The sequence below is a fragment of the Methylobacterium sp. E-046 genome, assembly GCF_022829625.1.
Lineage (GTDB): Bacteria > Pseudomonadota > Alphaproteobacteria > Rhizobiales > Beijerinckiaceae > Methylobacterium > Methylobacterium longum.
Map to the genome: position 1 here is coordinate 56,457 of NZ_JAKSYP010000187.1, position 55,816 is coordinate 112,272.

General features: G+C 73.2%; 51 protein-coding genes and 2 pseudogenes (1 of these 53 running past the window's edge). 25 read left to right on the forward strand and 28 right to left on the reverse strand.

The features are described from left to right. The 3 genes from mfd to MKK82_RS19970 all read right to left on the reverse strand — a co-directional run. Positions 1-1,876: the 5' portion of a transcription-repair coupling factor gene (gene mfd, locus MKK82_RS19960; protein ID WP_238288189.1), read on the reverse strand. The gene continues 1,733 nt to the left of window position 1, outside the view; 1,876 of the gene's 3,609 nt are visible here — the first part of the coding sequence; its start codon is at positions 1,874-1,876; the stop codon falls past the left edge of the window. Between the two features lie 352 nt (positions 1,877-2,228). Next, positions 2,229-2,459, reverse strand: a complete 231-nt coding sequence (locus MKK82_RS19965; RefSeq protein ID WP_238288179.1) for a hypothetical protein — start codon at positions 2,457-2,459, stop codon at positions 2,229-2,231. An 11-nt stretch (positions 2,460-2,470) separates the two neighbouring features. Further along, positions 2,471-2,767, reverse strand: coding sequence for a succinate dehydrogenase assembly factor 2 (locus MKK82_RS19970; protein WP_043351869.1), 297 nt, complete (start codon positions 2,765-2,767; stop codon positions 2,471-2,473). Positions 2,768-2,958: 191 nt separating this feature from the next. Between MKK82_RS19970 and MKK82_RS19975 the strand changes: the two genes are divergently transcribed. The 3 genes from MKK82_RS19975 to MKK82_RS19985 all read left to right on the forward strand — a co-directional run bounded on the left by MKK82_RS19975 (position 2,959) and on the right by MKK82_RS19985 (position 4,871). Beyond that, positions 2,959-3,936 carry a quinone oxidoreductase family protein gene (locus MKK82_RS19975; protein WP_243986561.1) on the forward strand — a complete coding sequence of 326 codons (978 nt, stop codon included), beginning with the start codon at positions 2,959-2,961 and terminating at the stop codon, positions 3,934-3,936. A gap of 9 nt (positions 3,937-3,945) precedes the next feature. Then, on the forward strand, positions 3,946-4,572 hold the full coding sequence (gene pncA / locus MKK82_RS19980; RefSeq protein ID WP_238288175.1) for a bifunctional nicotinamidase/pyrazinamidase: 627 nt from the start codon (positions 3,946-3,948) through the stop codon (positions 4,570-4,572). Positions 4,573-4,670: 98 nt separating this feature from the next. Beyond that, positions 4,671-4,871 (forward strand): hypothetical protein, encoded by a 201-nt coding sequence (locus MKK82_RS19985; protein WP_238288173.1) that lies wholly within the window; start codon positions 4,671-4,673, stop codon positions 4,869-4,871. A 34-nt stretch (positions 4,872-4,905) separates the two neighbouring features. On the opposite strand, the gene MKK82_RS19990 is transcribed toward MKK82_RS19985, so the two are convergent. The 3 genes from MKK82_RS19990 to rimO all read right to left on the reverse strand — a co-directional run bounded on the left by MKK82_RS19990 (position 4,906) and on the right by rimO (position 7,989). Further along, positions 4,906-5,124 carry a hypothetical protein gene (locus MKK82_RS19990; RefSeq protein ID WP_238288171.1) on the reverse strand — a complete coding sequence of 73 codons (219 nt, stop codon included), beginning with the start codon at positions 5,122-5,124 and terminating at the stop codon, positions 4,906-4,908. Positions 5,125-5,401: 277 nt separating this feature from the next. Continuing rightward, a complete protein-coding gene (dinB, locus tag MKK82_RS19995) occupies positions 5,402-6,484 on the reverse strand; it encodes a DNA polymerase IV (protein WP_243986568.1) in 1,083 nt (360 codons plus the stop codon). A 170-nt stretch (positions 6,485-6,654) separates the two neighbouring features. Continuing rightward, positions 6,655-7,989 (reverse strand): 30S ribosomal protein S12 methylthiotransferase RimO, encoded by a 1,335-nt coding sequence (gene rimO, locus MKK82_RS20000; RefSeq protein WP_243986570.1) that lies wholly within the window; start codon positions 7,987-7,989, stop codon positions 6,655-6,657. A gap of 362 nt (positions 7,990-8,351) precedes the next feature. Here rimO and pabB point away from each other — a divergent pair, with 362 nt between their 5' ends. The 5 genes from pabB (at position 8,352) to MKK82_RS20025 (ending at position 12,667) form a co-directional block, all read left to right on the forward strand. Next, positions 8,352-9,719 (forward strand): aminodeoxychorismate synthase component I, encoded by a 1,368-nt coding sequence (gene pabB / locus MKK82_RS20005; protein ID WP_238288158.1) that lies wholly within the window; start codon positions 8,352-8,354, stop codon positions 9,717-9,719. Continuing rightward, positions 9,716-10,321 carry an anthranilate synthase component II gene (locus MKK82_RS20010; protein ID WP_238288157.1) on the forward strand — a complete coding sequence of 202 codons (606 nt, stop codon included), beginning with the start codon at positions 9,716-9,718 and terminating at the stop codon, positions 10,319-10,321. Before pabB ends, MKK82_RS20010 begins: the two co-directional genes overlap by 4 nt. Continuing rightward, positions 10,308-11,171, forward strand: a complete 864-nt coding sequence (locus MKK82_RS20015; RefSeq protein ID WP_238288155.1) for an aminotransferase class IV — start codon at positions 10,308-10,310, stop codon at positions 11,169-11,171. The genes MKK82_RS20010 and MKK82_RS20015 overlap by 14 nt, the downstream gene beginning before the upstream one ends. Then, positions 11,168-11,698, forward strand: coding sequence for a DoxX family protein (locus tag MKK82_RS20020; protein ID WP_238288153.1), 531 nt, complete (start codon positions 11,168-11,170; stop codon positions 11,696-11,698). Before MKK82_RS20015 ends, MKK82_RS20020 begins: the two co-directional genes overlap by 4 nt. Before the next feature lie 429 nt (positions 11,699-12,127). Beyond that, complete coding sequence (locus MKK82_RS20025) at positions 12,128-12,667, forward strand: ferritin-like domain-containing protein (RefSeq protein ID WP_238288152.1); 540 nt, start codon at positions 12,128-12,130, stop codon at positions 12,665-12,667. Positions 12,668-13,147: 480 nt separating this feature from the next. On the opposite strand, the gene MKK82_RS20030 is transcribed toward MKK82_RS20025, so the two are convergent. The 5 genes from MKK82_RS20030 to MKK82_RS20050 form a co-directional block, all read right to left on the reverse strand. Next, positions 13,148-13,477, reverse strand: coding sequence for a hypothetical protein (locus tag MKK82_RS20030; protein ID WP_238288134.1), 330 nt, complete (start codon positions 13,475-13,477; stop codon positions 13,148-13,150). A 77-nt stretch (positions 13,478-13,554) separates the two neighbouring features. After that, positions 13,555-14,460 carry a nucleoside triphosphate pyrophosphohydrolase gene (gene mazG, locus MKK82_RS20035; protein ID WP_238288131.1) on the reverse strand — a complete coding sequence of 302 codons (906 nt, stop codon included), beginning with the start codon at positions 14,458-14,460 and terminating at the stop codon, positions 13,555-13,557. Between the two features lie 59 nt (positions 14,461-14,519). Continuing rightward, positions 14,520-14,753 (reverse strand): hypothetical protein, encoded by a 234-nt coding sequence (locus MKK82_RS20040; protein ID WP_238288129.1) that lies wholly within the window; start codon positions 14,751-14,753, stop codon positions 14,520-14,522. Positions 14,754-14,848: 95 nt separating this feature from the next. After that, complete coding sequence (locus tag MKK82_RS20045) at positions 14,849-15,067, reverse strand: hypothetical protein (RefSeq protein ID WP_238288121.1); 219 nt, start codon at positions 15,065-15,067, stop codon at positions 14,849-14,851. A gap of 165 nt (positions 15,068-15,232) precedes the next feature. Continuing rightward, complete coding sequence (locus MKK82_RS20050) at positions 15,233-17,110, reverse strand: glycosyltransferase family 2 protein (RefSeq protein WP_243986572.1); 1,878 nt, start codon at positions 17,108-17,110, stop codon at positions 15,233-15,235. Positions 17,111-17,155: 45 nt separating this feature from the next. Here MKK82_RS20050 and MKK82_RS20055 point away from each other — a divergent pair, with 45 nt between their 5' ends. The 4 genes from MKK82_RS20055 (at position 17,156) to MKK82_RS20070 (ending at position 21,135) form a co-directional block, all read left to right on the forward strand. Continuing rightward, positions 17,156-18,106 carry a transporter substrate-binding domain-containing protein gene (locus MKK82_RS20055; RefSeq protein WP_243986574.1) on the forward strand — a complete coding sequence of 317 codons (951 nt, stop codon included), beginning with the start codon at positions 17,156-17,158 and terminating at the stop codon, positions 18,104-18,106. An 88-nt stretch (positions 18,107-18,194) separates the two neighbouring features. After that, complete coding sequence (locus MKK82_RS20060; RefSeq protein WP_243986576.1) at positions 18,195-18,398, forward strand: hypothetical protein; 204 nt, start codon at positions 18,195-18,197, stop codon at positions 18,396-18,398. Between the two features lie 404 nt (positions 18,399-18,802). After that, on the forward strand, positions 18,803-20,518 hold the full coding sequence (locus MKK82_RS20065; RefSeq protein ID WP_243986579.1) for a lysine--tRNA ligase: 1,716 nt from the start codon (positions 18,803-18,805) through the stop codon (positions 20,516-20,518). A 5-nt stretch (positions 20,519-20,523) separates the two neighbouring features. Then, positions 20,524-21,135: a pyridoxamine 5'-phosphate oxidase family protein gene (locus MKK82_RS20070; RefSeq protein ID WP_238288110.1), complete on the forward strand. Its 612-nt coding sequence runs from the start codon at positions 20,524-20,526 to the stop codon at positions 21,133-21,135. A gap of 195 nt (positions 21,136-21,330) precedes the next feature. Here MKK82_RS20070 and MKK82_RS20075 read toward each other — a convergent pair whose 3' ends face one another. Genes MKK82_RS20075 through MKK82_RS20085 form a run of 3 tightly spaced genes read right to left on the reverse strand, consistent with a single transcriptional unit; the run spans position 21,331 to position 28,056 of the window. Beyond that, a complete protein-coding gene (locus MKK82_RS20075; protein WP_238288101.1) occupies positions 21,331-22,230 on the reverse strand; it encodes a transglutaminase family protein in 900 nt (299 codons plus the stop codon). After that, positions 22,227-24,764 (reverse strand): circularly permuted type 2 ATP-grasp protein, encoded by a 2,538-nt coding sequence (locus MKK82_RS20080; RefSeq protein ID WP_238288530.1) that lies wholly within the window; start codon positions 24,762-24,764, stop codon positions 22,227-22,229. The genes MKK82_RS20075 and MKK82_RS20080 overlap by 4 nt, the downstream gene beginning before the upstream one ends. Positions 24,765-24,777: 13 nt before the next feature. Beyond that, positions 24,778-28,056 (reverse strand): DUF2126 domain-containing protein, encoded by a 3,279-nt coding sequence (locus tag MKK82_RS20085; RefSeq protein WP_238288099.1) that lies wholly within the window; start codon positions 28,054-28,056, stop codon positions 24,778-24,780. Between the two features lie 200 nt (positions 28,057-28,256). On the opposite strand from MKK82_RS20085, the gene MKK82_RS20090 reads away from it, so the two are divergent. After that, positions 28,257-29,441 carry a putative zinc-binding metallopeptidase gene (locus MKK82_RS20090; protein ID WP_238288097.1) on the forward strand — a complete coding sequence of 395 codons (1,185 nt, stop codon included), beginning with the start codon at positions 28,257-28,259 and terminating at the stop codon, positions 29,439-29,441. Positions 29,442-29,567: 126 nt separating this feature from the next. Here the strand turns inward: MKK82_RS20090 and mntR are convergent, their stop codons facing one another. Next, positions 29,568-30,029 (reverse strand): manganese-binding transcriptional regulator MntR, encoded by a 462-nt coding sequence (gene mntR / locus MKK82_RS20095; RefSeq protein ID WP_238288095.1) that lies wholly within the window; start codon positions 30,027-30,029, stop codon positions 29,568-29,570. A 155-nt stretch (positions 30,030-30,184) separates the two neighbouring features. Here mntR and MKK82_RS20100 point away from each other — a divergent pair, with 155 nt between their 5' ends. Together MKK82_RS20100 and MKK82_RS20105 are read left to right on the forward strand one after the other, a co-directional pair. Continuing rightward, entirely contained in the window at positions 30,185-31,513 is a 1,329-nt protein-coding gene (locus MKK82_RS20100) for an Nramp family divalent metal transporter (RefSeq protein ID WP_243986580.1), read from the forward strand. Between the two features lie 142 nt (positions 31,514-31,655). Continuing rightward, positions 31,656-32,399 carry a dienelactone hydrolase family protein gene (locus MKK82_RS20105; RefSeq protein ID WP_238288087.1) on the forward strand — a complete coding sequence of 248 codons (744 nt, stop codon included), beginning with the start codon at positions 31,656-31,658 and terminating at the stop codon, positions 32,397-32,399. A gap of 96 nt (positions 32,400-32,495) precedes the next feature. Here MKK82_RS20105 and MKK82_RS20110 read toward each other — a convergent pair whose 3' ends face one another. Beyond that, complete coding sequence (locus MKK82_RS20110; RefSeq protein WP_238288084.1) at positions 32,496-34,184, reverse strand: thiamine pyrophosphate-binding protein; 1,689 nt, start codon at positions 34,182-34,184, stop codon at positions 32,496-32,498. A gap of 258 nt (positions 34,185-34,442) precedes the next feature. Between MKK82_RS20110 and MKK82_RS20115 the strand changes: the two genes are divergently transcribed. Together MKK82_RS20115 and MKK82_RS20120 are read left to right on the forward strand one after the other, a co-directional pair. Beyond that, positions 34,443-34,853: a DUF1236 domain-containing protein gene (locus MKK82_RS20115; RefSeq protein ID WP_238288074.1), complete on the forward strand. Its 411-nt coding sequence runs from the start codon at positions 34,443-34,445 to the stop codon at positions 34,851-34,853. A gap of 151 nt (positions 34,854-35,004) precedes the next feature. Continuing rightward, entirely contained in the window at positions 35,005-35,292 is a 288-nt protein-coding gene (locus MKK82_RS20120; protein WP_238288072.1) for a hypothetical protein, read from the forward strand. Between the two features lie 289 nt (positions 35,293-35,581). On the opposite strand, the gene MKK82_RS20125 is transcribed toward MKK82_RS20120, so the two are convergent. Next, positions 35,582-35,926 (reverse strand): MliC family protein, encoded by a 345-nt coding sequence (locus tag MKK82_RS20125; protein WP_238288070.1) that lies wholly within the window; start codon positions 35,924-35,926, stop codon positions 35,582-35,584. Positions 35,927-36,112: 186 nt separating this feature from the next. After that, on the reverse strand, positions 36,113-36,997 hold the full coding sequence (locus MKK82_RS20130; RefSeq protein ID WP_238288068.1) for a LysR substrate-binding domain-containing protein: 885 nt from the start codon (positions 36,995-36,997) through the stop codon (positions 36,113-36,115). A 532-nt stretch (positions 36,998-37,529) separates the two neighbouring features. Here MKK82_RS20130 and MKK82_RS20135 point away from each other — a divergent pair. The 4 genes and pseudogenes from MKK82_RS20135 to MKK82_RS20150 all read left to right on the forward strand — a co-directional run. After that, positions 37,530-38,624: pseudogene (locus tag MKK82_RS20135) on the forward strand (HD domain-containing phosphohydrolase); the annotation flags it as partial. A 249-nt stretch (positions 38,625-38,873) separates the two neighbouring features. Next, positions 38,874-39,899 carry a histone deacetylase family protein gene (locus MKK82_RS20140; RefSeq protein ID WP_243986582.1) on the forward strand — a complete coding sequence of 342 codons (1,026 nt, stop codon included), beginning with the start codon at positions 38,874-38,876 and terminating at the stop codon, positions 39,897-39,899. A 337-nt stretch (positions 39,900-40,236) separates the two neighbouring features. Beyond that, positions 40,237-40,422: pseudogene (locus MKK82_RS34000) on the forward strand (NAD-dependent epimerase/dehydratase family protein); the annotation flags it as partial. A 154-nt stretch (positions 40,423-40,576) separates the two neighbouring features. Beyond that, entirely contained in the window at positions 40,577-41,467 is an 891-nt protein-coding gene (locus MKK82_RS20150; protein WP_238288063.1) for a polysaccharide deacetylase family protein, read from the forward strand. 36 nt (positions 41,468-41,503) lie between these two features. Here MKK82_RS20150 and MKK82_RS20155 read toward each other — a convergent pair whose 3' ends face one another. Together MKK82_RS20155 and MKK82_RS20160 are read right to left on the reverse strand one after the other, a co-directional pair. Further along, positions 41,504-42,853, reverse strand: a complete 1,350-nt coding sequence (locus MKK82_RS20155; protein ID WP_243986584.1) for a sigma-54-dependent transcriptional regulator — start codon at positions 42,851-42,853, stop codon at positions 41,504-41,506. Then, positions 42,850-44,742, reverse strand: a complete 1,893-nt coding sequence (locus MKK82_RS20160) for an ATP-binding protein (protein WP_238288051.1) — start codon at positions 44,740-44,742, stop codon at positions 42,850-42,852. The genes MKK82_RS20155 and MKK82_RS20160 overlap by 4 nt, the downstream gene beginning before the upstream one ends. A 295-nt stretch (positions 44,743-45,037) precedes the next feature. Here MKK82_RS20160 and MKK82_RS20165 point away from each other — a divergent pair, with 295 nt between their 5' ends. Further along, positions 45,038-46,381: a dicarboxylate/amino acid:cation symporter gene (locus MKK82_RS20165; RefSeq protein WP_238288035.1), complete on the forward strand. Its 1,344-nt coding sequence runs from the start codon at positions 45,038-45,040 to the stop codon at positions 46,379-46,381. Between the two features lie 207 nt (positions 46,382-46,588). Here MKK82_RS20165 and MKK82_RS20170 read toward each other — a convergent pair whose 3' ends face one another. The 5 genes from MKK82_RS20170 to MKK82_RS20190 form a co-directional block, all read right to left on the reverse strand. After that, positions 46,589-47,089: a peptide deformylase gene (locus tag MKK82_RS20170; protein WP_238288033.1), complete on the reverse strand. Its 501-nt coding sequence runs from the start codon at positions 47,087-47,089 to the stop codon at positions 46,589-46,591. Between the two features lie 260 nt (positions 47,090-47,349). Next, positions 47,350-47,922, reverse strand: coding sequence for a hypothetical protein (locus MKK82_RS20175; protein ID WP_238288031.1), 573 nt, complete (start codon positions 47,920-47,922; stop codon positions 47,350-47,352). 59 nt (positions 47,923-47,981) lie between these two features. Next, positions 47,982-48,521, reverse strand: coding sequence for a hypothetical protein (locus MKK82_RS20180; protein ID WP_238288029.1), 540 nt, complete (start codon positions 48,519-48,521; stop codon positions 47,982-47,984). Between the two features lie 125 nt (positions 48,522-48,646). Continuing rightward, entirely contained in the window at positions 48,647-48,925 is a 279-nt protein-coding gene (locus MKK82_RS20185) for a hypothetical protein (RefSeq protein ID WP_238288027.1), read from the reverse strand. A 7-nt stretch (positions 48,926-48,932) separates the two neighbouring features. After that, positions 48,933-50,156 (reverse strand): monooxygenase, encoded by a 1,224-nt coding sequence (locus tag MKK82_RS20190; protein WP_243986585.1) that lies wholly within the window; start codon positions 50,154-50,156, stop codon positions 48,933-48,935. Positions 50,157-50,651: 495 nt separating this feature from the next. On the opposite strand from MKK82_RS20190, the gene MKK82_RS20195 reads away from it, so the two are divergent. Genes MKK82_RS20195 through MKK82_RS20205 form a run of 3 tightly spaced genes read left to right on the forward strand, consistent with a single transcriptional unit; the run spans position 50,652 to position 54,079 of the window. Further along, positions 50,652-51,641: an ABC transporter substrate-binding protein gene (locus MKK82_RS20195; protein WP_243986587.1), complete on the forward strand. Its 990-nt coding sequence runs from the start codon at positions 50,652-50,654 to the stop codon at positions 51,639-51,641. A 4-nt stretch (positions 51,642-51,645) separates the two neighbouring features. Beyond that, positions 51,646-52,698, forward strand: a complete 1,053-nt coding sequence (locus MKK82_RS20200; RefSeq protein WP_238287992.1) for an LLM class flavin-dependent oxidoreductase — start codon at positions 51,646-51,648, stop codon at positions 52,696-52,698. 16 nt (positions 52,699-52,714) lie between these two features. Further along, positions 52,715-54,079: an NtaA/DmoA family FMN-dependent monooxygenase gene (locus MKK82_RS20205; RefSeq protein ID WP_238287990.1), complete on the forward strand. Its 1,365-nt coding sequence runs from the start codon at positions 52,715-52,717 to the stop codon at positions 54,077-54,079. A gap of 152 nt (positions 54,080-54,231) precedes the next feature. Here MKK82_RS20205 and MKK82_RS20210 read toward each other — a convergent pair whose 3' ends face one another. From MKK82_RS20210 to MKK82_RS20220, 3 genes are all read right to left on the reverse strand, one after another. Continuing rightward, positions 54,232-55,056 carry a hypothetical protein gene (locus MKK82_RS20210; protein WP_243986589.1) on the reverse strand — a complete coding sequence of 275 codons (825 nt, stop codon included), beginning with the start codon at positions 55,054-55,056 and terminating at the stop codon, positions 54,232-54,234. A 286-nt stretch (positions 55,057-55,342) separates the two neighbouring features. Then, complete coding sequence (locus MKK82_RS20215) at positions 55,343-55,576, reverse strand: hypothetical protein (RefSeq protein ID WP_238287986.1); 234 nt, start codon at positions 55,574-55,576, stop codon at positions 55,343-55,345. A gap of 105 nt (positions 55,577-55,681) precedes the next feature. Further along, positions 55,682-55,816, reverse strand: a 135-nt coding sequence (locus MKK82_RS20220; RefSeq protein ID WP_243986516.1) for a sugar transferase, incomplete at its 5' end; no start/stop codon positions are given.

The window sequence follows — 55,816 nt, forward strand, 5'->3', positions numbered from 1 at the left end:
GCTGGGCCGCGACCTTGATCAATTCGCCCGCCATCTCGAGGATGCGGCGCTTCATCTTGGCCTTGCGGGCCTGCCACGCGCCGCCGCCGAGGCGGTCGAGGGCCACCTCGGCATCCTCCGAGCCGTAGCGGGTCAGGAGCTCGATGTTCTCCACCGGCAGGAGCAGCAGGCCGCCGGTATATTGCAGCTCCAGGCAATCGTGCGGGGCGCCCGCGGCGTGGATCGTCTTGAGCCCGACGAAGCGGCCGATGCCGTGATCGGCATGGACCACGATGTCGCCGGGCTGGAGCGCCTGCACCTCCAGGATCACGTCCTGGGGCCGCTTGGCCTTGCGCTTCTGGCGGACCAGCCGGTCGCCCAGGATGTCGCCCTCGGACACCACCGCGAGCTCGCCGGCGGTGAAGCCCGCCTCCAGGCCCCAGACCGCCACCGCCGCGTCGGTGCCGCGCTTGAGCGCGTAGACGTCGGTGAGCCGGGTGATCGCCACGGGCTTCTTCAGGCCGTGGTCGGTGAGCACGCCGCAGAGGCGGTCCCGGGATCCGTCGGACCAGGCTCCCAGGATCACGTGATGACCGGATCCCTGGAGGTCGCGGATATGCGCCACCGCGGCGTCGAACACGCTGGTATTCTCGTCGGCCCGCTCCGGCGCGAAGGACCGGCCGGCCTTGGCGCCGCAATCGATCACGGCGCGCTCGGGCGAGTCGGGCTGGGCGAAGGGCGTCAGCCGCGCCACCGTGGCGGCGGCGATCCGCTCCTTCAGCTCGTTCGGCATCAGGTAGAGGGCGCGCGGGGGCAGGGGCTTGTAGGGGGCGACGCCGGCCGGCGGCGTCTTCATCGCGCCCTCGCGGGCCTGGTAGTAGTCCTGGACGAGGCTGATCCGCTCGGCGGCGGCGTCCTCGACCTGCGGGTCGAAGACCAGCGGCACGCCGCCGAGATAGTCGAACAGGGTGTCGAGGTGGTCGTAGAACAGCGGCATCCAGTGCTCGAGGCCGGCGTAGCGCCGCCCCTCGCTCACCGTCTCGTAGAGCCGGTCGTCCCGGGTGGCCGCCCCGAAGCTCTGGATGTAGCCCTGGCGGAAGCGCCGGATCGTCTCGGTGGTGAGCTGGACCTCGCTCATCGGCATCAGGTCGAGCGAGCGCAGCTGCCCGGTGGTGCGCTGCGTCTCCGGGTCGAAGGCGCGGATCGATTCGAGGGTGTCGCCGAAGAAGTCGAGGCGGATCGGCGCGGCTAAGCCCGGCGGCGACAGGTCGAGGATGCCGCCGCGCACCGCATACTCGCCGGTGTCGCGCACGGTGCCGGTGCGCAGGAAGCCGTTGGCCTCCACCCAGGCCACCACGTCGTCCATCGCCACGACGTTGCCGATCGCCGCCGAGAACGCCTCTCGGGCAATGTGCGTGCGGGGCGGGACCCGCTGCACCAGGGCGTTGACCGTGGTGCAGAGGATGCGCGGCCGGTCCTCGGCCGAGCGGGTCCGGGCGAGGCGGGCGAGGGCCGTCATCCGGGCGGCCGCGACCGCGGTGGTGGGCGAGACCCGGTCGTAGGGCTGGCAGTCCCAGGCCGGCAGGCTCATCACGTCCATCTCGGGCGCGACGAAGCTCAGGGCCGCCTGGAACGACGCCGAGCGCCCGGAATCACGCGCCACGTGGACCAGCACGGCGGGCGCGTCGACGGTGGGCGCCAGGGCGCGGGCGAGGTCGGCGAGCGCCAGCGCGTCGAATCCTTCCGGGGCGCTCGCGAGAACCGGGCTGTCGCCGCGCTTGAGGGCGTCGATCGCCTTGGCGAGCGCGGAGGATTTCGGCAGGGCGAAGCGCGCGACCTGCGGCTTGGCAACCGGCTTGGCGACGGGGGCGGTGGGCTTCGGCTGAGGCTTGGCCATCGGGTCTTTCGCGGGGAGATCCCGCCGGGCGCGTCAGAGACGGAGGTCGGGTGGCGTTAGCCCATCGGGCCGTCGCGATAAAGCATGCCGGCGCAGGCGTGGGGGTGGCTGAACGCCTCTATATGGCCGCTCTCCCGCGGCAGGGAACGGCACGACGCCGAAGTGCGGCCGATCGTCGGCAGACCGGGCTCAGGACGAGGCGCCGGTCCCCTCTCCGGGGCGGGCGAGGGACCGGGCGCGTTGCCTGCCCCGCCCGGGAGGACCCGATCCCTTAACCCCGGTCCTCTCCCGCAGGGGAGGGGGACCGACGCGGCCCGCCTGAGGCGCTGCGCGAGCCCTGAGGGCAAGGCGTTCAGGCGTCCGGCCCGACGATCTCCGCCAGCGCCGCCTCGACCCGGCCGCGGAAGAAGTCCGCGTTGGGCATGTGCTCGGTCATCGTGGCGGCCCGGCCCGTCGCCTGCCGCAGGATCTCGCCGCGCAGGGCCGGATCGGAGCGCTCCATCATCTCCAGCATGATGCGCACCACCAGCTCGGTGGCGATCGACCGGGCCGGGTGATCGTAATTGGGCTTGGGTTCGTCCATGGCGGTCCCTCTCAGGAATGGATCGGCGCGTCGTGCCGGTGGAACGCCCGCACCCGCCGCCAGACCGACGTGTCGTAGTTCGAGGGCGTCTCGACCTCGCCGGTGAGCCACTTGAACAGGTCGCGGTCCGGCACCTCGATCAACGCCTCGAACTGGTCGAGCTCCGCCTCGGACAGGTCGCCGATCTCGGCGTCGGCGAAGCGGCCCATGATCAGGTCCATCTCGCGGATGCCCCGGTGCCAGGCGCGGTAGAGGAGGCGGCGGCGGCGCGGATCGAGGTCGGCGCTCGTGCGGGTGGTGCCGGACATGGCGGTCGAACCTCGGTTGAGAGGACAGGCAGAGGCTAGATAGGCGCCCGGGACCGGCGGATCCAGAACGGTGCCGCCGGTCGGCGGGTTACAACCGGCGCGCGAGGGGTCAAAAACGAATTGCCTCCGGCGGGCGGTCCGTTATCTCGGGCTGCAACGCCCCGGACGGGGCGGCGAGCGGGAGCAGGACGATGCCGAAGGCGATCCGGGTCTACGAGTACGGCGGCCCCGAAGTGATGCGCTTCGAGGACGTGCCCCTGGCCGAGCCCGGTCCCGGGCAGATCCGCGTCAAGCAGGCCGCCATCGGCGTCAACTTCATCGACATCTACTTCCGCACCGGCGCCTACAAGTCCCCGCACCTGCCCTACACCCCCGGCAAGGAGGGGGCCGGCACCGTCACGGCGGTGGGCGAGGGCGTCAGCCAGTTCAAGCCGGGCGACCGGGTCGCCTACGGCTCGGTGGCGGACGGCTGCTACGCCGAGGAGCCGGTGATCCCGGCCTCCGCGGCCGTGCCGATCCCCCACGGCGTCGACGAGAAGACCGCCGCCGCCATGATGCTCAAGGGCCTGACCGTCGAGTACCTGCTGCACCGGACCTACGCGGTGAAGCCCGGCGACACCATCCTGTGGCAGGCGGCCGCCGGCGGCGTCGGCCTGATCGCCTGCCAGTGGGCCAAGCACCTCGGCGCCACGGTGATCGGCACCGCCGGCAGCCCCGAGAAGGCGGAGCTCGCCAAGCGGAACGGCTGCGACCACGTCATCCTCTACCGCGAGGAGGACGTGGCCAAGCGCGTGCGCGAGATCACCGGCGGCAAGGGCGTGCCGGTCGTGTATGACGGCGTCGGGCAGGCGACCCTGATGGGCTCGCTGGACAGCCTCGCGCCGCTCGGCCTGCTGGCGAGCTTCGGCTCGGCCTCGGGGGCGATCACCGGGCTGGACCTCGGCCTGCTGGCCCCGCGCGGCTCGCTCTACGTGACGCGTCCGACGCTCGCGACCTTCTCGTCGAACCGCGCCACCCTGGAGGAGGCGGCCGCCCGCCTGTTCAAGGTGGTCGGCGACGGCGCGGTGAAGATCGCCGTCAATGCCACCTACCCGCTGGCCGAGGCGCAGCAGGTTCACCGCGACCTCGCGGGCCGGGAGACCACGGGCTCGATCGTGATGCTGCCGTAAGGACCGACCGTGACGCCCGGCAACACCGACCTGCTCCTCGTCGTCGACGTACAGGTCGACTTCCTGCCGGGCGGGGCGCTCCCCGTCCCGGGGGGCGACGCGGTGGTGGCGCCGATCAACGCGCTTCAGCACCGGTTCCGGCACGTGGTGCTGATGCAGGATTGGCATCCGGCCGATCACGTCTCCTTCGCCGACACCCATCCGGGGCGGGCGCCGTTCGACACCGTGGCGCTGCCCTACGGGCCGCAGGTGCTGTGGCCGCGGCACTGCGTGCAGGGCAGCCCGGGCGCGGGCTTCGCGCCGGGTTTGGCCACCGACCGGGCGAGCCTAGTGGTGCGCAAGGGACTGGATCCGCGCGTCGACAGCTACTCGGCCTTCCTGGAGGCCGACCGGACCACGCGCACGGGTCTCGCGGGGGCGCTCAGGGAGCGGGGCATCACCCGCGTCGTCTTGTGCGGCCTCGCCACCGATTTCTGCGTCGCCTGGAGCGCGCTGGACGCCCGCGACGCGGGGTTCGACGTCCGGGTGGTGGAGGACGCGGTGCGCGGGATCGACGTGGACGGGTCGCTCGCCCGGGCCTGGGGGCGGATGGAGGCGGCCGGCGTGCGCCGGATCGGATCGGCGGAGATCGTCTGACCGCTTCCGGCACCGGGAGGCGAACCGCCGCACGGGAGGCGGGAGACCGCCCCCGATCCGGTGCGTTGGCCTGTCATCACCAGCCGACAGGAGCCCGCATGTCCTCCAAGCATCTTAAGACCGACACCCCGACCGACGCCGACCTCAAGGGCAATCCCGGCATCGGCACCTCGAAGGGCATGAGCGGCGCCGATCCCGCCGACCTGCAGGCGGATTCGACCTTCGAGGGCGACGTGGACAACGAGACTAAGGTGGACGGCGGCATCGATCCGGACCACCGCCCGCGCAAGAACGCGTGACGAAATGCCCGGGCCGGCGCGGCCCGGGCCGATCTCAGCGGCCGCGCGCCGGCGCCTTTGGCCGCCGCGGCGCAGGGGCGGCGTGCGGAGGTGCCGGGCTGTCCGCCGGGACAAAGAGCTGCGCCGGGCTCGCCGTGTAGCCCCGCAACTGGGCTGCGTTGACGGCCCCGCGTGCCGTCGTGCTGTCGACGTGGGCGCCCGCCGGCACGGTCAGGAGCGCGGCCGCGAGGCCCAGGGGAACAGGTTTCGGCATGGGCCCATCCTTCGGCCTGTGCGGCGCCAAGGCAATCCCCAGCCGGACCGGATGGGCCGCATCGGGACCCGGTGCGCGGCTTCCGAGGTACAGGACCGCATCGAGCGCCCTCGACGCCAGCATCGGAGCGTCTCCGATCGGCGGCCCGGCCCCTCAAGGCGCCGCCTTCGTCGCGCGGTGACGCGCGGAGCGCGCGGCCGTCGTAGCCCGACGGGACCGCTACCGTACGGGCGAGGGACGGGTACGGTCCGACCTCGCTGTCCCGGCGGCCGGCCCGTCAGAGACCCAGCCCGAGCTGTCGGGGGCCTTCCGGCTCGTCGTGCGCGAAGCCCGACAGGGAGACGCCGACCAGCCGCGCGCTGCGCCGCAAGGGGAACAGGCCGGCGAGCAGTTCGAGGCCGATCCGCTCCAGGCCGGCGCGGTCGGCCACGGGACAGGTGAGCGACTTCGCCCGGGTCACCTGGGCGAAATCCGAGAACTTGAGCTTCAGCGTCACGGTCCGGGCGCGCATGCCCTTCGCGTCCGCCTCGGCCCAGACCTTGTCGAACAGCGGGGCCAGCCGGGCGCTCAGAACCTCGAAGGCCGCCGTGTCCTCCGAGAAGGTGGTCTCGGCCCCGATCGACTTGCGCACCCGATGGGCGCGGACCGGCCGCGCGTCGATCCCGCGGGCGACCGCGTGGTAGTAGGCGCCCGCGGAGCCGAAGGTCTCGCGCAGGCGCTCCGGTGTCCAGGCGCGCAGGTCCGCCCCGGTCTCGATCCCCAGCCGCTTCATCTTCGCCTCGGTGACCGGCCCGACCCCGTGGAACCGGCCGATCGGCAGGGCGGCCACGAAATCCGGCCCCATCGCGGGGGTGATGACGAACAGGGCGTCGGGCTTGCGGTGATCCGAGGCCACCTTGGCCAGGAACTTGTTGTACGAGACCCCGGCCGAGGCCACGAGCCCGGTGCGCTCCAGGATCTCGGCGCGGATCGCCTTCGCCACCGCGGTCGCCGTCGGCAGGCCCAGGAGGTTCTCGGTGACGTCGAGATAGGCCTCGTCCAGCGCCACCGGCTCGATGAGCGGCGTGTGCCGGGCGAAGACCGCCCGGATCTCCTCCGAAACCCCCCGGTAGACCTCGAAGCGCGGCTTCACGAACAGCAGGTCCGGGCAGAGCCGCCGGGCGGTGGCCGACGGCATGGCCGAGCGGACGCCGAACCTGCGCGCCTCGTAGCTCGCCGCCGCCACGACGCCGCGCTCCCGCGAGCCGCCCACCGCCAGCGGCAGGCCGAGCAGGGCGGGGTCGTCGCGCTGCTCCACGGAGGCGTAGAACGCGTCCATGTCGATGTGGATGATCTTGCGGAGGGCGACCTCCGGATCCATCGCCGCCTCGGAGATCTGGCTTAGGTTCCCGCTCTGTTCCAGAGACCGCGGCCGGCGGGCGGGGTCAAGGCGGCTCGATCACACCTCAACAGGGATATCCCGCCCACGCCCCCATCCTGAGGTAGAGGGTCGGAGTTCGTTCGACCGCTCGCGACGGCGGCGCGCCGCCGTCAGGCGACGCTGCCGTACAGGTCGTAGGCCTCGGCCCGATCGATCTTCACGGTGACGATGTCGCCGACCCGCACCAGGCGCCGGAAGGCGGCGTGGACGGTGCCGTCGATCTCCGGCGCGTCGGCCTTGGACCGGCCCTTCGCGACCCCACCCTCGACGGCATCGACGATCATGGGCAGCCGCCTGCCGACCTTGGCCCTCTGCAGCCGGAGCGCCACAGCGTTCTGCGTCTCCATGAACCGGCGCTTGCGCTCGGCCTTCACCTCGGGCGGCACGAGGTCGCCGAGCGCATTGGCGGTGGCGCCCGCCACCGGCTCGTACTCGAAGCAGCCGACCCGATCGAGCTTGGCCTCCTGCAGCCACGCCAGCAGCTCCGCGAACTCGGCCTCGGTCTCGCCGGGGAAGCCGACGATGAAGGTCGAGCGGATCGCGAGGTCCGGGCAGGTCTGCCGCCAGCTCCGGATCCGGTCGAGCTGGCGCTCCTGATTGCCGGGCCTGCGCATCCGCTTGAGCACCGACGGGCTCGCATGCTGGAGCGGCATGTCGAGGTAAGGGAGCACCTTGCCCTCGGCCATCAGCGGGATGACCTCGTCCACGTGCGGGTAGGGGTAGACGTAGTGGAGCCGCACCCAGGCCCCGAGCTCGCCGAGCTCCCGGGTCAGGTCGTAGAACTTCGCCCGGACCTGCCGGTCGCGCCACGGGCTCTCGGCGTAGCGGATGTCGCTGCCGTAGGCGCTGGTATCCTGGCTGACCACCAGCAGCTCCTTCACGCCGGCCTTCACCAGCTTCTCGGCCTCGCGCAGCACGTCGGCGGCGGGGCGGCTGACGAGGTTCCCGCGCAGGGACGGGATGATGCAGAAGCTGCAGCGGTTGCTGCAGCCCTCCGAGATCTTCAGGTAGGCGTAGTGGCGCGGGGTGAGCTTGATCCCCTGCGGCGGCACGAGGTCGAGGAACGGGTCGTGGGCCGGGGGCACCGCCTCGTGGACGGCCGCCACCACCGATTCGTAGGCCTGCGGCCCGGTCACCGCCAGGAGGTCGGGGTATTTCGCGCGGATCTCCTCCGGCTGCGCGCCCATGCAGCCGGTGACGATCACCCGGCCGTTCTCCGCCATGGCCTCGCCGATGGCCGAGAGCGACTCCGCCTTGGCGGAATCGAGGAAGCCGCAGGTGTTGACGATCACCACGTCGGCGCCGTCGTGGCGGCGCGCCAGCTCGTAGCCCTCCGCGCGCAGGTGCGTGAGGATCCGCTCGGAATCGACCAGCGCCTTGGGGCAGCCCAGGGAGACGAACGAAATCTTGGGAGCCGAGGCTTTGGGGGCGGTCGTGGCGGTCATGGGCGCATTCGACGGATCGGACGCCGCCCGCGCGTGTGGCCGGTGGAACAGTCACACGGAGCGCGAGGACGAGAATTCGGGATCGCGTCCCTATAGCCGTTCCGGCCCGCCCGCGCGAGACCGGCTGCTGCAGGGGTGCTCGGCCCAGCACGCGAGGCTGCCCACGGTGGGGAACTTGGCTGTGACGCAGACCTTTAACGACGGATCCTGACATCACACATCATCTGACATCGACCCACCCGCCGCCGAGGACCGGCGCCGGGCGGCGGTGCCTGCGTGCAACTGCCGCTTCCCCCGCGGCATCGCCTGTGCGACGGCAGCGGATGACGCACAGCCCGAGGATAACGGCCCCGAACCCGGTCATGTGGACCCGAGAGATCCCCTTCATCGATCCCGTCGCGGCGGCGGCCCGGCTGCGCGCCCTGCCGGGGCTCGCCTTCCTGGACAGCGCCATGCGGCACGATCCGCTGGGGCGGCACTCGATCGTGGCCGCTGATCCGTTCGGGCGCTTCCGCTACCGCGACGGACGCGCGACCCTCGACGGACGCCCCGTGGCGGGCGGCCCGATGGCGGCGCTCCGGACCTGCCTCGAACCCTACCGGCTCGAGCCCGGGCCGGAGCCGTTCCCCGGCGGGGCGATCGGCTACCTCGCCTACGACCTCGGCGCGGCGCTGGAACGGGTGGCGCCCCCGGCCCGGCGGGCCGGGCTCACCGACGACATCGCCCTGAACCTCTACGACACGGCGCTGGTGGTCGATCACGCCGCCGGCACCTGCCGGCTGGTCGCCACCGGCTTCCCCGAGCGTGCGCCGGACGCCCGGCGGGCTCGCGCCGAGGCGCGGCTCGCCCTCTTCGCCGACCGGCTCGCCACCGCCGAGCCCCCGGGCCCCGCACGGCCGGCCGAGCCGCTCGTGTGGAACTCGAACTTTGACCGTCAAACCTATGAAGAAGCTGTCGAAAAGGTTCGCCATTATATCCGGGCCGGCGACATCTACCAAGCCAACATCGCCCAGCGCTTCACCGCCGATCTGCCGGCCGGCTTCGATCCCTTCGCCCTCTACCGGCGCCTGCGCGAGACCAACCCGGCGACCTTCGGGGCCTACCTGGAGCAGGAGGGGCTGACCGTCGCCTCGTCCTCGCCCGAGCGGTTCATCCGCCTCGACGGCCGGCACGTGGAGACGCGGCCGATCAAGGGCACCGCCCGCCGCCTCGACGATCCGGAGGCCGACCGGGCGGCCGCCGGGGCGCTCCAGGCCAGCGTGAAGGAGCGGGCCGAGAACGTCATGATCGTCGACCTGCTGCGCAACGACCTGTCCCGGGTCTGCGCGCCGGGCAGCGTCGCCGTGCCCACCCTCTGCGGGCTGGAGACCTACGCGAACGTCCACCATCTGGTGTCGGTGGTCACCGGCGACCTCCGCGACGGGCTCGACGCCCTCGACCTCCTGGCCGGGACGTTCCCGGGCGGCTCGATCACCGGCGCCCCGAAGATCCGCGCCATGGACATCATCACCGAGATCGAGGGCGACGCGCGCGAACTCTATTGCGGCGCCATCGGCCGGATCGGCTTCGACGGGGCGCTGGACACCTCGATCGCGATCCGCACCGTGTTCATGGACGACCGCCAGGCGGTGCTGCAGGCCGGCGGCGGGGTGACGCTGCTCTCCGAGCCCGGTCCGGAATACGACGAGACCCTGGCCAAGGCCGCCCGGGTGTTCGAGGCCTTCGCATGATCCTCGTCCTCGACAATTACGACTCGTTCGTCTTCAACGTCGTCCGCTACCTGGAGGAGCTGGGCGAGGACGTCCGGGTCGTGCGCAACGACGCCCTCGACGTCGCCGGCATCCGGGCGCTGGCGCCCGATGCCCTGGTGGTCTCGCCCGGCCCCTGCACCCCCGCGGAGGCCGGCATCTCGCTCCCGGCGATCCGGGACCTGTCCGGGCAGATGCCGATCCTCGGCGTCTGCCTCGGCCATCAGGCGATCGGCGCGGCCTTCGGCGGCACGGTCGCGCGGGCGCAGCGCCCCCTGCACGGGCAGATGACGCCGATTGACCACACGGGCACGCGGCTGTTCTCCGGGCTGCCGGCGCCGATGCCGGTGGGGCGCTACCACTCGCTGGTGGTGACCCCCGGTCCCGACATGGAGAAGCACCTCTCCGTCGACGCGGTCTCGCAGGAGGGGGAGGTGATGGCGCTCTCGCACCGGACCCATCCGACCTACGGCATCCAGTTCCACCCGGAATCGGTCCTGACCGAGGGCGGCCACGCCCTGTTCGCCAATTTCTTGGGGCTTGCCCGCGCATGGCGAGGGGGACGACGCGATGCTGTGGCGTGACGGCGCCGTCGTCCCGGGGACGACCGCGCCGCTGGACCTCGCCGACCGCGGCCTGACGCTGGGCGACGGGCTGTTCGACACGGCGCTCGCCCTCGGTGGCCGCGTCGCCTTCGAGGACGCCCACGTCGCCCGCCTGGTGGCCGCGGCGGACACGCTCGATATCCCCGCCGATCCGGAGCGGATCCGTCAGGCCATGCGGGCGCTGGCCAGGCAGGCGACCGGCGAAGACGGCCGGTTGGCGATCCGCACCACCCTCACCCGCGGGTCCGGCCCGCGCGGCCTGAAGCCGCCGGACGCTCCGAGCCCGACGCTCTTCGCCATTGCGGCGCCGAGCGCCCGGTCGACGGCCTTCGCGCCCCTGCGCCTGTGGCCGACCTCCATCGCCCGCAACGACACCTCGCCCGCCGCCCGGCTGAAGACGCTGGGCTATCTGGACGCGGTGCTGGCCGCCCGCGACGCCGCCGCGGCGGGCTTCGACGAGGCGCTGTTCCGCAACACGCGGGGTTTCGTCGCCTGCGCGGGCACCGGCAACCTGTTCGCGCTGATCGGCGGGACCCTGGTGACCCCCCCGCCCGCCGACGGCGTGCTGGCCGGGATCACGCGCGCGGAGGTGCTGGGCGTCGCCGCCGAAAGCGGGCTGCGCGCCGAGGAGCGGTCGCTGGGCCTGTCCGAGCTGCGCGGCGCCGAGGCTGTCTTCCTCACGAACTCCCTGCGCCTCCTGGCGCCGGTGACGGCGATCGGCGACACCGCCCTCGACAGCGCCGGCCACCCGGCGGTGGCCCGCCTCATGGCCGCCCTCCGGACCCGCGTGGCCCGAGCCTGCGGCGTCGCGGAAGACCGGGTCGCATGACCGAGCGCGAGACGGGGCGCGAGATCGAGCGCGAGACCGGGCCCGGGCGCCGGCGGCTCCGATACGGGCTCGCGGCGGGCTACGCCGGCATCGGAATCGTGCATCTGCTGGCGACCGACGCGATGCTGCCGCTGATGCCCGCCTGGGTGCCGGAGCCGCGCCTCGTCATCCTGGTGACCGGCCTGTGCGAGATCGCCGGCGCCGTCGGACTCCTGACGCGGCGGTTCCGCCGCGCGGCCGCACTCGGCCTCGCCCTCTACGCGGTCTGCGTCTATCCGGCGAACCTCAAGCACGCCTTCGAGCACATCCACATCGAAGGCCTTCCGGATTCCTGGTGGTACCACGGGCCGCGGCTGGCGTTTCAGCCGGTCTTCGTGTGGGCGGCGCTCTGGGCCGGCGGCCTGATCGACTGGCCGTCGGGCAGGGGGCGGAGATCTGCCGGACCCGCGGCCAAGACCTGCGATGGTCGTCGGGCCCCGGATCCGGGGGCCCGGCCGGAACCGTCAGCAACCAACCGGGAACCTTGATCACAGGATCCGGGGATCCCAGGATCACCGCAGGCTTTGATCCCGGGATCCCGGTCGATACACTCGTCGGCAGTTGCCCCGCGTGCCGGAAGACCGCGCCGCCCGGCTTCGATACAGGCGGACGCCATGACGAAACGCCGCGACGCGGGTCGGAGCCCGCCATCCGATACGCCGCCGGACCGCGAAGCGGTCGAGCGCGCGCTCGAGACGATTCTCGACCGTCTGCGTCCCAGGCCCCCTGGGGCGCCGCCCGATAAGCGCGCCCGCAGCGGTCCCGCCGCGCGACCCGGACGAGCGGGCCAGGGCAAGACCTGACCGCCGAAAGTTCCTCCACAGGGCGAAGATATCGTCCGGATACGTCCCGCAGGACTGGCGTTCCCCGTCCAGACGCCGCGCACCCGGCAGCGGCGCCAAGGGAGACAGATCGCCATGGCCAAGCAGAAGACGCTGCACGACGCCTTCTACGAGACCCTGAAGGACGTTTACTACGCCGAGAAGCAATCCGTGAAAGCCCTCAAGAAATCCGCCAAGGCGGCGGAGCACGCGGAGTTGCGCCAAGCCTTCGAGACCCATGCCGAGGAGAGCGCCCAGCAGGTCGAGCGCCTGACGCAGGTCTTCGAGATCATCGGCAAGCCCGCCCGGGCCAAGACCTGCGAAGCGATGCAGGGGATCGTCTCCGAGATGGAGGAGGATCTCGAGGACTTCGCCGAGACGCCTGCCGCCGACGCGGTGCTGGCCGCCTGCGCCCAGGCGGTGGAGCATTACGAGATCGCCCGCTACGGCACCTTGAAGACCTGGGCCGGCCAGCTCGGCTACGCGGACGCCGCCAAGCTCCTCGACGAGACCCTGCAGGAGGAGAAGAAGACCGACGCCCGGCTGTCCGAGATCGCCGAGGCGATCAACGCCGCCGGCACGGCCGGGGACGACACCGAAGCATCGAACGGCAAGGGCTCGAAGAAGGCCGCCTGAGCGCGGGCAGGGCGGGGAGGGCCGGGGCGCCCTCCCTCGCGGGCCGGTGGCGGTTCCGAGGGATCGGCACCGATCCCTCCGGTGCGCCAGGCGGGTTCAGGGACAGATCGGCCGCGTTCGAGGACGGTCGCCTGCCCGGGGCGCCACTGGGCTCACGGACTGCGTCCCGGATCCTCGTCCACCGTGTTCCGGTCATCCGGGACAGGGGCGTCCGAGACAGGGGCATCCGAGACAAGGGCGCGCTTCACCGCCCCCGGCTGACACGCCCGTGGCCCATCGCCACGTCGCCCCTCCGCCGAGCGCCCTTCACGCAGGCCTGACGGGGCCGGGCCGCGACGACGCGCGGCGACAGGACCTGAACCCTGCCGGCGCGCTGCGCCGACCAGCCGCGACGCGGCAGCCCGGTGATCGCGACTTGGTTTGGCGACCTGGCGCGGGCGACTTGGCGCGGGCGATCTGGCGCGGGCGACCCGGCGGCCGCTAGTTCGCCGGCTGAATCGCGCTGAGCGGCGTCCAGTAGCAGCGGTCCTGCGAGTCGTTGAGCGCAAGGCAGCCGTAGGTCAGCGTCCGGCTCTCGAGCCGGACCTCCTCGCCCGGCTTCCAGGACCGGCATTCGCCGCTGGCGAGGCTGACATTCAGGAGCTGTCCGAACGCCACCTCCTCACCGGCCATGACCAGCTTGAACAGGCGGTCCGTGACCTCCTGCGTGTGGCAGCCGAACCGTCCCTTGGTGATCGTCTCGGCCCCGGCGGGCCGGGACAGGGCGGCTGTCAGGGTGAGGGCGGCGAGGATGGGGAGGACGAGGCGCATGCGCGGAACATATCCCCCGGCCGGCCCCTGTCGAGCCCTCGCGGCGCCGGCCCGCCGCGGATGATCGCCGCGCCGGCTCACCCGTCGTGGGGTGCCGCGTCCAACGATGCCTCGCCGCGCTTGGCCGCCTGCCATGCGGCCTCCATGGCGGCCAGGTCCGACCGGCCGAGGTCGCCCCCGGCCGCGCGCAGGTGCGCGGCCATGGCGGCGAAGCGGCGCTCGAACTTGGCGGTGCCGTCGCGCAGCGCCGTCTCCGGGTCGATCCCGGCATGCCGGGCGAGGTTGGCCACCGAGAACAGGAGGTCGCCGATCTCCTCGGACAGGGCCTGACGGTCGCCCCGGTCCAGCGCCTCCGCGACCTCGTCGGTCTCCTCGCGGACCTTGTCGACGACCTGGGCGGCATCGTCCCAGTCGAAACCATGGGCGGCCGCCCGCCGCGAGATCTTCTCGGCCCGAGCCAGCGCCGGCAGCGCCCGGGCGACGCCGCCGAGCGGATCCGGTGCCGGCCCGTCCCGGCCGGCCGGCCGATCCGCGCGTTCCTGCGCCTTGATCGCGGCCCATTGCGCCTCGATCTGCGCCGGGTCGTGCCGCGGCGCGCCTTCGGGCAGGAGCGTCCCGTCCGGCTCGAACACGTGCGGGTGGCGGCGGACCAGCTTGTCGCCGATGGCGCGCGCCACGTCGTCGAACGCGAAGGCGCCCGCCTCCTCGGCCATGCGGGCGTGGAACACCACCTGGAGGAGCAGGTCGCCGAGTTCGTCGCGCAGGTCGGCGCGGTCGCCCCGTGCCACCGCGTCGGCGACCTCGTAGGCCTCCTCGATCGTGTAGGGCACGATGGTGGCGGGCGTCTGCGCCACGTCCCAGGCGCAGCCGCGGACCGGATCGCGCAAGATCGCCATCAGGCGCAGGAGCCTGTCCAGGGGAGCTTCCACGGGCTCCTTCGCCCCCATCCGCCCGGCCGGGTCCGCCTCGTGTGCCTCGCTCATAGCCGTGGCGTTAGAGCATGGCGCGGCAAAGGGGAATCCGCCCACCGCCCGACGCGGGGTCAGACCCGGGCGTCGCGCTCGCGCACCTGCTCGGCCTGCAGGGCGTTGAGGTAGCCGGTGAGGCGCCCGCTGACGGCCGGATCGGCGCACTGGACCCAGAGCGGCGCCGGGAGGGCGCGGACCGGCATGCGCAGCAGGAACGCCTCGGCCGACAGGGCGGCCTCGCGCTCGGAGGCGGCAGCCAGCAGGCGGGCGCCCGCCTGCGTACCGATCAGGATCGCAATCGTTGTCATGGGATACCCAGAACCTGAGACGACAACCACGCAGGAGCCCCAAGCGTTGCGCCGGCCTCAGCGCGTGCACCGGTCTTTGCTGGTGGACCGGGATCTTAGCGGGTGCGCCGGACGCAGAGCGGTTCGTGCGCCAGCGCGCGGCTGAACGACCAGAGGATCTGCCCGACCTCGTCCATCAGCACCGCCCCCGTCAGGCGCATGCCGGCGGCCTTGCGGCAGAGTTCCTGCGCCCCGCGGATCGCGGCTTCCACGTCCACCGCCTCCTGGCGGTCGCTGGCGCAGGCGCGGCCGGAGCGGCCCTCCGCATGCTCCATGGTACGTCGGAGATGAGAGGCCCGCATCGCTCGGCCCCGCGGTGACGATCCGGCCGCCCGCGATGCGGGCCTCGTCGGCCCTCTGAAGCTAAGGGCGGCGGCGGGCGACGTGGTCGATCCGGGTTGAAGGAAATCGGCGGTCGCGCCGGCCCCGGGTGATCCGCCTCAGAGTGTCGCAGGGTGGCGGGGGACGGATCGCAGGCGGCGCAGCCGCCCCCTGCGGGAGGTCCGCGCGAGGCCGTGCTGGGTCTTGTTCCAGCGGGTCGGCGCGCGGAGCAGTTCGACCAGCGCCAGCCACGCGGCCAGGCTGACCATCAGGAAGTAGAGCGGCATCCAGGGGGCCGACCGGGCGAGGTCGCCCCAGCCACGCCGGGCGCAGCCCAGCAGGGACGGGAGCACCAGGGCCGCGAGCCCCGCTCCGAACAGGGTGATGGCGAGCCCGGTGACGAGGTTGTCCAGGAAGACGGAGGCGGTCGGGATGTCCCGGACCAGGACCGCCCAGAGGGCCGCGGCGAGGCACACCGGGTAGGCCAGCGCCGAGGCCACCGTGCCCGGCACCAGCGCCACGGCACAGAGCGCTTCCAGGCCGCCGAGGCTGCGCGCGTTCGCCAGGGGACGGCGCCCGTGGGTGAGGCTGGTCTGGATCAGGCCCTTCAACCAGCGGGTGCGCTGGGCGAGCCACGGCCCGAACCGGGCCGGCGCCTCCTCGAACGTGCTGCTCGGCAGGTCCCCGACCGCGTAGCCCGCCAGGGCGAGGCGCAGGCCGAGATCGGCATCCTCGGTCACGTTGTAGGCGTCCCAGCCGCCCAGGGCCTGCAGCACCCGGGTGCGCAGGTGCATCGAGGTCCCGCCCAGGGGGACCGGCAGCCCGCACCGGGCGAGCGCCGGGTTCAGGACGTCGAACAGCCCCGCATATTCGAGGGCGAAGGCGCGGGCGAGCCGCGAATCGCCGGCGTTGTCGATCACCAGCCGCCCCTGGAGGCAGGCCACGCGCTCGGGAAGGCGCGCGAACAGGGCGGCCGCCAGCCGCAGCTGCCCGGGATCGGGGTCGTCCTCGGCATCGTAGACCGTGAGCAGGGTGCCGCGGGCGAGCGGCAGGGCGACGTTGAGCGCCCGGGGCTTGGTGCGCGGCGCGCCCGGCGGCACCGCGATGACGGCGAACCGGGCCGGCAGGGGGATGCGGGCGAGGGCCACCGCGGTCTCCCGGTCGTCCGCCTCGATCAGGAGCTTGATGTCGAGCTTGGCGGCCGGATAGTCGAGGGCGGCCAGCGCCCGGATCAGGGGGGGCACCACCGCCGCCTCGCGGTGGAGGGGAACCAGCACCGTGTAGACCGGCAGGTCGGCGTCGGCGAGCGGCGGCACGGTCCCGTCCTCCGCCGCCACCGGTGCCGGGATGGCCAGGGCCGCCAGCCGGAGGGTCGTCATCCCCAGGAACAGGCATTGCCCGGCGAGCGTCAGGGCGCGCACGAGCGGCGCCGGGAGTGCCGCGCACAGGCAGAGCGTCGCGGCCAGCGCGAGGGCGAGGATCAGCAGCCACCAGAAGGCCGGCTCGCGCGCCGTGGCCCGCTCGGGCATGCGCCGCCGCAAATCGTGCGCGGCGTGGTCCGCCACCTGCCCGGGGATCGCGGCGAACACCGCCGCGCGCAGGTGGGTCGGGCTGGTGATCGCCGGCATGGCGCTGCGGCCCGCACCGTCGAGGAGGTCCGTGATCGCCCGGCCGCGGGGGGCCAGCACGCAGGGCGCCGCCGATCCGAGGGCCAGCGGCGCGAGGCCGGTGACGAGGCTGCCCGGGAAGGCGAGGCCCAGGCCGAACGCGATCGGCCCGTCGAGGTAGGGGGCGCCGAGCGCCCGGGCGAGGGCCCGATAATAGGTTGCCTCGGACATCAAGCCCGCGTTCAGCAGCGCGGTCGCCGCGTCCGTTCCGGCGGCGGCGGCCTCCGCGGCGGCGCGGGCGAGCAGGCGGCCATCGACACCCTGGGCGAGCAGGAAGGCGATCTCCGGCGGCAGGGCGGCCCGCGCCGTAGGCGGGCGCTGGAACGACACGCCGCGCGCTCCCCCGGTGGCCCCAGGACGTGATAGAGGAGGAGGGTGAGCCAGTTCCCCTGTCCCCGCTCCGAGAGGAGCACCGCCCCCGCCCCACCGTCAAGAGCCGGTGGGACCGTTGTCCCATCCTGGCTCACGTCGGCCGCGATCGTCCTCGCGCTGTGGAGCGGCGCGCAGCCGGTCGATGCCGCGGCGCAGGCCGCAGCCCACGAAGCCCGGGTCCTCCCCACCGTCACGGTGCCGGATTTCTGGAACCCCCGCAGCCGCGGCGAGCGGGTGGAGGCGCCCCAGACCGGCCGAGCGGTCCGCTTCCTCACCGACGACGAGTTCCCGCCGCTGCACTTCGCCGGCCCCGACGGCACCCCGACCGGCTTCGTGGTCGAGCTCGCCCGGGCGGTCTGCGAGAAGCTGGCGATCCCCTGCACGGTGCAGGCGCGCCGATTCGACACGCTGCTGGACGCCCTCGACGGCAAGCAGGGCGACGTGGTCGCCGCCGCGATCCCCCTGACCGCCACCCTGCGGGAAAAATTCCTGGCGACCCGGCCGTATTTCCGCTGGCCGGCGCGCTTCGCCGCGCGGACCGACAAGGGCCTGCCGGTCCCCTCGGCGGCGGCCCTGGCCGAACGCAGCGTCGGGGTGATCGCCGGCAGCGCCCATGCGGCCTACCTCAAGGCCTTCTTCCCCAAGGCCGTACCGAAGGACTTCACCGACCTCGCGGCGGCCGAGGGCGCGCTCAAGCGCGGCGAGGTCGACTACCTCTTCGCCGACGGCCTCAACCTCGCCCTCTATGTCGGCGGCCAGGACGCGGAGTCGTGCTGCGCGCTGATCGGCGGCGACTACCTGGAGAACCGCTACTTCGGGGAGGGCATCGGCCTGGTCACCCGCCAGGAGGACGCGGCCCTCTCCCGGGCGCTGGACGACGCGCTCCAGCGGGTCTGGGACGACGGCAAGTACACCGAGCTGTACCTGCGGTTCTTCCCCGTCAGCCCGTTCTGAGGGCTTCCATCGGGGGTGGGAATCAGGAATCCTGCCCGCCGGGCTTCGGCTGCCGGATGGCACCAGGGCGGATCGGCTCGAGAAGGCCGTGGCGAAGGCGCGCGACCTGTCCCCGGCTCTCCAGGACGAGATCGCCCGCCACATGCTGGCCTTCGTGGGCGACGAGGGCTCGGTCTACCGGTTCACCCCGGAGGAAGAAGCGGAGCCCGACGAGTCCAGGGTCGCCGAGGCGCGCGGCGCTTGCGCCACCGATGCGGAGATCCGCGCCCTCCGGGCCAAGCTCGGTCTGTGAAGCTGCGGATCACCCGCCCTGCCGCAGCCCCGCTCGACAGGGTCCTCACCCCTATCGATGCGCGGAACCCGCAGGGCGCGCAGCACGGCCTGCAACGCGGTCAGGGTGCGAGGGATCTGCTCTCGCAGCATCCCTTCGCGGGCTCAACGACCGCGCCCGGGACGTCGTCGGCTCGTCGTACGCCCGTACCCCTGTGCGATCACGGACCGCGTCCGTGCAGGCGAGGTCATCATACTTGGCACGCGACATACTTGGCACGCGACAGCGCGTGCCGTCGCAAGTCTGATCGCTCCGACCGCGCCACCGCCGCTGCGGGCGAACGTGATTCCATTGCACCACCGGGCGTTCCGCTCCGGCGCGAACCGCTCTAGGGTGCGCCCTCCCAAACACGCATCCCCGAAGACATGCCAGCCGCTCCCCCAGCCCCGACCCTCGATCCCGACACCATCGAGGCCGCCGCCAACGCCGCCGCCTGGCCCTTCGAGGAGGCGCGCAAGCTCGTCGCGCGGCTGGAGAAATCCGGCAAGACGGAGGTGCTGTTCGAGACCGGCTACGGGCCCTCGGGCCTGCCGCATATCGGCACGTTCGGCGAGGTCGCCCGCACCTCCATGGTCCGCCACGCCTTCCGGGTGCTCACCCGCGACGCGGTGCCGACCCGGCTGATCGCCTTCTCGGACGACATGGACGGGCTGCGCAAGGTGCCCGACAACGTGCCGAACCGCGCGATGCTGGCCGACCACCTCAACCAGCCGCTCACCCGCGTGCCGGACCCGTTCGGCACCCATGACAGCTTCGGGGCGCACAACAACGCCGAGCTGCGCCGCTTCCTCGACGCGTTCGGATTTGCCTACGAGTTCCGCTCGGCCACCGAGTGCTACCGCGCGGGCGTGTTCGACGCCACGCTGCTGCGGGTGCTGGAGCGCTACGACGCCGTGATGGAGATCATGCTCCCGTCGCTGCGGGCCGAGCGCTCGGCGAGCTACTCGCCGTTCCTGCCGCTCCACCCGGTCACCGGCCACGTGATGCAGGTGCCGATCGACGAGGTGAAGGCGGAGAGCGGCACCATCGTGTGGCGCGATCCCGCCACAGGCGAGCGCTACGAGACTCCGGTGACCGGCGGCCACGCCAAGCTGCAGTGGAAGCCCGACTGGGCGATGCGCTGGGTCGCGCTCGGCGTCGACTACGAGATGGCCGGCAAGGACCTGATCGACTCGGTCAAGCTCTCGGCCAGGATCGCCCGGGCGCTCGGCGGCGAGCCGCCGGAGGGCTTCAACTACGAGCTGTTCCTCGACGAGAAGGGGCAGAAGATCTCGAAGTCGAAGGGCAACGGCCTGACCATCGACGCGTGGCTCACCTACGGCACGCCGGACTCGCTCGCCCTGTTCATGTACAACAAGCCGCGCGAGGCCAAGCGCCTGTTCTTCGACGTGATCCCCCGGCACGTGGACGAGTATATCGGCTTCCTCGACCGCTATGCCGGCCAGGACGCGAAGCTGCGTCTCGGCAACCCGGTCTGGCACCTCCATGCCGGCAGCCCGCCGGTGCCGGAGCGGGTCGAGGGCGCGAGCCTGACCTTCGCGATGCTGCTCAACCTCGCCGCGGTGGCCAACACCGAGGATCCGGCAGTGCTGTGGGGCTTCATCCGCCGCTACGCGCCGCAGACCGGGCCGGAGACCCATCGGGGCCTCGACCGGCTGGTGGTCCACGCGCTGAAGTACTTCTCGGACTTCGTGCGGCCCGCCAAGACCTACCGGGCGCCGACGCCCGAGGAGCGGGCCGCCCTGGAGGACCTGTCGGAGACCCTCCGAGCCCATGCCGGCTCCACCGATCCGGAGGCCCTGCAGGCGGCGGTCTACGAGGTCGGACGGCGTCACTTCCCCGACACGTCCGGCAAGGCCAAGAGCCCGGACGGCCGGCCGGGCGTGTCCCAGGCGTGGTTCACGAGCCTGTACAACGTGCTGTTCGGCGAGGCGCGCGGGCCCCGGTTCGGCTCCTTCGTGGCCCTCTACGGGGTCGCGGAGACCCGGGAGCTGATCGAGGCGGCCCTGTCGGGGGCGCTGGTCGCCGAGCACGAAGCCTTCGCGGCCGGCAAGGCCACGGTCGCGCCCCCGGTCGCGTGAGCGCCGTGATCGTCGACAGCCTCGCCGCCCTGGAGGCGATCTACACCGCGCCCCTGGCCCCCGCCTCCACCGTGAAGGTGGCCGGCGCGGTCACGCCGGATTACGCGGCGCTGATCGCGGCCTCGCCCTTCGCGGTGCTGGCGACCGCCGGCCCCGAGGGGCTCGATTGCAGCCCCCGCGGGGACCGGCCGGGCTTCGTGCGGGTCGCCGATCCGCGCACGCTGATCCTGCCGGACCGGCGGGGGAACAACCGGATCGACTCGCTCCGCAACATCGTGCGCGATCCGCGGGTGGCGCTGCTGTTCCTGATCCCGGGCTCGGGCACGACGCTGCGGGTGAACGGGCGGGCGGTGATCTCGGCCGATCCGGATCTCCTCGCCACGTTCCGGGTCGACGGCCACGCGCCGCGCACCGCGGTCGTGATCACCGTCGCGGAGATCTACTTCCAGTGCGCAAGGGCGATCATCCGGGCCAGGCTGTGGGATCCCGAATCCCGCGTCGAACCGGCGACCCTGCCGACCCCCGGGGCGATCCTGGCGGCGCTCACCGCGGGCGCGGTCGGCGGTGCGCGCTACGACGCGGAATGGCCGGAGCGGGCGGCCGAGACGATGTGGTGAGGGCCGGCGCCGAGAGCCGGCCTTTCCGATGACCCTTCCCTCCTAGGGTGCCCGCACCCGCGGGCCGCGGAGGAGGCCTCCGGGAAGCGCCGCGATCCCTGGAGTCCTGCTGCGAGGCCTCCGCCGCGCTGGGGCACTCCCCGATGAGGAAACGGGGGAGCCTCGGGCGCAGTCCGGCAGCGGAGCCCGGCTCCCTCACCCCACCAGGGCGAGATCCTGCGTCTCGGTATCGGGGATGACGTCGACCTCGACCTTGAGGCGCTGCTTGCCCGAGCCGCTGACGATGCCGTCGACGGGGGCCACGTCGCCGTAATCGCGGCCGCGGGCCACCACGATGTGGTCGTCGCGCACGGCGACGCCGTTGGTCGGGTCGAGGCCGAGCCAGCTCTCGCCGCACCAGACCGCCACCCAGGCGTGGCTCGCATCCGCCCCGCGCAGGCGCGGGCGGCCCGGCGGCGGCACCGTGCGCAGGTACCCGCTGACATAGGCGGCCGGCAGGCCCATGCCGCGCAGGGCGGCGATCATCACGTGGGCGAAGTCCTGGCAGACCCCGGCCCGGAGCGCGAAGGACTCGGCGAGCGGCGTCGAGACGGTGGTGGCCTTGGCGTCGAACCGGAAATCCTGGCCGATCCGCAGCATCAGGTCGTGGGCCGCCCCGTAGGCGCTCCGGCCGGAGGCGAAGCTCGGGCGGGCGTAGTCGGTGATCGCGGGCAGCAGCGGCACCCGGCCGCTCGGGAACAGGAGATGTACCGGCGCCCGGCCGCCGAGGTCGCGCCCGGCCACCACGGCGTCCCGGACGCGCTCCCAGGGCATCCCGGATTCCGGGAGCGGCGGGGCGGGTCGCTCGACCCGCACGGTGGAGAGCGCCTCGACGCTGAAGGTGGTGTGGGGCACCTCCAGGGTGATCGCCACCGCGTCGATCCCGAAATAGTCGCGCCGCATCACCGCCCGGGTGGGGCTCGGATCGACGGTGACGGCGCTCGCCAGCACGCTCTGCCCCTCGCAATCCTGCGGCTTGAGCCGCAGGGTGCAGCGGGCGAAGTGCACCGGCTTGCCGTAGCGGTAGGTGGTGCGATGGCGCAGCGTGTAGATCACGCCAGCCCCGTCAGTTTCTCAGGGCGCAGCGCGTTCGGCCCGGTGGGGAAGTAGCGGACCGCGATCCCGTCGGCGAGCCGCTCCAGGTCGGTCGCCAGGACGGTCAGGCGCACGGCGTCGAAATCCGCGGCCTCGCCGCTGCGCAGCTCCGACAGGATCCGGGCGGCGAGGCGGCAATGCGGCTCGGGGATCCCGTCCGCGGCCAGCGCCGGCAGGTCGGCGAGGTGGCGGGTGATCGCCTCCGCCTGGAAGGCGATTGAGCGCGGGTTGTAGGGATCGAGCAGGACCATGTCGCGGACCGGGTCGAGGGCCGCGCCCTGCATGTAGCGGCGCCCGTAGCTGATCTGCGAATCGCAGAGCGACAGCATCACCCCGAGGCAGCCCGGGGTCGCCTCGTCGTTGGCGAAGGCCAGCGCGAAGGTGCAGGTGTTGATCGCCCGCTCGACGCGCCGGCCGAGCTCGACGAAGTGCCAGCCCTCGGCGCGGCTCATGTTCTCGTGCGTGAGGCCGGAGAGCGCCGCGAGGTGGCTCAGCGCCTGCTCGGCGCGGCCGGCGAGCTGCGACTCGGTCAGCCCCCGCTCGGTGTCGAGGGACAGGAACTCGTCCAAGTCGGCGAGCACCCGCCAGGTCTCGCCCGACAGGCGGGCCCGGAGCGCGGCGGCGTTGCGGCGGGCCGAGCCGATGTGGGCCTGGGCCGAGCCCGGCCGCTGGTGCCTGGCCAGCGCCTCCTGGGCGAGGCGGGCGGTGGGCAGGTCGGCCGCGCCGATGCTGCCCCACTCGTGCAGGAGGGTGCGCAGCGCCAGGGCCGCGGGCGTGTCGAGGGCGCCCGAGATGTCGGCCCCGACCGCGTCCCCGACGCTGCGCAGATGGGCGAGGACGAGCCGGATCACCGCCTCGGCGCGCTCGAGATAGCGGCCGAGCCAGAACAGGCCGTCGGCCGCCCGGGAGGGCAGGTGTCCCCCGACCCGCCGCACCCGCGGGGCCGCGTGCGAGCCGATCAGCGGCGCCGCGATCGGCTGATCGGACAGGACCCAGACATCGGCGGAGCGGATGCCGAGCCGCATCTCGATGGGGTCGACGTCCTCGCGCTCCGAGACGCGGCAGAAGCCGCCCGGCATGACCTGCCAGCCCAGGGGCGTCCGGGTGGCGAAGACGCGGACCACGAAGGCACGGGGCACCAGGGCGAGGCCGGCCTCGCCGCGCTCCCAGCCCGGCATGGTCGAGAGCGGCGCCGCCTCCTGGGCGACGTAGTCGAAGGGCCGGTCGCGCAGGGCCGCCACGACCCGCTCGCGCTCGGCCGCCAGGACCGGCCCCGCCAGGATCGCGTCGCGCCCCGCCCCGCGCTGGGGCGTGGCGGCCGGCCGCAGGATCAGGCTGTCGAGATTGGCCTGCGCGTGTGCCAACCCCTCGAGGTCGCCGCACCACCACGTGCGCGGATGGCCGAGCCGCAGGGGCTCCCCGAGGACGCGCCGGGCGATGCCGTCGAGGTAGGGGGCGAGCGCGGCCGATTCGACGAGCCCCGCACCCGGCATGTTGGCCATCACCAGGGAGCCGTTGCGCAGGGCGTCCAGGATGCCGGGCACGCCGAGCCGCGAGGCCGGGTTCAGCTCCAGGGGGTCGAGGAAGTCGGCGTCGATCCGCCGCCACAGGGCGTCGGCGCGCTTCAGGCCCGAGACGGTGCGCACGTGCAGGCGGCCGTCCCGCATGACGAGGTCGTCGCCCTCCACCAGCATCAGGCCGAGGTAGCGGGCGAGCGCCGCCTGCTCGACATAGGTGCTGCTGTAGGGGCCGGAGGTCAGCAGGCAGATCCGCGGGTCGGCGCGCTCGGCACCGAGCGCCAAGCCATCGCGAAAGGCCTGGAAGAAGGCCGGCAGGCGCTCGACGTGAAGATCCTGGAAGAAGTCCGGGAAGGTCCGGGCCAGGACCATCCGGTTCTCGAGCGCCCAGCCGAGCCCCGAGGGCGCCTGCGTCCGGTCGGCGAGCACCTGCCAGCGCCCGTCCGGTCCCCGGCCCAGATCGGCGGCGTAGAGCTTCAGGTAGTGGCCGCCGGGGGGTGCGACGCCGTGGAGCGGGTGCAGGAATTCGGGCGTGCCGGCCACGATCGCGGCGGGCAGGAGCCCCTCGGCGACCAGGCGGCCGTCCCCGTAGGTGTCGGCGAGGATCGCCTCCATCAGCTCCGCGCGCTGGACGATCCCGGCGCTGAGCGCGGCCCATTCGGGCCCCTCGATCACCAGGGGCAGGCAGCCGAGCGGCCAGGGATGCTCGCGCTGGTCGCCGGCGATGCGGAACGAGATGCCGGCATCCCGGATGTGCCGCTCCGCCGCGACGAAGCGGGCCATGATCTCCGGCTCGGTGAGGCCGCCGAGACGGTCGAGCAGGCGCGGCCACGCCCCGCGGGGCCGACCGTCGGGTCCCAGGAACTCGTCCGGCCGGCCGGGGGCGGGGCGATAGCCCGCGCTCCAGCGGGCGGCGCGCTCCCGCGGGCCCTCCGCCGGCTCGGCCTGGCCGCGGCTTCCCGCGAGCGCCGCCTCCATCACGGCCCCCCGGTCATTGCGGCGCCGGCATCCGCAGGTCGAGGGTCAGCGGGAACTCGGCGCTGGCCTCCGCCCGGGGCATCTCCACCCGGCCCGGCGTGTGGCCGTGCGGCTGGAACCGGGCGAGACGGCGCCCCTCCGCCTCGTAGGCGTTCACCGGATGGGTCTCGTAGTTGCGGCCGCCGGGATGGGCGACGTGGTAGCGGCAGCCGCCGAGCGAGCGCCCGCTCCAGGCGTCGAGGATGTCGAAGGTCAGCGGTGAGTGGGCGGGGATGGTCGGGTGCAGCGAGGAGGCCGGCTGCCACGCCTTGAAGCGCAGGCCCGCCACGGCCTCGCCGCCGCGGCCGGTGGAGGTCATGGGCAGGCGTCGGCCGTTGCACGCGATGACGTGCCGCTCGGGCACGAAGCCCTCGACCTTGACCTGCAGCCGCTCGACCGAGCTGTCGACGAAGCGCACGGTGCCCCCGCTGGTCCCTTCCTCGCCCATCACGTGCCAGGGCTCCAGCGCCTGGCGCAGTTCCATCCGGACCCCGCCCTGCTCGACCGTGCCGAACACGGGGAAGCGGAACAGGGCCTGCGCCTCGAAGGCAACCGGATCGAAAGCGTACCCCGCCTCCCGGAGATCCTCCAGCACCGAGAGGAAGTCGGACCAGAGGAAATGCGGCAGCATGAACCGATCGTGCAGGTTCGTGCCCCAGCGGACACAGCCGCCGGTCTGCGGCTCGCGCCACAGCCAGGCCACGAGGGCGCGCAGCAGCCCCTGCTGGGCGAGGCTCATCCGCGCGTCCGGCGGCATCTCGAAGGCGCGGAACTCCAGCAGGCCGAGGCGGCCGGTGGGCCCATCCGGCGAGTAGAGCTTGTCGATGCAGATCTCGGCGCGGTGGGTGTTGCCGGTCACGTCCACCAGGATGTTGCGGAACACCCGGTCGACGAGCCAGCGCGGGATGTTGGGCGCGTCGGGGGCGGGGATCTGGGCGAGGGCGATCTCCAGCTCGTAGAGGCCGTCGTGCCGCGCCTCGTCCATGCGCGGCGCCTGGCTGGTCGGGCCGATATAGAGGCCGGAGAACAGGTACGAGAGGGCCGGGTGGCGCTGCCAGTAGAGCACGAGGCTCCTCAGGAGGTCGGGCCGGCGCAGGAACGGGGAATCGTCCGGCGTGACGCCGCCCATGACCACGTGGTTGCCGCCGCCGGTGCCAGTGTGGCGCCCGTCGGTCATGAACTTCTCGGCGCCCAGCCGGGTCTGGCGGGCCTCGGCGTAGAGATCGGTGGTGATGGCGACCGCCTCCCGCCAGGATGCCGCCGGGTGGACGTTCACCTCGATGACCCCGGGATCGGGGGTGACCTTGATCACGCCGATGCGCGGGTCGTAGGGCGGCTCGTAGCCTTCCAGGTGGATCGGCAGGTCCAGCTCCGCGGCGGCCGCCTCCAGGTGGCCGGCGAGTTCCAGATACTCGTCGGCGCGCTGCACCGGCGGCATGAACACCCGCACCACGCCGTCCCGGGGCTCGATCGAGACCGCCGTGCGCACCGCGACGCCGGTGATGCCGGCGCCGTTGACGGTGGCCGCGCCGGGAAGCCCGTCCTGGAGGGGCGGGCGCGGCTCCAGCGGGTCCTGGGGCTGGTAATAGGGATAGTGCTCGGGCGGCACGTAGGGCAGCGACGACAGGGGCAGCCGGAAGCCCACGGGGGAATCCCCCGGCACCAGGAAGGCGGCGCCGCGCCGGAACTCCCAGGCCTCCGAGATCCAGACGCGATCGGAATCGCCGTCCCGGCCGGTGGGCAGACTCGCGAGCGGCAGGACGTAGCCCGCGGCCTCCCCGAGACCGCGGGCGTAGACGCGCCGGATCCGGGCGTCGAACTCCACGGAGCCGGACCGGGCCGCCTCGGGCGTGACGTTGACCGGCAGGGCGGCGGCCTTCTTCTCCCAGAGTTCGCCGTCCTCGAAGGCCGGGAAGACGTAGGCGGCGAGGCCGAGGCGCCGGGCCAGCGCGTCGGCGAGCGCCTTGGCCTGCGCGATGGTGGCCGTCCCCGCCTGCCCGGGAGCAGCTTCCGGAGCGATCAGGTCCGGGTTCCGCCAGATCGGCTTGCCGTCCTTGCGCCAGTAGAGCGCGAAGGCCCAGCGCGGCAGGCTCTCGCCAGGATACCACTTGCCCTGGCCGTAATGGAGCAGCCCCCCCGGGCCGAACCGGTCGCGCAGGCGCCGGATCAGCTGGTCGGCGAGCCCCCGCTTGGTCGGGCCGACCGCGGCGATGTTCCACTCCGGCGATTCGAAATCGTCCACCGACACGAAGGTCGGCTCGCCGCCCATGGTCAGGCGGACGTCCTGCGCGGCGAGGTCGGCGTCGACCCGCTCGCCCAGCGCGTCCATGGCCGCCCAGACCGCGTCCGAGAACGGCTTGGTGATCCGCGGCGTCTCGGCGACGCGGGTGATGGCCATGCGGAAGTCGAACGTGGTCTCGGCCGGCTCCATCGCCCCCGAGATCGGGGCGGCCGAATGGTAGTGCGGCGTCGCGGCCAGCGGGATGTGGCCCTCGCCGGTGAGCAGTCCCGAGGTCGCGTCGAGGCCGACCCAGCCGGCGCCCGGGAGGTAGACCTCGGCCCAGGCGTGCAGGTCGGTGAAGTCCGCCGCCGCGCCGGTCGGCCCGTCGACCGCGGTGGTGTCGGGCACGAGTTGGATCAGGTAGCCGGAGACGAACCGGGCGGCGAGCCCGATCCGGCGCAGCACCTGCACGAGCAGCCACGCCGAGTCCCGGCAGGATCCGCTCCTGAGCCGCAGGGTCTCGATGGGCGTCTGGACGCCCGGCTCCATCCGGACGCCGTAGGCGGTCTCCCGGGCGATCAGGCCGTTCAGCGCCACCAGGAACTGGACGGTGCTGGGCTCCGCGGGGAGGCGGGCGAGGAGCGCCTCCATCTCCGGGCCATCCGCGTCGACGGGGGCGAGATAGGGGGCCAGTTCCTCGGTGAGATCGGGCTCGTACGCGAAGGGTCGCGTCTGCGCGTAATCCTCCACGAAGAAGTCGAACGGGTTGATCACCGCCATGTCGGCGGTGAGGTCGACCTCGATCTTCAATTCGTCGGTCTTCTCCGGGAAGACGAGGCGGGCGAGCCAGTTGCCGCTCGGATCCTGCTGCCAGTTCAGGAAGTGGTTGGCGGGCGTCACGGTCAGCGCGTAGGCCGGCACCTTGGTGCGCGCGTGCGGGGCCGGGCGCAGGCGAATCACCTGCGGCCCGAGGCTGATCGGCCGGTCGTAGCGGTAATGCGTGACGTGGTGCAGGGCGGCTTTGATCGACACGATGGCTCCGTCGGATGGATCGAACGCGGTCTCGTCGCCGGTCCCGGGCACCGGACCCTGCCGCCCGGTTATGCGACACAGACGGCGCCACAAGCAATTTTCGTGCGGCGGCGCCGGCCGGTCGGGGCATGTGGCAGGAACTTTGCCGGCCGGCCCCGCTTGAGCCCCCAGTGGGCCGGCTGCCGGCCCGGGACCGCCCGATGAAGATCTTCCAGTGCCAAGCCTGCGACCAGCCGGTCACCTTCGAGGCGACCGGCTGCGAGAGCTGCGCGCGGCAGCTGGGCTACGTCTGCGCGGTCCACGAGGTCTCGGCCCTGGAGCCGCAGGGGCTCTCCGCGCACCCGCTGATGGGCGGCGCCCAGATCTTCCATGCCTACGCGGATCCCGGCCGGCGCTACCGCCTGTGCAACAACGCCGTCTCGTCAGCCTGCAACTGGCTGGTGCCGGAGGACAGCCCGGACCTCTACTGCACCGCCTGCCGCCACAACCGCGTGGTGCCGGACCTGTCGCAGGGCTGGAACCTCACCCGCTGGCGCCAGATCGAGGCCGCCAAGCACCGGCTGTTCTACTCGCTGCTGCGGCTGGAGCTGCCGCTCGCCACCCGCGCCCAGTACACGGACGGGCTGGCCTTCGACTTCCTGGTCGATCCCGCGGAGAGCTTCTCCGGCGGCACGCCGGTCCTGACGGGCCATATCAACGGCCTGATCACCATGAACATCGCCGAGGCCGACGACGTCGAGCGGGAGCGCCGCCGGATCCTGTTCGGCGAGCATTACCGCACCCTGCTCGGCCATTTCCGGCACGAGATCGGGCATTATTTCTGGTATCTGCTGGTGATGAACAGCCCCATGATCGGGGCCTTCCGGACGCTGTTCGGCGATGAGGGCCGGAACTACGTCCAGGCCCTGCAGGATCACTACGCGCGGGGGGCACCCGCCGACTGGGACGAGGGCTACGTCTCGGCCTACGCCACCGCCCACCCGTGGGAGGACTTCGCCGAGACCTTCGCGCATTACCTGCACATCGTCGACACGGTGGAGACCGCCTCGACCTTCGAGCTGCACGTGCGCCCGCGCCTGCGCCACGGGCAGGCCGCGCCGACGGTGATCGATTTCGATCCGTACAACACCCTCGATCTCGACCGGCTGATCGCGGCGTGGCTGCCGCTCACCTACGCGATCAACTCACTCTCCCACAGCATGGGTCAGCCGGCGCTCTACCCGTTCAAGCTGACGCCCACGGTGATCGCCAAGCTCGCCTTCGTGCACGAGCGGATCTACGCCTCCCGCACCGGCACCCTGCCGGATGCCGGCGCAGCCGGGGCCGAGATGCTGCGCGCGGTGATCATGGGCCTGCGCCAGAAGGTGGCCGCGCCGACGGTGTGAAACCGCGCCTGCGCGGGGCGGCGCGCTTCAGCGGCACTTCAACAGCGCCGCACGATCGGGATCCGGCCGCTCCGAGTCGCCTTTCTGCGCCCGCTGTGACGGCGGCCCTGACGGCGACCGGACGCCTTACGCCCCCCCGTGCCGCTCCGCGAAGGCGCGGAACGCCGCCAGGGTCTCGGCGCTGACGTGGTGCTCGATCCCCTCGGCGTCCCGCCGGGCGGTCTCGGGGCTCACCCCGAGGGCGCACAGGAAGCGCTCGACGATCCGGTGGCGCTCCCGCGCCTGGGCGGCGAGGCGCCGGCCGGCCTCGGTCAGGAACACGCCGCGATAGGGCCGCTGCTGGACGAACCCGTCCTCGCACAGGCGCTTCAGCATCTTGGCGACTGTCGGCTGCGCCACGCCGAGCCGGGCCGCGATGTCCACCTGCCGCGCCTCGCCGCCATCGCCGATCAGGTCGTCGATCAGCTCGACGTAATCCTCCACGAGCTCCGAGCGCCGCGCCTCGCGGGCCTGGCGGAAGCTCTCCACGTGCCGCTCGGGCTCGACCAGCACGGTCTCGGGCGAGCCCGGCTCGGACGGTTCCTGCATCGGCTCTCCCCTCTCGGCGCGCACGCGCCGCCCGACCCCTGTCTAGCAAACACCGCCACCGGGAGGGGAGTCCCGCGCGGCCGACAGGGCCCCCTTGAATCTCGACCTCGAACCCTGAATATAGCATCCGCTATATTTTTGAGGAGAGGGTGAGCATGGTGGCGCCGAACGCCGCGACGGTCCCCGGGCGCACCGCGCCCGGGGCGATGAGCCGGCGGACCGAGGGCGCCATCCGCGACGTCCTCGACGGCCGTCCCGGCGGACGGGGCCGGTTCCTGCTGTTCGCGGGGCCCGCCGTGACGGCGTCGATCGCCTACATGGACCCCGGCAATTTCGCGACCAACATCCAGGCCGGCGCCCGCTACGGCTACGGCCTGCTTTGGGTGGTGCTGCTCGCCAACCTGACCGCCATGCTGTTCCAGGCGCTCTCGGCCAAGCTCGGGATCGTCACGGGCAAGAACCTCGCCGAGCATTGCCGGGACGCGACCTCGCGCCCGGTGCGCCTCGCCCTGTGGGGGATCAGCGAGGTGGCCGCCATGGCCACCGACCTCGCGGAGTTCCTGGGCGGCGCCATCGGGCTGTCGCTGCTCACCGGCATGCCGCTGATGGTCGGCATGGCGATCACCGCGGTGGTCACCTACGCGATCCTGCTCCTGGAGCACGAGGGCTTCCGGCCTATGGAGATCGCCATCGGCGTGATGGTCGGCACCATCGGCCTCTGCTACGCGGTCGAGCTCCTGATCGCGCCCGTGGCCTGGGGGGAGGCCGCCAAGGGCCTCGTCACCCCGCGGATTCCCGACGCGCAGGCCCTCACCATCGCGGTGGGGATCATCGGCGCCACCGTGATGCCGCACGCCCTGTTCCTGCATTCCGGCTTGACCCAGGGGCGGGGCAATCCCCGGACCGAGGCCGACCGGCGCCTGCTGGTGCGCTACTCGAACCGCGAGGTGGTGGTGGCCCTGCTGCTGGCGGGCCTCGTCAACATGGCGATGGTGATCATGGCGGCGGCGGCCTTCCATGTCGGCCACAGCGGGGTCGCCGAGATCGGCGAGGCCTACCGCACCCTGACGCCCCTCCTCGGCCCCGCGGCCGGGGCGGCCTTCCTGGTGTCGCTGCTCGCCTCCGGGATCTCCTCCTCGGTGGTGGGAACGCTGGCCGGGCAGATGGTGATGCAGGGCTTCACCGGCTGGCGGATCCCGCTCCTCGTCCGCCGCCTCGTGACCATGCTGCCGGCCTTCGCGGTTGTGGCCATCGGGGTCGACCCGACCCAGGCCCTGGTCCTGTCGCAGGTGGTGCTGTCCCTCGCCCTGCCGGTGCCGATGGTGGCTCTGGTGGTGTTCACCCGGCGCCGGGCCGTGATGGGGCCCTTCGCCAACGGGCCGCTCACCCAGGCGGCCGCCGTGGCGGGGGCCGCCCTGGTGCTCGGCCTCAACGTGGTGCTGCTCGCCGCGGCCTTCGGGGTGCCGATCCCGGGGCTGGCGTGAGCCCCCGCGCCCGAGGCCGGTGCACCCGTCCCGTTCCCGGACGGGCGGGACGCGGACGTCCGGCGTCCCGGTCTCCCCGGGCCCCTGGCGGTTTCCGGCGACCGGGCGCAGAAGGCTTCACCGCCCGGGCGAGGAACACCGCATGGCTGTCCAGGACGTCGCGATCCGAACCCAGGACGGGACGTGCGCGATGCAGGCCGTCACGCCGGACGGCGACGGGCCCTGGCCCGCGGTGATCCTCTACATGGATGCCGGCGGCATCCGGCCGGCCCTGGTCGACCTGGCGCGGCAGCTCGCGGCGGGCGGCTACGTCGTGCTGCTGCCGGACCTGTTCTATCGCTACGGCCCCTACGGGCCGTTCGTGCCCGCGGAGGTGTTCAAGGGCGATTTCCGCGCCATCCTGGGGCCGCTGATGGCCACGACCGACAACGTCAAGGCGGCCGAGGATACGGGCGCCCTGCTCGCCTATCTCGACACACGCGACGATGTCGCGGGGGGCGCGGTCGGGGCGGTGGGCTTCTGCATGGGCGGCCCCATGGCGCTGACGGCGGCCGGAACCTATCCCGACCGGTTCGCGGCCGCGGCCAGCTTCCACGGCGGCAATCTCGCCACCGACGAGCCGACGAGCCCCCACCGCGCCGCGCCGCGGCTGAGGGCGGAGGTCTACATCGCGGCGGCCGAGAACGACCGGAGCTACCCGCCCGAGATGGCCGCGCGGCTGGAGGCGGCCCTGAGCCAAGCGGGCGTCCGCTACGGGGCGGAGACCTATCCGGCCGCGCATGGCTGGATGATGCCGGATTTCCCGGTCCACGACCCGGTCGCGGCCGCGCGCGGCTGGGACGCGATGCTCGGCCTCTTCAGCCGGACGCTGCGTCGCGGGGGATGAGCGGAAGCCCGCGCGCAGGGTTCGGCAGACGACGCGGCAGACGCCGCGGCGCAGGGCCCGGCACAGGGCTTGTGACCGGCCTCCGCCCGACAGCCCTCACGTCGCCCGCACCACCACCTCCACGAGGTTGGCGCACCCCGAGCGGATCCCGGCCTCGATCGCCGGGGCGATGTCGGCGGCCGCGGTCACCCGGCGGCCCGGCACGCCCATGGAAGCGGCCAGGGCCAGAAAATCGATGCGCGGATCGGTGAGGTCCATGGCGATGAAGCGGTTGGCGCGCACCGAGGCGTAGTGCGCCTGCCCCTTCATGAAGGTCTTGAGGATGTTGTACTCGGCGTTGTTGATCACCACGAAGGTGACCGGCAGCCTCTCGTGCGCGGCCGTCCAGAGCGCCTGGGGCGAGTACATCGCGGCCCCGTCGCCGACCACGCAGACCACGGGCGCGCGGTCGAGGCCCAGGGAAAACCCGACGGCGGCCGGCATGCCCCAGCCGAGCACGCCGCCGCGCATCGCCGCGTATTGATGCGCCGAGGGGCTGTCGAGGAAGGTGCGCAGGTGGGTGAGCGTCGCGGGGGCCTCGTCCACGATGGTGGTCTCGGCCCCGACCGCGCGGGCGACCTCCCGGGCGGCGACCAGCGGGGCGATCACCGGATCCTCGAAGGCCGCGTCGGCGGCGGCGGCGAGCCTCGCCCGGCGCCCGGCCCGCGCGGTCACGGCCTGGCTGCGCAGGTGCTCGAAGGCGTCGGCGCGGTCGGCGAGGCGGGGGCCGAGCAGCGGCAGCAGGGCGTCGAGCGAGGCGCGGATGTCGCCCACCGTCGACAGGGCGGTGGCGTAGGTGCGCCCGAGGTCGCGCACGTCGGCCGAGAGCTGGAACACCTGCACCCCCGGCGGCACCGCCGAGACCTCCGAGTAGAGCACGGTGATCAGCGACTTGCCGCCCAGCGCGAACACCGCGTCGTAGCGTCCGAGGATGTCGGCGATGGCGTCGGCCCGGGTCGGCAGGTTGCCGGCCCAGAGGGGGTGCGCGGTGGGGAAGGGGATGTGGGCCGGCCAGGACGAGCCGTAGACCGGCGCCGCCAGCAGGTCGGCGAGCGCCACCATCTGCGCCGAGGCGTCCGAGGCGTCGATCTCGTCGCCCGCGATCAGGGCGAGGCGGCCGGGCGCGATGGCCGCCAGCCTCTCCGCCAGCCGGTCGAGGGAGCCCGCCACCGCCCGCTGGTCGATGGTCGAGGTCTCGCCGGCCGGCACCGACGACATCGCCTCCATCACGTCCATGGGCAGGGACAGGAAGACCGGACCGGAGGGGGCCGCCCCCGCGTCGTGGAAGGCCCGGCGCAGCAGGATCGGGATCTGGTCCGGGCTCGTCACCTCGCGGGCCCATTTCATCACCGGGTCGGCGATGGCGACGAGGTCGCCCATCAGCAGCGGGTCGGTCAGCGCGTGGCGCAGGTCCTGCTGACCGGCTGTGACCACCAGCGGCGTGCCTGAGACCTGCGAGTTCACCAGCCCGCCCATGGCGTGGCCGAGGCCGCCGGCCGTGTGCAGGTTGAGGAAGGCGGGCCGGCGGGCGCCCTGCGCGTAGCCGTCCGCCATGGCGACCGCGGTCGCCTCCTGCAGGGCGAGGATGTAGGCGATGTCCGGCGCCTCGGTGAGCGCGTCGATGAGCGGCAATTCGGTGGTGCCGGGATTGCCGAAGATGTAGCGCACCCCCTCCGAGCGCAGCACCTCCACCAGGAGGTCGGCGCCCCGGCGGCGGCCGGCGGTCTCCACGGTCTCGATCGGCATGCCCTGTCCCCTCCGACGGAATCAGCCCGAGGCTAACCCATGGGCGGACCGGGGCAATGCCGCGGCCGCGCCCGCACCTGCCGGGTCGCGCCGGACCGTCGCGCGGGGCGCCTCGGGCCCGCCCTGCGGGATGCGGCGCCCGGCCGAGGCCGTGCGGCAACCCATCGGCAGCCTTTTCGCGGTATCCTCCGGCCGGGATGCCCCCGCTCCCTCGGGCGCAAGCCGGAGGGTTCATGCCACCGACCCGGACGACACATCATGCGGATCGCGACTCCTCTTGCGCTCCTGGCCACGCTGGGCCTCGCCGCGGCCGCCCACGCGCAGGGGCTGGAGCGCGGGGCCCAGGAGGGCGCCTCGCGCGGCGCGGAGATGGCGGGCCCCCTCGGGGCGGTCGTCGGCGGCGCGATCGGTGCGGCCGTGGGCACGGCCAACGGCATCCTCGGCGTCGACCGGCGGGAGCGGTTCCGCATCTACGCGCTCGGCGAGCGCCGCCCGTCCATCGCGCTCGCGGGCCCCGTGCGGGTCGGGACCGTGCTACCGGAAGATGGCGTCGTGTACTACGATGTCCCGCGCGAGTTCGCGTTGCCGGAGTACAGCTACACGATCGTCAACCACCATCCGGTTCTCGTCGAGCCGCGATCGCGCCGCATCGTGGAGGTGATCGACTGACGGCCCCCGACGGGCACCCCGACCGGCACCCCGACCGGCACCTCCTGCCGGTGGGCGCGTGGCCGAGGGGTCCGGCGGGATGGGGCGGGCGATCCGCTTGGAGAGCACGGGTGGTCCAGACCGCGATTCCGTTGGCGCCCCCGGTGGCCGAATGACCGAGCGCGTCGCCGCGAAGGCCGATCGGAGGCACTGGTTCTACGACAACCGGTTCTTGGTCTGCGCGTTCTGCCTGCTCTCGTTCATGGCCATCTTCTGGCAGGTGAGCCGGTTCGAGGGCTTCCAGCCCATCTTCACCTGTGCCCGGGATCAGGACGTCGATCGGGGCCTGCTCTCCGTCGGGATGCGGGCGTGCATGGGTGACGCGACCTCGCAAGCCGCCCAGGCACGCTGCATGCACGTCGTCTACGTGCTGGCGTGCACGGAGGAGCGGTGGCGCTGAAGCCGCCTGGCGGGGGCGTGCCCGGCGCCCCTCCGATGCCGAGGCCGAGCGCAGGAAACCGCCGCGGCGCGGGGCCGGTCCGCGGCGGATCCTCTTCGCGCTGCGGCCCGACGCCGTCGGAAGGTGCCTGCCGAACCCGGGGGATCATCGCGGATCGCGGGTCGGATCACCGGCGGGCGAAGGGGGCGCGTTGCCTCCGGGCCGGGCGCTCGGGACGTTGCCGGGCGGGACGTTGTTGGGCGGAAGCGGCGCATTCCGGTGCGGAGCCCCGGCGCGGACCCGTCGGCGCTCACCTGTCGGCGGGGGTCTCCGCGCAGGTGACGGGAGGCTTGCCCGCGTCGCTCCAGGTCACCACGCGCCCCTTGCCGCGCAATTCGCGGCGCCCGTCCCCGTACCGGATCCCATCCGCGTGCGGCTGGACCGGCAGGGTCACCGCCGGACCGCCGGGCGGGTGGACGACGGCCGGCGCCTCCAGGTTGCCGATGTCGAACGCGACCGTGAGGGTCCGGCCGGCCGGGCAGGCGAAGGCGACGTGGCGGATCGTGGACGATGCGGCTCGCGTCGGGGCTGCCGGGACCACGAGGCCCGCGGCGAGCAGGGCGGCGATGCCGTCGCGGGGCAGCAGACGATTCACGGGTCCTCCTGCGGTGCCGATCCGCAGCCTCCGAAGCACAGGGCGGCGACTCGGCCGGCAGACTGCCACGAAGAACCCGTCGCAGCGAGCGGAGCGGCGTTCCACCGCGATCCGCCGCCTGGTCCACCGCCTGGTCCGCCAGCGGACCGGCCCGACCGCCTCCAGGCGGTTCCGGGGCCTCGCCCGCTAGTCCCTCAGCGCCGCCACGAAGGCTCGGATGAACGGCGGCAGATTGTCGAGGTCGCGCAGGCACAGGGTCAGGTCGCGCCGCGCCCAGGAGTCGGCGAGGGGCACCACCGCGAGGGCGAGATCCTGCGCGGCGCGGGCGGCCGCGCTCTCGGGCAGGATCGCCAGACCGACCCGGGCCGCGACGAGCCGGCAGACGGCCTCGAAGTCGCGCAGCTGCACCCGCAGCCGCATCGGCCGGCCCTCGCGCACCGCCTGAGCGACGAGGAACCGGCTGATGGCGCTGCGCCGGTCGAGGCCGACGAGATCGTGGTCCAGCACCTCGGCGAAGGGAATCGCGCCCCGCGCCGCCAGGGGATGGTCCCGGGCCGCCACCAGCACGAACCGGTCCTCGCGGAACGGGAAGGTCTGGAGCGAGCCGGTATCCACCGTGCCCGACAGGATGCCGAGATCGGCCGCGCCCTCGGCCACCAGCCCGACGATCTCCTCGGAGGTGCGCTCGTCGATCTCGACGCCGATCCCGGGATGTCCGGAAAGGAAGGCCGAGAGCGCGTCCGGCAGGAACTCGGTGAGCGCGTTGGTGTTCGCCAGCACCCGGATCTGGCCGAAGGCGCTCCCCGAGAAGGCCGCCATCTCCTCGCGCAGGCGCTCCACGCCGGCCAGGACCTCCCTTGCATGGACGAGGAGCGCGCGTCCGGCCGGGGTCGGGCTCACGCCCTGCCGCCCCCGGGTCAGCAGCGCGGCGCCGAGGGACTCCTCCATCAGGCGGATCCGCGTCGAGGCCGCCGCCAGGGCGAGGTTCGCCCGCGCCGCGCCGTGGGTGATCGAACCGGCCTCGACCACGTGCCGGAACAGGCCGAGATCGGTGAGATCGAACCGCATCATCGCCCAGTCACCACCCGACCCACCACCCGACACGCCACCCGACACGCCGTGCGACGCGCTCTCCGGGCTGCCGGCCCGCGCTCACGGACCGACGGTAGCGCCGGCCCGCCGACCTGTCAGCGGGACGCGCCGCAGGGCCGGCGCGCATCCGCCCACGACAATCCTGGTCACGGGCATGAAAATACGTTGCCGCCATCGATATCACTATCGCATAGTCAGTACCCAATACTCAGTACGTATCGTGCTTTTAATCGACGCAAACGCAGTATTTTTTGGTATAGATCCACTGCAATTTACTCGATCTTGATCCATCATTACCGCGGTCTTCATTCATTTTAATTTAACCGGCACCGAATCAACATCCCATCTCGGCATTCGAACGTTCCGCGATGATCGCACAACTCTCACTCCGACCTGTCGCCGCGTCCAGCCGGACGCGTCCGCGAGGACGCGGCGCCGGATCCCGCGGCCCCGACGACCGGCCGCGCGCCCCCGCGCCGGCCGGTTCCGCGCTCCGACACGGGAATCCATGATGGACGCGCTCCTGGTCGACGACAGCACCACCATGCGCCTGCGGCTGCGCCGGCTGCTGGAGGCCCAGCGCGGCGTGAGCGTGACCGACCACGCCGACACGGCCTCCGCCCTCGTGGAGGCGCAGATGCGCGCCTTCGACCTCGTGCTGGTCGTTTGCCGCATGCCCGCCCTGGACGGGATCGCCTTCATCCGGTGCATGCGGACCATCCCGCACTACGCCCAGGTGCCCATGGTGATGATCACCGACGACGTGTCCGAGGCCGTGCGGCTCGCCGCCCTGGAGGCCGGCGCGACCGATTTCCTCGACCGATCCATGCCGGGCGTCGAGCTGACCGTGCGGCTGCGCAACGTGATCCGGCTGGCCAAGGCGGTGCGGCGGCTCGCCGAGCAGGCGGCCTGGCTCGACGGCGAGGTGGAGGCGGCGCTCCGCCACATGCGCGAGCGCGAGGAGGAGATCATCTTCCGCCTGGCGCTGGCCGTCGAGTACCGCGACAACGACACCGGCGATCACACGTGGCGGGTGGCCCGCTACAGCCAGATCGTGGCCGAGGCGCTCGGCCTGCCCCCGGAGGCCTGCCGCAGCCTCTACCTCGCGGCGCCGCTCCACGACGTCGGCAAGGTCGGGATCCCGGACGGCGTGCTGCTGAAGCCCGGCCGCCTCGACCCCGACGAGTTCGCCCTGATCCAGACGCACGCGGCCATCGGCCAGCGCATCCTGGGCGGCAGCGCCTCCGAGCTGATCCGGCTGGCCGCCGAGATCGCCGCGTCGCATCACGAGCGATGGGACGGCAGCGGCTACCCGGAGGGGCTTGCCGGCCCCGAGATCCCCCTGGCGGCCCGGATCGTCGCGGTGGCCGACGTGTTCGACGCCCTGACCACGTCGCGGCCCTACAAGGAGGCCATGTCCTTCGAGGCGGCGCTCGCCTGTCTGCGGGCCGACAGCGGCCGCCACTTCGATCCGGCCTGCGTGGAGGCCTTCTGCGCGCGCTGGCCGGAGATCCGGGCCGCCGGCGACCGCGCCCCGGCCCCGATCCGGCCGGTCACCGAGCCCTGGGCGCGGGTCCCGATTCTGCTGCGCGAGATCGCCGCGTCCCCCGCGCCGTCGGATCGGCGCGTCCACGCCCCGCCCGTGCCCGCGGCCCGGGAACCGGGAGCGCCGGAGCCGGCCGGGCCACGGGCGAAGCCCCGGCCCGCGGGCGCGCCGGACGGCGCGGCCGGGGAGCGCGCCGGCCCGAGCGGCGGACGCGACACGCGAACCGACGGCCGCAGGCGTCCCCGTCTTCCCCGCGGGCCGGCGGCCCGGACGGATGACGCGCACCCCGTTGGGCCTTAACCTCGCGGGATGCGCATCTTCCACACGCCCGACACGGCCCGGCACGATCCCGAACGGTATTGGCGGCGCGGCACGCCGATCCCGCATCCCGAGCAGGCCGCACGCTACGCGATCCTGCGCGACGCGGCCCTGCGGGGCGGCCACGCCCTCGCCGCGCCCGGCGACCACGGCCTCGACCCGATCCGGGCGGTGCACGATCCGGACTACGTGGCGTTCCTGGCCGAGGCCTGGGCGCGGCGGGCGGAGATGCCGGGGATCGGCGACGAGATCCTCACCGGCGCCTTCGCCCGTCCGCAGATGCACCGGAAGCCCGCGGGGCTCCTGGGGCTCGCCGGCCTCTACATGGCCGACACCTCGACCCCGATCCGGGCCGGCACGTGGCCGGCGGTCTACGGCGCGGCGCAATGCGCGGTGGCGGCCGCCGACGCGGCGCTGGCATCGGGCCACGCCTACGCCCTGTGCCGGCCGCCGGGCCACCACGCCTACGCGGATTCCGCGGGCGGCTTCTGCTTCCTGAACAACAGCGCGGTCGCGGCGGCGCGGATGCTGGCCGCCACGGGCGGCCCGGTGGCGATCCTCGACATCGACGTCCACCACGGCAACGGCACGCAGGGCATCTTCTACGCCCGCGCCGACGTGCTCACCGTCTCGGTGCACGCAGACCCGTCGGACTACTTCCCGTTCTTCGCCGGCTACGCCGACGAGACGGGGGAGGGGCCCGGCGCGGGCTTCAACGGGAACCTGCCGCTGCCGCCGGGCTCGGGCGACGCCCCCTGGCTCGCCGCCGTGGAGGCCGGGCTGGCACGGGTCGCCGCGCACGCCCCGCGCGGCCTCGTGGTGGCGCTTGGCCTCGACGCCGCGGAGGACGATCCGATCGGCGCCCTGCGGGTGACCCAAGCCGGCTTCGAGGCGGCGGCGGCGCGGATCGCGGAGGCCGGGCTGCCCACCGCCCTCGTCCAGGAGGGCGGCTACCGCTGCGCGGCCCTGCCCCGGAACCTGACGGCATTCCTCGCCGCCTTCGACGCGGCCCGCTAGCGCCCCGTCCGGCGGCGACGCGACCGGGAACGGCTCCGGCGGGAGACCGCCGGCGCGCCTTCGCCCGGCCCGGTGCTGCGGTCGGGCCGCGGTCGGGCCGCGGGGTCTTCGGACCGGGCCGGCCCCGGTGTCGCGGCCGGACGGCTCCCGATCGCCCGCCCCGACGGGGCGCTCCGGCCGGCATCGGTCCCGCGACGGGCGGCGCTGGCGTCACGGCGCTGAATCTGACCACGCAAGAGTCAAGGATATTCCCAACTGGACATTGCGATTTTTCACATGGATCCAAGACTTCGCGTCATATCCAGGAGATCCGATCCGGACGCGGGGATGTGTTTGCTTGCCCTACGGTGACACGGAGCGGATCCTCGTCACGGGCGGCGCGGGCTTCATCGGCTCGCATCTCTGCGAGCGGCTGCTGGCACAGGGCCGCGATGTCCTGTGCCTCGACAACTTCTTCAGGGGGCGGCGGCGGAACATCGCCCATCTGCTCGGCGACCCGCACCAGCGCCGCCCCGACATCACGAAGGCCCGGGATCTGCTGGGCTGGGCGCCCACCGTGTCGGTCCGGGATGGGCTCGAGCGGACGATCGCCTATTTCCGGGACCTGCGCTGAGCCGCGTCGTCGAGGGCGGCGGGGCGGGAGCGGCCCGTCCCGGTGCCGCGCAACAGGACATCTCATGGACACGGATGCCGGACACGGCCGCTACCCCTACAGCGCCCTCCCGGACCGGCCGGTCTTCGACTGGCCGGAGGGCAGGCGGCTGGCGGTCTATATCGGGCTGAACCTCGAGACCTTCGCGTTCGGCGAAGGCCTGGGCGCCGAGCTGGCGCCGGGCGGTCCGCAGCCGGACGTGCTCAACTATGCCTGGCGGGACTGGGGCAACCGGGTCGGCGCCTGGCGGATCGCTGCGCTGCTGGACGAGCTGGCGATGCCGGCGAGCGTGCTGGTCAACAGCAACCTCTACCGGGACTGTCCGGGGCTGATCGAGGCGTTCCGGGCGCGGGGCGACGAGATCGTCGCCCACGGGCGGACCAACGCGGAGCGGCAGGGCACCCTCGACGAGGCCGCCGAGCGGGCGCTGATCGCCGAGACGACGGCCGCGATCGCCGCCCGGGAGGGCCAGCCGCCGGCCGGCTGGCTCGGGCCGTGGATCTCGCAGTCGCGGGTGACGCCCGACCTCCTGGCCGAGGCCGGCTACCGCTACCTGCTCGACTGGGACCACGACGACCAGCCGACGTGGTTCGCCACGCGCGGCGGCGGCCGCATCCTCGCGGTGCCCTATCCGCAGGAACTCAACGACATCCCCGCGATCATCGCCCGCAAGGAGACGGGCCGCCAGTTCGCCGACATGATCGTCGACGCCTTCGACGAGATGCTGGAGCAGGCGCAGGCCGCGCCCCTGGTCATGGGCCTCGCCCTCCACCCCTACATCGTTGGGCGCCCGCACCGCCTGAGGCCCCTGCGCCGGGCGCTGCAGCACATCGCCGGGCGCCGCGCCGACGTCTGGCTCACCACGGCCGGCGCCATCGCCGACCACGTCGGCCCGGGTCCAGGCAGTGCGGGCTGAGGGGTTGAGGGCGCGCGGGCTGACGGCGCGGAGGCGTCAGCGGTAGTCGCCCGGCGTGAGCCCGTGGCGGGCCATCTTGTCGTAGAGGGTCTTGCGCGGCAGGCCGAGGGCCTCGGCGGCGGCCCGCACGTCGCCGCCCGCGACCAGCAGCTCGTCCCGGATCAGCCGCCGCTCGAAGCGGTCCACCTGCTCGGCGAGACCGCCGGGGGCGGCCTCGGGCGGGGCCTGCGGCGCCTCGACGAGGCCCAGGGCGCAGCGCTCGGCGAAGTGTCCGAGCTCGCGGACGTTGCCGGGCCAGGCATGGCCGCGCAGGTGGTCGCGGACGGCCGGGGTGACCGGGGGCACGGCCTTCCCGAACCGTTCGGCGGCGCGGCGCAGGAAGTGCTGGAACAGCAGCATCACGTCGTCGCCCCGATCGCGCAGGGGCGGGATCGCGACCGTGATGACGTTGAGCCGGTGGTAGAGGTCGTCGCGGAACGTGCCCTGCGCCGCCGCCTGCCCGAGATCGACCTTGGTGGCGGCCACGACCCGCATGTCCACGGGCCGCACCTCGTTGGTGCCGAGCGGCTCCACGGTGCGCTCCTGGAGCACCCGCAGGAGCTTGACCTGGAGCGTCAGCGGCATGCTCTCGATCTCGTCGAGGAACAGCGTGCCGCCGTGGGCATGCTCGATGCGCCCGACCCGCCGCTTGAGCGCCCCCGTGAAGGCGCCCGCCTCGTGCCCGAACAGCTCGCTCTCGACGACGCTGTCGGGCAGGGCGCCGCAATTCATCGCCACGAGGTTGCGCGCCGCCCGGCGGCTCCACCGGTGCAGGGCGCCGGCCACCACCTCCTTGCCGGATCCCGTCTCCCCGGACACCAGCACGTCGACGTCGGCCCGCGCCACCTCGCGCACCAGGCTCCGCAGCCGCACGATCTCGGGGGAATCGCCCAGGAAGGCCGGATCCTCCTCGATCGCCGCGTTGAGGCGGGCGCGCAGCGCGCGGTTCTCCACCACCAGGCGCCGCCGCTCCAGCGCCCGGCGCACGGAGGCGACGAGGGCCTCGGCGGGGTAGGGCTTGGCCAGGAAGTCGTAGGCGCCCCCCTGCATGGCGGCGACCGCCATCCGGATGTCGCCGTGGCCGGTGATGAGGATCACCGGCAGATCCGGATCGACCCGCTGCAGCCGCGCCAGCAGGCCGACCCCGTCGAGGCCGGGCAGGCGCACGTCGCTGACCACGACGCCGGGGGACACGGCCAGGATCGCCGCCAGCGCCGGCTCGGCCGCGGCGAACGCCTCGACGGCGAAGCCCTCGAGTTCCAGGCTCTGGCCGTTGGCCCGGCGCACCTCGGCCTCGTCGTCGATGAACACGACGCGCCCGGTCGCCCCGTCCGCGTCCCCACTCACTGCATCGCCCCCACGCGTCCTCCCGCGGCCGGATCAGCCGCGGCCGCCCGGATGAGTTCCATCCGGAAGACCGTGCCGGCCGCCGGCCCGTCCCCGCCGTCGCGGACGGCCAGGATCAGGTTCCCGCCGCAATCCTCCACGATCCCGCGGGCGATGGCGAGGCCCAGGCCGAGGCCGTCGGCCTTGGTCGTGAAGAACGCGTCGAAGATCTGGCCGCGCTCCGCCTCGGGGATCCCGGGGCCGGTATCGGTCACCGCCACCGCCACGCGCTCGGCGCCCTCCGCGGCGACGCTCAGGGTCACGCGGCCGTCCGGGCGCCCGGCGACCGCGTCGAGGGCGTTCTGGAGCAGGTTGACCAGGACCTGCTCCAGCCGCGGCCCGTCCCCCAGGACCCGCAGCTCGGGGCCGGGCAGGTCGGCCTCCAGCGGCACGCGCAGGGCCGCGGCGCGGGCGCGCACCAGCTCCAGCGCGTTGTCGAGGACCGCGCGGAGCGGGACCGGCTCCCGCCGCGGCGAGGCGCGCCGGGCGAAGCCCTTGAGCTGCCGGGTGAGACCGGCGATGCGGTCCGTGAGCCGGCCGATGGCGAAGGCGTTCTCGGCCGCGTCCTCATTCCGCCCGCGCCGGACCAGGACCGCCGTGTTGTCGGCGTAGGAGCGGATCGCCGCCAGCGGCTGGTTGATCTCGTGCGCCATGCTGGCGGCGAACTGGCCGAGGGCCGCGAGCCGTCCGGCCTGTGCCAGTTCCCGCCCCAGGCGCTCGCGCTCGGCCTCGGCCCGCTGGCGCTCCTCGATCTCGGCGCGCAACTGGGCGTTGGCCTCGCGCAGGGCGCGGGTCCGCGCCGCGACGCGGGTCTCGAGCTCCACCCGCCGCGCGGCCGCCTCCGCCAGCCGCGCCCGCGTCCGGCGGCCCCGGTCGGCCAGGGCGGCGGCCCCGAAGCCGGCCAGCGCCGTGGTCAGGGCGGCGATGATCCAGGCCTGCAGCCGCTCCCGGTCCACCGCCGTCCCGACCGGGGTGAGGGCGTGCAACTGCCAGTCGGTCCCCGGCACGGCGGCCCGCGTGGCGACCGCCGTCCAGGCCGGCAGCGCCCCCCGTCCGACGCGGACCACGTCGGGGATGCCGGTGGGATGCAGGGGCAGCTTCTCCAGCGGAGCCGCGCCGAAATCCTGGCCGGCGCCGATCCGCGCCCGCTCGGCCGCGTCCACCGCGCCGAGCGTCCCGAATCGCCAGCCCGGCTCGCTCGTGACGAGGACGATGCCGCGGGCATCGGTGACGAAGGTAACCTCCTGCGCCGCGCGCCACGCCGCCTCGACCGCGTCGAACTCGACCTTCACCACCACGACGCCGGCCGCCGCGCCGATGCGCCGGGCGAGGTAGAGGCCGGGTCGGCCGCTCACCGTGCCGAGGGCGAATTGCGAGCCGGCCCCCCCGGAGAGCGCCCGCCGGAAATACGGCCGGAACGCGTAGTCGCGCCCGACGAAGCTCCGGTCCCCGCCGGCATTGCTGGCCGCGACCGTCACGCCGTCGGCACCGATGACGTAGAGGACCGCCGAGCCGGTGGCCGCCGCCACCTCGGCGAGCCGCCGGTCGACCCGGTCGAGGAGGTCGCGCCCCGCCCCCGTCTCGACCGCGGCCGCGACCTCCGGGTCGGCCGCGAGCGCCAGGGGCAGGGAGGCCTGCTTCTGCATCTCGGCGAGCAGCAGGCCGACCTGGAGCCCGATCGCCGAGCGGGCGCCGCGCCGCAGGTCCGCCAGGACCCAGCGTTCCGCCGCGCGCCCGGCGAGCCAGGCCGCGACCAGGACGGCGCAGAGGCCGGCGAGGACGAGGAGGACGCGGCGCGACGGGAGGCGGGCCGCCCACCCGCCGCGTTCCGGCTCGGCGAGTCCGGTCAACGCCCGGTCGCCCGTGCGGAAAACCGGACCGCCCGGGCCGCGCCGGTGCGGATTCCCGCACGCCGCGCCCCGGGGCGGACGCGGAGCTCCGACAAAAACCTGTTCCCGAACAGCGCCTTACTAAAAAGTCGCCCCGTTCCGGCACATGGCACGCCGGTTGCCATTCCCTCGCCGAAACGCAGCCATGCCCCCACGGCAAAGCTGCGCGCCGGAAGGCCAAGACCAAGCGCGGACCCCGCCGGATCGTTCCGGTGCCACCCGCCCCGATCGCAACCGCCGACAGGGAGAACGACCCATGGCTGCCGTACCGTCACCGCTCACCGCGCCCCATCCGCCCGCCAAGCCGAGACCGCTCTACCGGACCCTGTACTTCCAGGTCCTGGTCGCCGTCGCGATCGGCATCCTGCTCGGACACTTCTATCCGCAGCTCGGCGCCGAGATGAAGCCGCTCGGCGACGCGTTCATCAAGCTCGTCAAGATGATCATCGCCCCGGTGATCTTCCTCACGGTGGTCTCGGGCATCGCCGGGATGACCAACCTCGAGAAGGTCGGGCGGGTCGGCGGCAAGGCGCTGATCTACTTCCTGACATTCTCGACCCTGGCGCTGATCGTCGGCCTGATCGTGGCCAACGTGCTCCAGCCGGGCAACGGCCTGCACATCGACCCCAAATCCCTCGATCCGAAGGCGATCGCCACCTACGCCGGCAAGGCCAAGGAGCAGAGCATCGTCGAGTTCCTGATGAACATCATCCCGACGACTGCGGTGGGCGCCTTCGCGGGCGGCGAGATCCTGCAGGTGCTGTTCTTCTCGGTGCTGTTCGGCTTCGGCCTCGCCTTCCTGGGCGACCGCGGCAAGCCGGTGCTCGACATCATCAAGGTGCTGTCCGAGGCGGTGTTCGGCGTCGTCAACATCATCATGAAGGTCGCCCCCATCGGCGCCTTCGGCGCCATGGCGTTCACGATCGGCAAGTACGGCATCAGCTCGCTGGCGAACCTCGCCTACCTCGTCGGCGCGTTCTACCTGACCTCGACGATCTTCGTGCTGGTCGTGCTCGGCGCAGTGGCCCGCTACAACGGCTTCTCGATCATCAAGCTCATCCGCTACATCAAGGAGGAGCTGCTGCTCGTGCTCGGCACGTCCTCCTCGGAATCGGCGCTGCCGTCGCTCCTGGAGAAGATGGAGCGGGCCGGCTGCTCGAAGCCGGTGGTCGGCCTCGTGGTGCCCACGGGCTACTCGTTCAACCTCGACGGCACCAACATCTACATGACCATGGCGGCCCTGTTCATCGCGCAGGCGACCGACACGCCGCTGAGCCTCGGCGAGCAGGCCCTGCTGCTGCTCGTCGCCATGCTGTCGTCGAAGGGCGCGGCGGGCGTGACCGGCTCGGGCTTCATCACCCTGGCGGCGACGCTGGCCGTGGTGCCCTCGGTGCCGGTGGTCGGCATGGCGCTGATCCTCGGCGTCGACCGGTTCATGTCCGAGTGCCGCGCGCTGACCAACTTCATCGGCAACGCGGTGGCCTGCATCGTGGTCGCGCGCTGGGAGAACGAGGTCGACGAGGACAAGCTCGCTGCCGCGCTGGCCGGGAGGACCGCGCCGGCCCTGGCGCCGGCGCCGGTCCTGCACGCCGCCGAGTGATCGCCCTCGCCGCGGGTCCCGCGCAGGCCGGACCCGCGGCGCCTCGAAACCGGATGTGTTCAGCCGCTCGCGCCATCGGGCGGCTGAACGCCGTCCGGCTTCCCGGCCCGGTTCGGTTCGGCGCGCGGCCGCGGCGGCGCTCCGGACGCGTCCCCGCGGATCATCCCGTGCCCGCCGGACGCCCCGGGCCTGGCGGCGGGGGGCCGCTCACGGTGCCGGCTTCTGCTTCCAGAACCGCTTCAGCAACCGCTCGCGCTTCAGCCGCGACAGGCGGTCGATCCAAAACAGGCCGTCGAGCTGATCGATCTCGTGCTGGACGATCGCGGCCGGGAAGCCATCCGCCTCCGCCTCGTGGGCGAGCCCGTCGAGGTCGCGGTAGCCGAACCGGATGCGGGCCGACCGGGTGATCCGCTCGCGCATGCCCGGCATGCTGACGCTGCCCTCGTCGTGGGTCGCCGTGTCGGCGGACGCCCACAGGATCGCGGGGTTCACGTAGGCGCGCGGATCCGCGTCCGGCGCCATGCGGATCACGACGACGCGCGCGGGCACGCCGATATGCGGGGCGGTCAGGCCGAGGGCGCTCGCCGCCAGAAGGGTGTCCCGCACATCCTCGGCCAGGGCCTTGAGGTCCGGCCCGAACGCGTCGACCGGAGTCGCCGGGTGGGAGAGGCGGGGATCGGGGAACAGGACGAGGGGACGGGCCGGCATGATCCATTCACGGAGAGCGGTGTGTCGCGGTTCGGAAACGAACGCGACGGCGGCGCCCGTGATACGGACGGCCGGCCTTCAGGCCTAGGGCTCTCCGTCGGAGCCGGTCCGCGTCGCACCGCGCTCGGCCGCGGACCGGTCCTCCGCAGCGTGACCGGCGCGGCGGGCAGGGTCGGCCCGCCCGGTGCCGGCTCCGCGGCTCGCCGCCGCGCCGTCCGCGGCCCGGCGGTGAGGCCGAGGCGTCGCGGGGCGCGACGCGGTCAGCACCCCGAGCAGATGCTCTTCGCGGCGTCCTTCCCGCCCTTCAGGAGGGCGGTCATGGCCGCCTCACGATTGTAGTTCGCCGGCGGCTCGGCCGAGAGCTTAGCGTCCGCAGACGCCTTGGCGGGCGATCCGGCGGGCGATCCGGCAGCCGACGTGGCCGACGTCTCCGTGACGTCGGTCCTGAGCGACCTGAACGACCGCGCCGCCGGCTTCGGCTGTTCCGACAGATCTTCCGGATGCAGGGTCTCCCAGGCCAGGCGGGTGCGCACCGACGCCTCGAGGGCCGCCAAGGGGTTCACGCTGCCCCGCCGCGTCTCGACATCCCGCAGCTTCCAGGTGCCGGGGATCACGACGGGTGCCAGGGCGACGTCGGTTTCGGGCCGGACGGGCGCCGCCTCCGCAAGCGGTGCCGCGGCCGGCGCCAGGGTCGCCGGCAGGGTCGCCGGCGCGAGGCCGGCCGGCGGATTGGAGGGCAGCGCGCTGTAGGCCGTCGGCCCCATCGGCAGATGCGAACAGGCACTCGTCGTCAGCAGCAGAGCCGCGAGCGCTCCGATTCGATTCAAACGCATGGCCGCTCTCGTGCCGTACCCGGCCATTCTAGCCGAGCTTGAGCTTGGCTATAGCAGTCTCACGCGTCCGGAGTCCAATTACGGTGCACCGCACGCGTCCGGACACGGTGATGTCTGCGCCACTTCAGAACAGCATATCGAAGCCGATTGTAGTAGGAATAGAGCTTTGATCTATGATGTCGCCGATGCGCCAGCTGGATCCGGGCGGCACGTCCCCGCTTGATCGCTTGAACAGGCGCGACAGCGGCAACAAGAAGTGCAGGTTTCGCATTGAGAACGGCGATCGGATCGACGTAGGCAACCTTGCGGATGCGCCGAGTCTCGCCGCATCCCGTGCAAAGCGAACCGTTCAACCGGCTCCACAGGAGTTGCTCCCGCGCCAGGACCCGCCGGTCGTCGGCGTTCGAGAGTTCGATCGGCTTTCCTATCAACGCGGATCGGTCGACGAAGGGTATCCGCCGGCTCGGCGGCTCCGCGTCGTCGGGGACCTCCAGCATGGGAAGCTTGACGCGTTTCGGCCTGGCCTCGCAGACGGCTGGGACGAGGAGGGAGAACGACGCCAGAAGGAGGAGGGCCGATCCAGGTAGTGAGCGCACCATCCGCGTCTCCCGGCCACGTCGAGGCCACCCTGCGGCACCGAACCATTCCGCTCAGTCCTCTGTGATGCAACCTACACACGTTTGGCGCAATCTGGCGATCCTGTCCGCCGCCCCCGGCAAAGTACCTAGACGATCACTGCCGGGGCCGCAGTCGCGCGCAGCGTGGCCATCCCGGCGCCATCCCGGGAGGTCGTGGCGTCGCGGTCGTCGCCCCGGAGGCTGACCCCGTCGGCCAGGACGATCAGGTCGAACCTCGCGGCCTCGGCGGTGCGGGCGATCTGCCGGGCATGGGCGGCGTCGATCCCGGCCTCGGCCTTGACGGACGGGTGCCGCCAGGCGGCGACGTGGTGGCCGCCGGGATACAGGCAGGCGCCCGGGCGCAGGCGGTCGCGGCGGCGCGGCACCGTCGCCTCACGCCGATCCGACGCGGTACTGCCGCGGCGGCGGCGCGCCGGTGATCGCGAAGGCCCCGACGATCCGGTCCCGGTAGATCCGCGGGTTGTGGGACGCGATGGTGCGGGCGTTGCGCCAGTAGCGGTCGAGGCCGAGGCCGGTCTTCACCGCCGAGGCGCCCAGCGCGTCGAACAGCGTCGTCGTCGCCTGGAGCACGAGGTCGGTGACGACGCCCACCGACTGGTTGACCTCGACATCGGCGAGGGTGGTCGCCCGGTCCGCCCCGGGGCCGTCGCCGGCCCGGTGCGCTTCGTAGGCGCGCTGGAGCGCCTCGGCGCTCTTCAGCACCACGGCCCCGGCCGCGTAGGCATGGGCGCGGACGCGGCCCACCACCGCCTGGATCTGCGGATCCTCCGCCGTGCGCCCGGCATTGCCGTGGCTGTAGACCCGGGTGCGCTCGGCCACCAGCCGCGCCACGTCCTCGGCCGCCGCCCGGCCGATGCCGGCGAGCGTCGCGAGATGCACCAGCTGGAAGAACGCCATCGCGTAGGGGAAGCGGGCCGGATCGGGCTTGATCAGTGCCGGATCGAGCGCCACCCCCTCGAAGGTCGCGGTGCCGCTGGCCGTCAGCCCCTGCCCGAACCCGTCCCAATCGTCCACGATGGTCACCCCCGGCGCCCGGACCGGCACCGCGGCGGTGACGGCGCCGCCCGTCTCGTCCTCGGCCGACAGGTGAATGTAATCGGCGAAGAGCGCGCCGGTGGTGTAGAATTTCCGGCCGTCGACCACGAGCTTCCCGTCCCGGCGGCGGACCACGGTGTCGAACGCGCCGACCTTGGCCGGGCCGGTCTCCGAGACGCCGCTGCCGACGGTCTCGCCGGCGCCGATCCGGGCGATCCAGGCGGCACGCCACGCGGCGGACGAGGCGCAGAGCGCGTCCTCGGTGAAGCCGAAATGGGCGCGCAGCGCGTTGGTGACGTTGGAATCCGCCTTCGACAGCTCGATCAGGAGCGCGAACAGCTCGGGCAGGCTGGCCCCGTGGCCGCCCTCCTCGGGGGCGAGCCGCAGGGTGGTGAAGTTCGCCTCCCGCAGCCAGCCGATCTCGGCATGGGGCAGGCCGCGGGTGCGGTCCCGGCCCACCGCGGTGGCGCGGATCTCGGCGAAGACCGGGCGGAAGCGGTCGGCCAGGGTCTCGTAGCGCCCGCTCGGACCCGCGCCCCAGCCCGCTTCCGTCTGCGACATGGCTTTCCATTCCCGAATTGACCTGCCGTCCCGGAGCGGCACCCCATGAACTCAACCAGATGAAGCCCGATCTCAAGGTAAAACACGGCGGTCGATGCGAGTTTGGAAGCGTCGTTCCCCTGATCCGGCGGCGTGAATAGTTCCATCCTGTGTTCTGCGGCCGCGAAGGAGAACCGTTCTTCGCATCGCGTCGGCCCGGAACGGGCTCTTTTACCGGGCGTTCCGACCTCACCGCGCCGGCTTCGCAGCGCCCGGAGTTCAGGACCGCTGCCGGTCCGTCATTCCAGGGGACGAACCTTCACGGTCCGCGGGGAAATCGAAAATACATTTCATTGATCCGCCGCTCGACGATGGTCTTCAATAGAGCAGGCCGGGCTGCGACGCGGCGCGTCTTGAGGACGGGACAGCCGTCGCGTCCACGGCGCCCTCCGTCTGGCCCGACCGGATTCCCGCCCGACCGACTTTCAGCCAGACCGAACATTCCGCGAGATCCTGATGACCGACGACGTCCTGTGCCGGATCGCCCCGTCCCGGCGCTCGCTCCTGCGGACCGGCCTCGGCGGGGCCGCCGCCGTGGCGCTCGGCGCACCGGCCGTGCGGGCCGGACCCCGCGCGGTGAGGATCAGCATGCAGCGCTCGTCGGTGCTGTTCACCGTGCTGAAGGTGAAGGGGACGCTCGCCGAGCGCCTCGCGCCGCTGGGCTTCACCCCGAGCTGGCACCTGTTCACCAGCGTGATCGAGCCGATGACGGCCGGCGCCGTGGACATCCACGCCGACGTCGCCGACGCGGTGCCGATCTTCACCCAGTCGGCCAGGGCGCCGCTGACCTTCTACGCCCGCGAGCGGGGCGCACCGTCCGCCGAGGCGCTCATCGTGCCCGCCGCCTCGCCGGTCCGCACGGTCGCGGACCTCAAGGGCCGCACGGTCGGCGTCTCGCGGGGCTCGGGCAGCCACTACGTGCTGGCCGCCGCCCTGAAGCGCGCCGGGCTGACCTTCGCCGACATCAAGCCGGCCTACCTTCAGGCGCCGGAGGGGGCGGCCGCCTTCGAGCAGGGCAGCCTCGACGCGTGGTCGATCTGGGACCCGTTCCTCGCCTTCGCGGAGGCCAAGCGCCCGGTGCGCGTCGTCGCCGACGCCACCGGGCTGACGAGCTACCACCGCTACTATCTCGTCAACGACAGCTTCGTCGCCGCGCAGCCCGAGGTCGTCGCGACCGTCTACCGGGCGCTCGTCGAGGCCGGAGCCTGGATGCGGGCGAACCCCCAGGAGGCCGTCGCGCTCCTCGCCCCGATCTGGGGCGACCTCCCGGCTTCGGTGGTGGCCGCCGCCAACAGCCGCCGCACCTACGCGGTCGAGCCGGTGGAGCGCGCCCAGCTCGGCGAGCAGCAGGCCATCGCCGACGTGTTCCACGAGGCCAAGCTCATCCCCCGCGCCCTCGACGCCACCGCCGTGCCGATCTGGCAGCCGCCCGCGGAGCGGGGCTGAGGCCATGGCCGGACCGACACGCGCGCCGCGCTTCGGCATCTGGGCGGCCGTCCACGGCTCCCGGGCCTCCCACCACGATCCCGACGAGCCGGACGACGCCAGCTGGGCGCGCAACCGCGCCCTGGTGCTGGAGGCGGAGGCCCTGGGCTTCGACTCCGTGCTGGTCGCCCAGCACACGATGAACCCCTACGACGGCGAACGCGACCAGCTCGAGGCCTGGACCGCCGCGGCGGCGCTCGCGGCGCTGACCCGCCGCATCGAGATCATCGCGGCGATCAAGCCGGGGCTCTACCATCCGGTGGTGCTCGCCAAGATGGCGCTCCAGATCGAGCACGTCAGCGGCGGCCGCTTCGCCCTGAACCTCGTGAATGCCTGGAACAGGGCCGAGTTCGAGCGGGCCGGCCTGCCGTTCCCCGCGCATGACGACCGCTACGCCTACGGCCGCGAGTGGATCGGCCTGGTGGACCGGCTGATGCGCGGCGAGCGGGTCACATTCGCGGGGGCGCATTTCCAGGTGGAGGATTACCAGCTGCGCCCCGCCGGCACCTTCCGGCCGCGGCCGACCATCTATCTCGGCGGCGAGTCGGAGCCCGCCCGGGCGCTGGCCGCCGACCACGCGGATGTCTGGTTCCTCAACGGCCAGCCGCTGCCCGACGTCGCCGCCCTGATCGCCGACGTCGCCCGGCGGCCCGCGTCCAACGGCCCGCTGCGCTTCGGCCTCTCGGCCTTCGTGATCGCCCGGGAGACCGACGCGGAGGCGGTGGCCGAGCACGCGCGGCTCCTCACCCTGGCGCAGCGCGACGCGGGCCTGCGCGCCGACACCCGCGCCCGGACCGACCGGGCCAGCGCGATGTTCGCCAAGACCGATGCGGGGGCCGCCCGCCACGTCGGCACCAACGGCGGCACGGCAGCCGGGCTGGTGGGCAGCTACGCCACAGTGGCGGAGCGGATCCGGGCGTTCTACGCGGCCGGCATCGACCTGTTCATGCTGCAGTTCCAGCCCTTCGAGGCGGAGATGCGCCGCTTCGCCGAGCAGGTCCTGCCGCGCGTCCGCTGACCGGGGATTTACTGCGATGAGCGGACGCACCCTGCATCTCAACGTCAACCTGCTGCATTCGGGCGTCTACCCGTCCGCGTGGCGGCTGCCGGACAGCCGGCCGGACGCCTTCGTGGACATCGACCACTTCGTGCGCGTCGCCCGCGTCGCGGAGCGGGGCAAGCTCGACGCGATCTTCCTGGCCGACACGCCGGCGATCAACGACCGGATCGACCACCGGCCGTTCAACGCCCTCGAACCCACGGTGGTGCTGGCCAGCGTCGCGGCGGCCACCAGCCATGTCGGCCTCGTGGCCACCGCCTCGACGACCTACAACGAGCCCTACAACCTCGCCCGCCGCGTCGCGAGCCTGGACCTCGTCAGCCGCGGCCGGGCGGGCTGGAACGTGGTCACCACCGCGGATGCCGCCGCGGGCCGCAACTTCGGCTTCGCGGGCGCGTCCGAGCACGGGGCGCGCTACGCCCGGGCGCGCGAGTTCACCGAGCTGGTCCACGCCCTGTGGGACAGCTGGGAGGACGACGCCTTCCTCGGCGACAAGGCGGGTGGCCGGTTCGTCGATGCCGGGAAGGTCCACGCCATCCATCACCGCGGCGCGCACTATTCCGTCGAGGGACCGCTCACGGTGCCGCGCAGCCCGCAGGGCTGCCCGGTGACCTTCCAGGCCGGCGGCTCGGAGGACGGGCGCGCGCTCGCCGCCGCCACCGCCGACGCGGTGTTCTCCCTGGCCCAGACCGTTGAGGACGGCGCGGCCTATGCCCGGGACCTGCGGGCGCGGGCGGCGCGCTGCGGGCGCGGGCCGGACGCGCTGGTCGTCCTGCCCGGCCTCGCAACGGTCATCGGCTCCACGGAGGCCGAGGCGCGCCGCCGCCAGGACGAGCTCTGGGACCTCGTACCGCTGGAGTACAGCCTCGCCCGGCTCGCCGGCACCCTGCGGATCGATCCCGCGCGGCTCGACCTCGACAGGCCGCTCCCCGACCCGCTGCCGCTGCCGCCGGACGCCAACCACACGCTGTTCCTCGGCACCGTCGCGCTCGCCCGGCGGGACCGGCTGACCGTGCGCCAGCTCCTGCGGGCGCTGGGCGGCGGCGTCGGCCACCGCATCGTCGCGGGCACGCCCGAGGCGATCGCGGACGACATCGAGGCGTGGTTCCGGGCCGGCGCGGCGGACGGCTTCAACCTGATGCCGGACGTGCTGCCGGACGGGCTGGAGACCTTCGTGGACGCGGTGGTGCCGATCCTCCGGCGGCGCGGCCTGTTCCGGCACGACTACGCGGGCGCGACCCTGCGCGACCATCTCGGCCTGCCACGGCCACCGAGCCGCCATACCGCCCGAGCGGCTGCCCGAGCGGCTTCCGAAGCGGTCGCCCCGCGCACCGCCTGAGGCCGCGCGCCTGGGCGGTGGGATCCGGCCCCGCCGGGCGCCCCGACCCGACGGGTCCGGGCGTCCCGTGGCGATCGCCAAATGGACGGTGCAGTCCCGATGACCGGCGCGCGCGGCCACCGCAAAGCCGCCGCACGGGACCGGACCGGGCGTCAGGGCCGTCTGGCGAAGCGACCGTACCGGCCGGGCTTCTCGCCCTGCGGACCCGGGCGGCTCTGCAGGGCGAGAAGCCCGGCCGAGTAGGTCAGAGAGACGAGGAGCGCGGCCGCAAGGGCGAGGGCGGCACCGAGTGGCCGGATCGTCAGGTGAAGCGTGAGCAGGGTCAGGCCGAAGCCGAACACGCCGCGGATCGTGATGCTGGCCAGCCGTGCCATCGCCGCTCCACCGACGCGGCGGTGCAGGATGACGAAGGTGCTCGTGAGGGTGACCGGATAGGCGGCGATGACCCCGGTTCGCGCCGGTCCCAAGGCTGAACTCAGGGCCAGGATGGCCGTCACGAACAGAGCGACGGCGGCCGCCCGGACGAGGAGGTCCAGCGGCCGGGGCCTCGCGACGACGGTGCTCCGGACGAGCGACGGTCCCGCCGCCGGCCGGGGCATCAGGGTACCCGCACCGTAGACGGCCGCGTTGAGCAGGAACGCCGTCAGCGGCGTCCACGACACTGCGGCGATCGGAACGGCCGCCGCGCCCCACGCCGCCACCGCCGGGCCGAGGCTGCGGGCCAGACCTCGGCCGGCCGCGCGGCGGGCATAGACGAGGAGGAACAGGCCTGTCCCCGCGGTCGCCGCGAACCCGTTGAGGGCCGCGTCGGCCACGAAGGCGGTGTCATGCTCCAGGACCATGAACACGTAGGCCGGCCCGGCGGAGACCGGCAGGCTGATGATCAGCGCCCCCCAGACCGGCCCGAGGAGTTCGGCCAGCACCGAGGCGAGCACGACGACGGCTCCCGAGGTCGACGCTCGGATGAGAGCGGTCACCCATATCGCTTCCACGACCGTATCCCGTGCGTCTGGCCGCCGATCCACGGCGGCTTCGGAGCCGGGGCTTGGCTATCACGAGAACCGGGGGAAGGGCCAAGGCGCCAGGGGGGCGCCAGGGGGGCGGCCAGGGGGGCGCCAGGGGGGCGCCAGGGGGGCGCCGCGCTCCCGGATGCGGGCGCTCGCGCGGCCGAGCGCCCCCGGGGTGGCGATCCGTCATCCGATACCGGCCGGAAGCCGTCATCGTCGGCCCAGCCTCCGGAATCGGCTGCGCCCGCTTCGACCCTCACGTCTCGCCGCGCATGGGGCGCAGGAGCGCGCCGAGCAGAAAGCCGAACTGGCCGCAGACCAGCAGGGTCACGGCGCGCCGGATGAAGCCGGCATGCAGGCCGAGGTGGTACACGTAAACGCCGTAGGCGAGTTCGGCGGCCACGACCGGCAGGAACACCAGGAGCCACCACACGGAGCCGAACCGCCCGAGACACAACCCGAGCAGCGCGTTCAGCAACAGGCCCTTCATCGCAGTTCGTACCCGCCCAGCTTAAGTTCGGACGGGTGGCAGACCGATCCCGCACCCGCGGTCATGACGGCGGTGGCGCGCCGCCAATCCAGTCCTGCGCCCGGCTCAGCGGCTTCCGCGCTGGGCGAGGACGGCGGGGATTGTGCGCAGGAGGATGGCGAGATCCCGGCGCAGGCTCCAGCGGGTGGCGTAGTCGAGGTCGAGGGCGACGCGCTCGGCGTAGGTGGTGTCGGAGCGGCC

Excerpts from the sequence above, each read along its gene's own strand:
- MKK82_RS20140 (WP_243986582.1), top strand. The coding sequence starts at position 38,874 with ATGCGCATCTTCCACACGCCCGACACGGCCCGGCACGATCCCGAACGG.
- pabB (WP_238288158.1), top strand. The coding sequence starts at position 8,352 with ATGTGGACCCGAGAGATCCCCTTCATCGATCCCGTCGCGGCGGCGGCC.
- dinB (WP_243986568.1), bottom strand. The coding sequence starts at position 6,484 with ATGGATCCGGAGGTCGCCCTCCGCAAGATCATCCACATCGACATGGAC.
- MKK82_RS20020 (WP_238288153.1), top strand. The coding sequence starts at position 11,168 with ATGACCGAGCGCGAGACGGGGCGCGAGATCGAGCGCGAGACCGGGCCC.
- MKK82_RS20015 (WP_238288155.1), top strand. The coding sequence starts at position 10,308 with ATGCTGTGGCGTGACGGCGCCGTCGTCCCGGGGACGACCGCGCCGCTG.
- MKK82_RS20100 (WP_243986580.1), top strand. The coding sequence starts at position 30,185 with ATGGTGGCGCCGAACGCCGCGACGGTCCCCGGGCGCACCGCGCCCGGG.
- MKK82_RS20030 (WP_238288134.1), bottom strand. The coding sequence starts at position 13,477 with ATGCGCCTCGTCCTCCCCATCCTCGCCGCCCTCACCCTGACAGCCGCC.
- MKK82_RS20115 (WP_238288074.1), top strand. The coding sequence starts at position 34,443 with ATGCGGATCGCGACTCCTCTTGCGCTCCTGGCCACGCTGGGCCTCGCC.
- MKK82_RS20105 (WP_238288087.1), top strand. The coding sequence starts at position 31,656 with ATGGCTGTCCAGGACGTCGCGATCCGAACCCAGGACGGGACGTGCGCG.
- MKK82_RS20090 (WP_238288097.1), top strand. The coding sequence starts at position 28,257 with ATGAAGATCTTCCAGTGCCAAGCCTGCGACCAGCCGGTCACCTTCGAG.
- MKK82_RS20205 (WP_238287990.1), top strand. The coding sequence starts at position 52,715 with ATGAGCGGACGCACCCTGCATCTCAACGTCAACCTGCTGCATTCGGGC.
- MKK82_RS19990 (WP_238288171.1), bottom strand. The coding sequence starts at position 5,124 with ATGCCGAAACCTGTTCCCCTGGGCCTCGCGGCCGCGCTCCTGACCGTG.
- MKK82_RS20065 (WP_243986579.1), top strand. The coding sequence starts at position 18,803 with ATGCCAGCCGCTCCCCCAGCCCCGACCCTCGATCCCGACACCATCGAG.
- mntR (WP_238288095.1), bottom strand. The coding sequence starts at position 30,029 with ATGCAGGAACCGTCCGAGCCGGGCTCGCCCGAGACCGTGCTGGTCGAG.
- MKK82_RS20175 (WP_238288031.1), bottom strand. The coding sequence starts at position 47,922 with ATGCGTTTGAATCGAATCGGAGCGCTCGCGGCTCTGCTGCTGACGACG.
- MKK82_RS20200 (WP_238287992.1), top strand. The coding sequence starts at position 51,646 with ATGGCCGGACCGACACGCGCGCCGCGCTTCGGCATCTGGGCGGCCGTC.
- MKK82_RS20150 (WP_238288063.1), top strand. The coding sequence starts at position 40,577 with ATGGACACGGATGCCGGACACGGCCGCTACCCCTACAGCGCCCTCCCG.
- MKK82_RS19970 (WP_043351869.1), bottom strand. The coding sequence starts at position 2,767 with ATGTCCGGCACCACCCGCACGAGCGCCGACCTCGATCCGCGCCGCCGC.
- MKK82_RS19975 (WP_243986561.1), top strand. The coding sequence starts at position 2,959 with ATGCCGAAGGCGATCCGGGTCTACGAGTACGGCGGCCCCGAAGTGATG.
- MKK82_RS19985 (WP_238288173.1), top strand. The coding sequence starts at position 4,671 with ATGTCCTCCAAGCATCTTAAGACCGACACCCCGACCGACGCCGACCTC.
- MKK82_RS20045 (WP_238288121.1), bottom strand. The coding sequence starts at position 15,067 with ATGGAGCATGCGGAGGGCCGCTCCGGCCGCGCCTGCGCCAGCGACCGC.
- mazG (WP_238288131.1), bottom strand. The coding sequence starts at position 14,460 with ATGAGCGAGGCACACGAGGCGGACCCGGCCGGGCGGATGGGGGCGAAG.
- MKK82_RS20110 (WP_238288084.1), bottom strand. The coding sequence starts at position 34,184 with ATGCCGATCGAGACCGTGGAGACCGCCGGCCGCCGCCGGGGCGCCGAC.
- MKK82_RS20120 (WP_238288072.1), top strand. The coding sequence starts at position 35,005 with ATGACCGAGCGCGTCGCCGCGAAGGCCGATCGGAGGCACTGGTTCTAC.
- MKK82_RS20025 (WP_238288152.1), top strand. The coding sequence starts at position 12,128 with ATGGCCAAGCAGAAGACGCTGCACGACGCCTTCTACGAGACCCTGAAG.
- rimO (WP_243986570.1), bottom strand. The coding sequence starts at position 7,989 with ATGACCGCCACGACCGCCCCCAAAGCCTCGGCTCCCAAGATTTCGTTC.
- MKK82_RS20195 (WP_243986587.1), top strand. The coding sequence starts at position 50,652 with ATGACCGACGACGTCCTGTGCCGGATCGCCCCGTCCCGGCGCTCGCTC.
- MKK82_RS20080 (WP_238288530.1), bottom strand. The coding sequence starts at position 24,764 with ATGGAGGCGGCGCTCGCGGGAAGCCGCGGCCAGGCCGAGCCGGCGGAG.
- MKK82_RS20170 (WP_238288033.1), bottom strand. The coding sequence starts at position 47,089 with ATGCCGGCCCGTCCCCTCGTCCTGTTCCCCGATCCCCGCCTCTCCCAC.
- MKK82_RS20130 (WP_238288068.1), bottom strand. The coding sequence starts at position 36,997 with ATGATGCGGTTCGATCTCACCGATCTCGGCCTGTTCCGGCACGTGGTC.
- MKK82_RS20040 (WP_238288129.1), bottom strand. The coding sequence starts at position 14,753 with ATGACAACGATTGCGATCCTGATCGGTACGCAGGCGGGCGCCCGCCTG.
- MKK82_RS20215 (WP_238287986.1), bottom strand. The coding sequence starts at position 55,576 with ATGAAGGGCCTGTTGCTGAACGCGCTGCTCGGGTTGTGTCTCGGGCGG.
- MKK82_RS20190 (WP_243986585.1), bottom strand. The coding sequence starts at position 50,156 with ATGTCGCAGACGGAAGCGGGCTGGGGCGCGGGTCCGAGCGGGCGCTAC.
- MKK82_RS19965 (WP_238288179.1), bottom strand. The coding sequence starts at position 2,459 with ATGGACGAACCCAAGCCCAATTACGATCACCCGGCCCGGTCGATCGCC.
- MKK82_RS20180 (WP_238288029.1), bottom strand. The coding sequence starts at position 48,521 with ATGGTGCGCTCACTACCTGGATCGGCCCTCCTCCTTCTGGCGTCGTTC.
- MKK82_RS20165 (WP_238288035.1), top strand. The coding sequence starts at position 45,038 with ATGGCTGCCGTACCGTCACCGCTCACCGCGCCCCATCCGCCCGCCAAG.
- MKK82_RS20010 (WP_238288157.1), top strand. The coding sequence starts at position 9,716 with ATGATCCTCGTCCTCGACAATTACGACTCGTTCGTCTTCAACGTCGTC.